Below are 56905 nucleotides of genomic sequence, written 5' to 3' on the forward strand. Positions count from 1 at the left end.
CGTTTTGAACGGAGGAGAATTCAAAGTGCCGGGCGATATTTCCTCGGCGGCGTTTTTTTTGGTGCTCGGCGTTTTGGCAAAGGAAGGAAATCTTCTGATTCAGAACATCGGGCTGAATCCGGCCCGGATCGGAATCTTAAAAGTGCTGGAACTCATGGGAGCGAAGATCGAAATTCTCAACCGAAGAATCGAATGCGGAGAACCCGTCGGCGATCTCAAAACATATCCTTCCGCATTAAAGAAAGTGAATATTCCGGAATCCTTAATTCCTTCGATCATTGACGAAATTCCGATTTTGTCCGTAGCGGGACTCTTTGCCGAAGGCGGATTTGAAATCCGTCACGCGGAGGAATTGCGCGCCAAGGAATCGGACCGGATTCATACGATGGTTTCCAATTTCCGCGCGCTCGGAATCGAAGTGGAGGAATATCCGGACGGTTATGCGTTAGACGGAACCTCTCAAGAATCCGAAATCGTTTGGGCCGAACTTTCCAAAGGAAAAAAGATCTCCATTCTTTCCTATATGGATCATAGGATCGCGATGAGCTTTTTGATCCTCAAAGCCCTTTCCGGTTTCCAACTCGAAATCGACGAAACTTCCTGGATCGAAACTTCTTTTCCTGGATTTGAAACCTTACTTCGAGGATGTCTTTATGAATGAGAATGTGATCGCACTCGACGGTCCGGCGGGTTCGGGGAAAAGCACCGTAGCGAGACAAATCGCCGAAAAGATCGGATTCAATTATTTGGATACGGGAGCGTTCTATCGCGCTGTAACGTTGTTTTTATTTCGACGATTCCAAGCCGCGACTAACGCGGGAGAATTCTCCGAATGGGTGAAAACGGACGAGGCAAAATCCTCGATCGGATCGGCGCATATCCTCTGTGAATTCTCCGCAGGAAACGAAAACAAAATTCTCCTGAACGGAGAAGACGTTTCTCTCGCGATTCGAACCCCCGCAATCACGAAAGAAATCAAACACATCGCGAACCAAAGAATTTACCGCGACTTCGTGAACAAAGAACTTCATTCTCTCGCGAAACGTTACAAATTGATCATGGACGGCCGCGATATCGGAACCGAAGTTTTCCCGGATGCGAAGTTCAAGTTTTACTTAACGGCTTCTTCCAAAGTGCGCGCGGAAAGAAGATATTTACAATTGCAAGAGCAGGGGATCGCCGCAGATCGGGACGAGATCGAAAGAGAAATCATTCTTCGCGACAAATCGGATATGGAAAGGGAAATAGCGCCTCTTTATCAGGCAAACGACGCAATCCTCGTTGACACTGATCTCCTACCAAAAAATAGTGTAATTAGCAAGATCCTTGAGATTCTGGATCGATGATCCCCGAAAATTTCCAGACGGATCCTGAACTACCATTAGCCGAGTAACCTACGCCCCATGACAAACAAGGAAGAGAAGTCCACTTTTGCAGAAGTATTCAAACAGTGGGAACAATCAATACACGAAGAACCGGAACTCCGGAAAGATCAAGTCGTTGAAGGAAAGATCGTATCCGTCGACAACGACTATGTTTATGTGGCAATCGAAGGGCTCAAACAAGAAGGCCGTATCCCAAGAGGAGATTTCGACGAAACTCCGGAACGCGGCAATTATGTCTCCGCAATCGTAAAAAGAAAGGAATCCCAAGATTCCGGATGTATTCTCTCCAAAAAAGAAGCCGACCAAAGAAAAGGTTGGGAAATCGTAAAAGAAGCGTTTAAAAACGGCTACCAAGTTACCGGCCGTCTCGTAAACGAAATCAAGGGCAAAGGTTACATCGTAAACGTAGAAGGAGTGGATCTCTTTTTACCTGCTTCTCAACTCAGCTATAAATTCAAAGAAGGGGAAACCTTCAAAAACAAGGAACTTGAGTTTAAGATCATCGAACTCAACGACCGCACTCGTTCCGGAGTGGTTTCCAGAAAGAAACTTTTGGACGAAGTAAACGAAGAAAAGTGGGACGCTCTTCTTCTCAAAATCAAAGTAGGGGACAAGGTTAAATCCGTAGTCAGCAAAATCGCTTCTTTCGGAGTATTCTGCGAAGTGGACGGAGTTACCGGTCTTCTGCGTCAAAGAGATATTTCCTACAAAAAATACGCTCCATTCAAACAATATTTCCAAATCGGCCAGGAAGTGGAACTTGTCGTTCTCGAACTCGACAAGGAAAACAACAAACTCGCGTTAGGTTTGAAACAACTCTACGAAGATCCTTGGGTTTGGGCGGAACGTTCTTTGGAAAAAGAAATGGTCATCCGCGGAACCGTAACTTCTTTAACGAAGTTCGGCGCGTTCGTCGAATTGAAAGAAGGTCTGGAAGGACTCATTCACACATCCGAACTGGCTTGGGCTAAAAAACCCCCGCAACCGAAAGACATTCTTAAAAAAGGTCAAGAAGTGGAAGCTCTGGTTTTGGACATCGATTTCAAAAACAGAAGACTTTCTCTCGGCTTAAAACAACTTCAACCGAATCCTTGGGATCAGTTAAGCCCTGAAATCCGCAGAGGAAACGTTTTGGAAGGTGTGATTACCGGCATTACAAAATACGGCGCGTTCGTCGAAGTGGAAAACGGAATCGAAGGCCTGATCCACATCAGCGACATCACTTGGGACGAGAAGGCGAGCAATCCTACTTCTCAATTGAAAAAAGGCGACACCGTAAAATACATGATTCTCGACGTGAACTTGGACGCGCAGAGAATTTCCTGCGGTCTCAAGCAGTTGATGGAAAACCCATACGAGATTTTTCGCAACGAACATCCGATCGGAACCATCGTGGAAGGAAAGATCAAGTCCATCAAAGAATTCGGTATCTTTGTGGAAGTGGCTCCCGGAATCGAAGGTCTCGTTCATATCTCGGAAGTTCCGAACGGAAGAGAAACGAACATCGCGGAAGTTTACAAACCCGATGAGATCGTGAAAACCGCAGTCATCAAAGTGGACGTGAAGAATAAGAAAATTTCTCTCTCCATCAAGGACTTTGATAAGGCTCTCGAAAGAGAGGAAATGTCCAAGTATCTCAAGACTTCGGACGCTCCTTCCCGCGAAAGTCTGGGAAGCTTCCTGAACACTTCTCTCAGATAAGAATCCTGGAAAGAAGGACTTGATATGAAACGCTACGAAGTAGGTCAAACGGCCGCGAAAGAAGTTAAGGTGGACCCTTACGCGGATTTTCAAGGCAGTAAGATAGAATTGGCTCTGATCAAATTTTTCAGGGCGATCGCTTCTCGTATCAAGGAAGTTCTGATCGGAGCGGGTGCGATTCTTGTGATCGTTCTCGCGTTCGTGATCTATTTTCAATACCAAGATTCTCAGTTTGAAAAAGGGACGATCGCATTGGAAGCGTTGGAAAAAAAGTTCCGCGCCAATCCTGCGATCGATCTGAAAGAAAAAATACAAGCATACGAAGAAATCTCTTCCCAGTATTCATCCAAAAAACTCGATCTGAGACTGGCAAAAGTCCTTTCCGATCTCTATTCCAGAAACGGAGAATTTCAAAAGGCCGCGGAGAAAATCGAATGGGCCGGTAAGAAAATCGACGAACCGACGGAAGTAAAGGCGTATTACTTTTATCTCGCGGGAAATCTTCGCGAAAGAGAAGGAAACTTCGAATCGGCGGAAACCGATTTTGCGACTGCGGCCAATCTTCTTTCCAATACGAGAGAAGCGAACGGATTCTTAGCTTGGAGTTTATACCAGACCGGAAGACTCAAGGCGAAAAACGGTAAAAAGGCGGAAGCGATCGAATCCTTGAAAAAGGTTCTCGATCAGGACATCAAAACTCCCGCGACCGATTACAATACCGTCAAACAATTCGCGACATTCTTACTCATACAACTCAACCAGAAAGGCTGATGCTTACACTGGCTTTGCCTAAAGGAAGACTCGCCGAAGAGAGCATCGATCTGATGATCTCCAAAGGCTGGCTTTCCGCTAAACCCGATCACCATTCCAAAGAACTCATCTACAACGATCCTATGGGAAGAATCCGGATTCTTCTCGTGCGTTCTCAAGACGTTGCGACTTACGTGGAACAATGCGCCGCAGACGCGGGAATCAGCGGTTGGGACGTCCTCAAAGAAGGAGGATACGACCTCGCTACTCCGCTCGATCTGAAAATCGGAAAGTGCAGACTTTCTCTTGCGGCGCCGGAAGGTTATACGCTGGAAGCGCGTCATCGCAAGATTCGAGTCGCGACGAAATATCCGAATTTAGCCAGAGAATTCTTTTTTCACAAAGGGTTGTCCTGCGAGATTTTCAAACTCTACGGTAGCATCGAATTGGCGCCGCTCGTGGGACTGTCGGATTGTATCGTTGACTTGGTTTCCACCGGAGGAACCCTCAAGGCAAACGGACTGGCGGAGTTGGACATAATCTTAGAATCTTCGGCCAGGCTCGTTTTTAACCGCTCTTCTCTTTATGGAAAAAGAAAGGAAGCCGTTGAATTTATGGACTCTCTTTCCAATTTGTAGAATTCAATGAGAGCCTTCGCAAGTTGAATAAAGTAACAATGGACCGAAGAAGACTAAAACTTAAATGTTCCGACCAAAAGTGGGGTTTGTTAATTGCAAAAAGTGAGATCTTTTGATATAGAAAATCCTCCGAGGTTTTCCCGCCACCTCTCCCCACCACCCAAAATCTGGGTGGGGCGCGAAATTTTACGGTAGATTGTCGTAACTCCGACGGATTGATCTTCAGTTGTAGCCCGGTAAGGATAAGGAATGTTTTACTGAGTTCCAAGACGGCTCCTTTTTGCTCTCAAAAAGACCATCTTCTCCGCATTTCGGCGAAATAATAGTTGAGGATTACCAGCCTCAAAAAAGTATAGTTTAACAACTTCAATTTCCCAAGAGGAAAGCAATGGCAGTTCCCAAAAGACGAAAATCGAAATCAAAAGTAAGGACAAAACGGGCGCATCATGCCATCGGAAAACCAAATTTGGTTCCTTGTCCTAATTGCAATTCTTACAGACTTCCTCATAGAATTTGCCCAACCTGCGGATTCTATAAGACCGGAATCGTTTTAGAGCCGAAAGTTAAGAAGCCTAAAGAAGAAAATTAATTCCTATGATGTGGGTCGCCGTCGATGTAATGAGCGGCGATTACGGGCCGGAAAAGATCATTGAAGGCGCCGTAAATGCCGTTAACCAGGATGGGGCAAATGTCGTCCTGGTCGGCAAAGAAGAAGAAATCGGGGAGATCCTCCTCAAATTCGAATACGACACAAACAAAGTAAGAATCCAGCACGCATCGGAGATCATCGATATGAACGATTCTCCGTCGATCGCAGTGCGAACCCTTCAGGATTCTTCCGTCGTTCAAGCCACACAACTCGTAGCGGATAAAACCTGCGTCGGAATGTTTTCTCCGGGAAACACGGGCGCAACCATGGCCTCGGCTCTTTTGTATTTGGGAAGAATTCCCGGAGTTCTTCGTCCTCCGATCGCCGCTCCGATTCCCCAAGAAAACGGACCTCCTATGCTCCTCGTGGATGCGGGCGCGAACGTGGATTGTAAGCCGGATTATCTGGCGCAGTTCGCCGTTATGGGAGAAATTTATTCAAAGCTAATATTCAATATTTTGAATCCGAAAGTCGGAATTCTTTCCAACGGGGAAGAGGACAAAAAAGGGAACACGGTTTCTTTGAAGGCTTTCGAGATGATCAAAAAACTTCCGATCAACTTTGTCGGAAACGTGGAAGGGCGGGACTTATACGGAAGCGGAAAGGACGTGGACGTTGTAGTATGCGACGGATTTATCGGGAACATCGTTCTAAAAGCCACGGAAGGCCTTTCCAAATCCATCTTCAACGTGTTACGCGAAAGCATCAAACAATCCAGTCTCGCTCAAACGGGCGCTCTTTTACTGAAGCCCACGTTTGCCGCGATCAAAAAACGTCTCGACTACGCGGAATACGGCGGAGCTTTGTTGCTCGGAGTGGACGGAATCTGTTTAATCGGACACGGTTCGTCCAACGCGCTTGCGGTTCAAAGCGCGATCCGAGTCGTGAACGTGTGCGCCGGACATCAGATCAACGATCGAATCGCGGCCGATCTCAAAAAATACAATATCTGATTCGAGTCGAATTATCTTTCTGCGTTCCTCATTATAAAAGGATTCCCTTATCTTCCGAATCAAGAAGATCATAAATATTTCTCTGCGACGTCTTGGACCTTTTGAGATTTCTTGACTCGCTTTTTCGCAACGCACAATTCGTTTCTCAAAGCGACATCCTCCGAAAGCGTACATAACTTGTTTCGTCGTTTGCAGGCTTAAATTGCAAACGAAACGTTCTGCGAGGAACGAGAGTCTTTACAACAGGCCTCGTAAAAGAAGAATTCTTTCCGACTTTTCGGAACCAATCAAAAAAGATTCAAAAAATAATCCGACGGTTGTAGAACTTTCAGAACAAAAGCAGGATGGGCTTCATGTTTGACGTAAAAAAAATGGCCGACTTTGCTCAGGCCGAAATTGAGAAATTTTCCCGCGAACACCAAGGGGAAATCTTTTACGCGTTTGCGATCGACGACGGTCGACTTTGCCTCAACTCGGTAGGTCACTTTGAAAAGGCGCTCCGAGAATTTGCGACACAATCCCCCCGTTACTACGATTCCCCCGAAAAAATAAGAACTTTACGCAACGATCCGAACGGATGGGCGTATCACGGTTTCGCCTGTTTTCGTACACTGAACCGCGGTTTTGAAACTCCGTTCAACGAAGCGCTTTGCAATCAACATGCCGAGCTCGAATCGCAAGATAAGGAGAAAAGTCAATACCGGCTTGCGATGAACGCGGTTCTTGAACTTTTGAAAGAAAGAAACGCTTTCGATTCTCTCCGAACAACCAAGGATTTCAAAATCGAAAAATCCGATTTCGATTCCAAAGCCCCGGCGTACCGCTGAAAACCGAGGGGGCGGATTCATTCGTCCCCTTTTCTAAAACCGCGCTATTTCATTCCGATAATAAAAAGAATATTAAATTATTAAGCGAAGTGGAGAATTCCCGTTCATGACCGAAATCAAAAACAAACTCGACCGAACTCTCCGGATCGACGTAATCTTTGCGGTTCTCTTTTTTCTGGTGAGCTCGAAATTTCATTCTTTTTTAGGAATGCACGAGAACATGGAGGCCGAAGACTTCGTTCGCGTCAAATATGTGATTGCGGTTTTCGCTATCGGGCTTCTTTTTTTTGCTGCAGTCGATATCGCGCTGCTTTTGGAAAAGAAAATCGATCGAAGACTGAGAATCCTCGTATGCCTTCTCGCATTCGTTTGTATTTTCGCCGAACTCGCATATTATTCGAAATCGATCCGATTCTTTTGGGACTTATTCGTGCAAACCTCCGCCGATTTGGAAGCGGGGCAGCCGATGTGGGAAAGTATGAGATCCGAATTCAGACAGATCTTTTCCGTAGTCGCGATCGGTTTTTTCGCTCTGAGAACTTTGATTCGATTGATCTGGAATTTTTTTTGGTCGAAAGCGATCCTTGCTTTGGATTGATTCGAGTCGTAAAGAGATTCGGCATTCTTACGCATAAGAGTATATAATAAAATACTTATGAAGATAAGCTCATTGGGAAGACGTTTCAATCGTCAGGTGCCGCTATGGTCGATTCTTGCGTTTGGAGCGTTTGGTGTTGCATGTACGTATGTGGGTCGATCCGAATCCGTAACCGCATCGAAAACTTTGACTGAAAAACATCGATGTCTTGAGGCGATTCGTTCATTGAAAGATTCCGGTGAAACGTCTGCGAAAGAGAACTCGGATCCAAAACAAGTCGAAATCGAGAAAAAGAAAATCCTGGATTTTATCAAGAAGGAATGGAAAAGAACAGAGGAGGCTCTTCCGGAGAATCAGATTGTTCGGTATGACGTTTCCATCGTTGACGGCTTTTATTGCGCGATCGCGGATAAAAAATTGAAAAAAGACGCTGAAGATTTGTCGCTTCAGTGCGGGATCGAATATGTTTTTAAATCGAACCCTTTTCAATATCTTTCCGTTCAAATTCATGCTCCCCAATGTCCGCCGGAATCCTAGATGTCCATGAGAGCAGTCAAAGCCACCTTTGATGTTGAAAAAAATTTTTAACCGTTATAAGGAAGAATCCGAAGCGTTTATATGCGATGCGTCTGTTAGGAAATCGTTCGTTGAGAATTTTAATGGAAAGAATCGGTTTGCGGCTGGAATTCTCAGCCGATTTTAATCGATCGCAAAAAGAAAATCACCTCAATGCAAAAGAGGGAAAACAAAGAGTTTAGGAATGATTCGATAATCGAGTCGATTCCTCATCCAAAATCCTATGCCGCGCTCATCAAGATCTAGAAAATTGACTTGCTTTTATTATCGTATATTTACGATATACAATATGGCAGTCAATAAGAAGACGGAGTTTTCGGCTGATACGAGATCCTTGGCGGATTTCTCGAAATCCTTTGCGCATCCGGCTCGCCTCGCAATTTTGCAGACGATCGCCGAGCGAAAGGAATGTATTTGCGGAGAAATTGTAGAGGTTTTGCCCTTGGCGCAAGCCACGGTTTCGCAGCACCTTCGGGAATTAAGAGGGATCGGTTTGATCAAGGGTGAAATCGAAGGAAATAAATCCTGCTATTGTATCAATTGGACTCGTTTAGAAGAGTTCGAATCTGATGTTGTTTCCTTTTTCAAAGATTTAAAACGTTATAAAACCTCAATGGGAGAGGATTGTTGCTGATGAATAAACCGAAAATTCTCGTTTTATGTACGGGAAACAGTTGTCGAAGCCAAATCGCCGAGGGTTGGCTCAGGTATTACGCGGGAGACAAGGCCGACATTTACAGCGCTGGAATCGAAACTCACGGAGTCAATCCGCGCGCGATCGCCACGATGAAAGAAGCCGGAATCGACATTTCGAAACACACTTCCAACCATATCGACGAATATCGTAATTTAGATTTTTCTTATATTCTTACCGTGTGCGATCATGCAAAGGAGAATTGTCCTTATTTTCCCTCCAAAGCCGAGCGTTTTCATCATAATTTTCCCGATCCCGCAAAGGCTACCGGTACGGAAACGGAAATCCAGGAGGAGTTTCGAAAAGTCCGGGAAATGATTCGCGAGTATTCGCTGAATTTCCTGCGAGAATTGAATTTGATTTCCCCTTCGGCTAAGGATTGAGGCGAGATGGGTTCTAAATTAAGTTTTGTCGATCGTTATCTTACGTTTTGGATTTTTCTTTCGATGGGTGCGGGCGTTATATTCGGAAAAATATTTCCCTCAGCGGAGTTGGCTTTCAGCCGACTTTCCATCGGGACAACGAATGTTCCTTTGGCGGTTGGTTTGATTTTGATGATGTTTCCTCCCCTTGCAAAAGTTCAATATGAAAAAATGAAGGAAGTTTTTTCCAACGTTAAGGTGCTATCGATCTCCCTTTTTCTGAATTGGATCGTGGGTCCGTTGCTGATGTTTGCACTGGCGAGTATTTTTCTGGCCGATTTTCCCGAATATAGGATCGGTTTGATCTTAATCGGTTTAGCGCGATGTATCGCGATGGTTATCGTTTGGAACGAGTTAGGCGAGGGAAATCGAGATTATGCCGCCGGTTTGGTCGCATTGAATAGTCTTTTTCAAATATTTTTCTACAGCTTTTACGCCTACTTTTTCATTTCGATTTTACCGGCTTATGCGGGTTTGGAAGTTTACGAAATTCATTTGACCATCGGGCAGATTGCGGAAAGCGTTCTGATCTATTTAGGAATTCCTTTTTTTTCCGCGATTCTTGTACGTTTTACGCTACTTCGTTACAAAGGAAAAAAATGGTACGATGAAACGTTTATTCCGTTCGTTTCACCCGTCACTTTGATCTCGTTGTTGTTCACCATTTTCTTTATGTTTAGTCTTAAGGGAAATCTGATTTTCGAAATTCCCGCGGACGTCCTGATCATCGCCGTACCGTTGATATTCTACTTCGTGATTATGTTTATGATCAGTTTCGGGATCGGGAAAATTATGAAAGTGGAATATTCAAAAACGACTTCCATCGCGTTCACTTCGGCGGGAAATAATTTCGAACTCGCGATCGCAGTCGCGATCGGTGTTTTCGGAATCGCAAGCGGCCAAGCGTTTGCGGGAGTCATCGGACCTTTGGTCGAAGTCCCCGCTCTGATTCTCTTGGTTCGAGTCGCATTCTGGTTCCGCAAAAGATGGTTTTCTGCACCCGCGGAGGTTCTGTAATGACAACGATCTCGCAACTATTCAACCGCGAATGCCAATGTGTTACGCTTGAAAAAAAAGTTTTAGAGAAAACGTTTCATTCTAAGATCTTAGAAGCCGAAGGTGCCGAACATTTGGATGTGAGCGCGTTATCTGAAAGATTCTTTTCCCCAAGCGCCTCCTTTTTGGATCCGAACGAATTGAATGCGATTCAGACAACCGTTTCCACGTTTCAGAAAAGTTTAAAAAACGAGATGGTTCGTAAGCGGCTTCTTCGGGATTTCCCAGAGGCGTTAAAGCATCGTTTTTCCGAGGGCGGTGTTTTCCTTAGTTTCGATTTTCATCTTACCGATCAAGGTCCGAAACTGATAGAAATCAACACGAATGCAGGCGGAGCCTTTTTACAAAAGAAGCTCGTGGAAGCGCAACAAGAATGCTGTGTTGAAGTTCGAGACGCTCTTCCCAAAAAAGAGGAACTGGATGCGATCGAATCCGATTTTTTACAAACCTTTCTTCAGGAATGGAAGGACGCTGGAAAACCGGACCGACCCAAATTCATCGCGATCGTGGACGAAACGCCTCAGGAACAATTTCTTTATCCGGAATTTTTACTATTCCGAGAACTCTTTATCAGTCGCGGAATCGATTCCGAAATCGTTTCGCCCGAAGCCTTTCAAACGAACGAAGAAGGTTTTCTTTTCGTAAACGGAAAGAAGGTCGATCTGATCTACAATCGTCTCACCGATTTTTATCTTACCGATCCCGGCAGTAAGGCGATGTGCAGCGCTTGGGAAAAACAAACCGTCGTTGTGACCCCGAACCCTCTCGACTATGAACTCTACGCAAAAAAGACGAACTTGATTCTCTGGAAAAACGATTCCTTCCTGAATGATGCGGGAATCCCGGAAGAGGATCGAAAGATTCTCGATAACACCGTTCCCTTTACGGGATATGCGAAGGACGTGGATCCGGACACTCTCTGGGCAGAAAGAAAGAAATTCTTTTTTAAACCGACATCCGGCTACGGAAGTAAGGCCGTTTATAGAGGAGATAAACTCACCAAAGGAACGTTTCAGGAAATTCTTTCCGGAAATCATCTGATTCAGGAAATCGTCCATCCTTCGGAAAGAATTCTTCTGAATGCGGACGCGCAACGGGTTCCTTATAAAATGGATTTAAGAGCGTACGTATACAAAGAGAGAATTCTTCTTTTGGCCGCCCGATTGTATCAAGGTCAGACGACCAATTTCAGAACTCCGGGGGGAGGTTTTTCTCCCGTTTACGTTTTGGGTAATAAACCGTTGGATTGAAAACGTGGTAGTTCCCACACTTTTAATAAGCGGTAAAACCTTGTAAGCCCGGCGGTTTTATGGACTTTCTAAAATTGGACGTCCGATTTCAAATAACCAGAACGTTCGTTCTGTTTCCTTGCCGTAAAATGCGGAAAACTCCCTTGACCCGCTATTCGAGCGAAATACTTTAGCCGCAGAGAACCTGAATAGGAAAGAATTATGATCGATTTAAAAGGTAAAAATGCCGTAATCACCGGATCCGCAAGAGGGATCGGAAAGTCTACGGCTTTAACTCTCGCAAAAGCGGGAGCGAATATCGTAATCGCGGACCTCAACGAGGAAGCCAGCAAAGCGACTGCGGAAGAAATCGCAAAACAAACAGGCGTGAAAGCCATCGGAATCGGAACAAACGTTGCGGACGCGGACTCCGCGGCAAAAGCGATTCAAGCTTGCGTGGATGAATTCGGAACGGTAGACGTTTTAGTAAACAACGCCGGAATCACCAAAGACACTCTTCTTATGAGAATGAAAAAAGAACAATGGGATGCGGTTATTGCGGTTAACCTTACAGGAACTTACAACTGCACTCAAGCGGCGATTAAGTTTATGATGAAAAACCCGAACGGCGGTTCCATCATCAATCTTTCTTCGATTGCCGGAGTAAACGGAAACATCGGACAAACCAACTATTCCGCTTCCAAAGCGGGTGTGATCGGTTTTACAAAAGCTGTGGCTTTGGAAATGGCTTCTCGTAAAGTGCGTTGCAACGCGATTGCACCGGGTTTTATCGCCACTGAAATGACGGAAGCGATTCCTGAAAAAATCAGAACTGCCATGGTTGCGGCGATCCCGTTGAAAAGAGCAGGACAGCCAGAAGACATCGCGAACACGATCGCATTCTTAGCATCCGATATTTCTTCGTTCATTACCGGTCAGGTAATCGAAGTAAACGGCGGTGGCTTTTTACCGGGCGCTTCCGCATAAGAACTTCCAATTCTCCATGATTCTTTCACTCGTCCAGGAGTGAAAGAATCCCTTTGTCCGCATTTCCATTCATTCGTTCGAAAAAAAATCACAAGTGCCGTCGGTACCTTTCTTTTGTTCTTTTAAAAAGAAATCTTTTCCGGTTTTCGTTTTTCTTTTTAAAATTAGGATTCGAAAGCGGACCGTTACGAAGGTTCTAATGTGACAATCGATTACGAATCTCCAAAATTTCACTTTCATCGGCGAAATACATTTTCATTCGGTCTGAATTGTACGGAGTCCTGAACGAATTTTTTTCGTTCCGCAACGGATCGCTTTCAATCGATAAAAAACCGATTCGAAAAATAAAAACGAATAAACAATTTAAAGGAGTTTTTTTCTGAAAAAAAGTATATTGGCTTGCCAAATATTTTCGGAATTAAATCTATAAAATTCGGTGGATTTTATATCCGCCTGGCTAAATCTAACAAAAAATCATCATACCACCTAAATGTGGTACGGAGGAAACAATGGCAGACTTTGAAAAAGTTAAATCTATCATCGTAGAACAACTTGGAGTGGATGAATCTGAAGTTACACCTGAGGCTCACTTCATAGACGACCTCGGTGCAGATTCTCTGGACACGGTTGAATTAGTAATGGCTCTCGAAGAAGAATTCGGAATCGAAATCTCTGACGAAGACGCTGAGAAAATTCAAACTGTCGGGGACGTAACTAAGTTCATCGACAACCTCAAGTCCTAATCGTTTGAGACTTTCCGGGTTCTTCGCGGAACTCGGAATTCTTTTTTCCTTCCTTTGATCCTTAAGAAAACACAACCTTCTTCCTCTCTCAAAAACCCGGAACGGGTACAAACGCTTCAAAAACTTTCCAAAAAGATCGGAATCAAGTTTTCTAAACTAGAATATTATAATACCGCATTCATTCACAGTTCGTATAAGAACGAAAATCCTGAGATCTTGGAAGACAACGAACGTCTGGAATTCTTAGGCGATTCCGTGTTAGGTCTTGTGGCCGCGCGTTCGTTATTTCAAAAATATCCAAAAGCGAGCGAGGGAGAATTATCCCGCATCAAATCGAGAATCGTGTCGACTCCGATCCTCAATTCCATTTCCGAAAAACTCGACTTAGGCGAATACCTTTTGCTCGGGAAAGGGGAAAAAAATTCGCAAGGCAAAGGCCGTCGTAAACTCTCCGCGAACCTTTTTGAATCACTTGTAGGCGCGATCTATATGGATCTCGGTTTTGAAGCGGCCGAAAAATTCATTCTCAAACATTTAATAGAATTTGCGGAAAATCCCGAAAAAGAGGAATCTGTCAGGGATTACAAAACGCAGCTCCAGGAATATTCCCAAAAACACTTTAAGGTTCTTCCCATCTATCGTCTCAAAGGAGAATCCGGTCCCGATCACTCGAAAGTCTTTCAGGTTTCCGTTCGGATTCGGGATCAATGGGAAGCGAGCGGCACAGGCGTCAGCAAAAAGGCGGCGGAACAAAACGCGGCCAAAGAACTTTACAACAGGATTCAGAGAGGATCGTAGAAAACATTCCTTTCCAAATCAAGATTCCTCGGATCAAAGGACGACAATCTAAGTAGATGGATTTTTTCTTTAAAAAGAAAGGAATGAGAGTCAGAGTCGCCGCTCTGATCGAAAACTCGCAGAACGAAATTCTTCTCATTCAACAAAAGAAAAAGGATTCTTATTATTGGCTTTTGCCGGGCGGGGGAATCGAGTTCGGGGAAAGCGCGGAAGACGCTCTCAAAAGGGAACTGAGAGAAGAACTTTCTCTTGAAATGAAATCGGCGTCTTTTTTACTCTTAAATGAGTCCATAGAACCCGGCGGGAAAAGACATCTCATCCAACTCGTCTTTGCGGTGAGCGTCAAAAAAGAAGTTCCCGAACTCAACTTGAAGGAAAAGGCGATCACGGGTTTCGGTTATTTTTCTCCGGCGGCGGTCCGTGAAATGGATCTTAGACCCGATATCAAATCCTTTCTGCTGGCAGGGGATTTTCAATCGGCGCCGTTTATCAAAAGCACCTGGGTATCAGAAAAAAAATGAGTCTTATCGAAACCGTTACCGTGAACACGGAACACAAATCCGTTCCGGTTCAACTTCACTCCGATCTTTCCGGCTTATCGGAAGAAATTTTAAAACTTCCGGGAGTTACGTCCGTATTCTTGATCACGGAAAGATCGATTCATTCGTTGTATTCCAAATATCTGGAAAAGGAATTTTCCTCTCTCGGAATTCCGGTCAAAGAGATCTACGTCAAAGGCGGAGAAAAATCGAAACATATCAATCGAACCGGAGAAGTATATAATAAACTCATTGAATACGGTGCGGATCGCAAGTCTTTAATCCTCGCCTTCGGAGGCGGGGTAGTCGGCGATTTTGCGGGTTTTATCGCGTCCACGTATTTGAGAGGAATCCGATTCGTTCAGATTCCGACCACACTTCTCGCCTGCGTGGATTCTTCCGTGGGCGGAAAGGTGGCAGTGAACGCCGATCTCGGTAAGAATATGATCGGTTCGTTTTATCAACCCGAGTTCGTGTTCGCTCCTTTGTTCGCTTTGTCCACGTTGCCCGCGCGCGAATGGAGATGCGGCCAGGCGGAGATCATCAAACACGCGCTTCTTTCCGGCGGAGAATACTGGGAAAAGGTAAAAGCGCATTCATTCAAGGATTTGAATGTGGATTCGGAGGTTCTTCCGTATCTGATCGCGGAGTCGGTTCGTTTTAAGGCGAACGTGGTTTCGAGCGACGAAAAGGAAACGGGCTTAAGAAAGATCTTGAATCTCGGACATACGACCGCGCACGCGATCGAGTCGGTAACGAAGTATAAGAAATATTCGCACGGAGAAGCGGTGGGAATCGGCCTTGTAACCGCACTTTTATTAAGCGAATTGAAATCCGGTCTCGATCCGGTTATCACTCAGGAAACGATCGACACGCTGAAGAATTACGAACTTCCGTTTCAGACGAAGCTGAAATCGAAGGAACTCGCGAAACACATGTTACACGATAAGAAGAACGTGGGCGGTTCTATCCGTTTTGTTCTTCTTGAAAAACCCGGTTCTCCGGTGTTCGATATTCCCGTAGAATCCAGGGATATCGTATTAACCATCCGCAAACAAAAAGGTCTCTGATGGGTTTCGAAATCGATTTTCTGAAAAGTATCAATCCGTTTATTCTTCTAAAGTTGAACGAACGGAGCCTTGCGGAAGAATTGATTTTAGTCGTTTATTTCATCATTTTCCTGATTCTTTCCTACAAAGTCATCATAATCGTTCTCGATTTTTTCAAACCTACGATCGACGTCACCTCCCGTTACAACAGAAGAAAAATGGCCCGTATGTCGTTCGTCATTTTGGGTCTTGTAACTCTTTTGCCCGTCGTGTTCTCCGGACTTTCTTATTTGCCCACGGTGATGGGTCTGGCCGGAGCCGGTATCGTCATTTCGTTGAAGGACATCACGTTGAACTTCGTGGGTTGGTTTTTTATCCACGGAAGCAACGGTTTCGAAGTGGGGGATCGTATCGAAATCGAAGGGGTTCGGGGAGACGTCATCAATATCGGGATGAATCGGTTTACGTTGATGGAGATTTCCTCCGATCCGAAGTCGGATCAATCCACGAACCGTCTCGTTCATTTTCCGAACCATTTCGTGATTCTGCGTCAGGTGATCGTCGTAAAGGATAAGATGAACTATGTCTGGGACGAGATGAGAATTAAGATTCCGTACGATTCCGATTTCGAAAAGGCCGAGGAATTGCTGAACGGAATCATCCGCAACAACGCGATCATCGATCAAGGGGAGATCGATTATACTCTTCAAGAGCTTTCCAAAAATTATCTGGTCCGATTGGGTAAAACTTCTCCGATCGTTTATCTTTCTTTGGAAGAAGGGGGAATTCTTTTTTCTCTGCGTTATTTGACCCACGTCCGGGAGCGGCGCGATATGAAGACGAAGATCTCGCATCAGATCCTCAAGGAATTCAAACAGTTTCCTGGAATTCGTATTTTATAAAATTCTAAACTTAGAAAACGTGCGCTGGAGTTATCCGGGGATCGATGACTCCAGGTAGCCGTTTCCCTCAGTGAATCTTATAAATCTGTAAAAAGTCCACACTGCGTACGGTCGCTCCCGGCGCTCCGGAAAGAATCACGATCTTATCTCCCGGAAACAGGAACTCGTCCTCTTTCAGTTTCTGATTCATATACGCGATCATGTCTTCCAATCTGGTAAAGAACGGCATGACGAACGGAATCACTCCCCGATAGAGTTTCATCTTTCGCGCAGTCGTTGCAAACGGAGTAAAGGAATAGATCGGAACTTTCGGACGCATTTCCGACGTGATCAAGGCGGAATAACCGCTTCTCGTAAAGTTCACGATCGCTTTGGCGTGAATTCCATGCGCGATTTCCCGCGCCGCGTTTCCGAGAGCGGTACGTTCCGATTCCAAAAATGTTTTTTTAATATTCCAATGAATCTCGTAGATATGATCGATGGTTTCGGTTTCTTGAATGATCTTGGACATGATCTCCACGGATTCTACGGGGTAATGACCGCTCGCCGATTCCGCGGACAACATCACTGCGTCCGTTCCGTCCATCACGGCGTTGGCTACGTCGCTCGCCTCCGCTCTTGTCGGTCTCGGATTTTCGATCATCGATTCCAACATTTGCGTAGCGGTGATCACCGGTTTGCCCGCTTGGTTGAGTTTGTAGATGAGTTCTTTTTGAAGGATGGGAACTTTTTCGGTTTCGATCTCCACTCCGAGATCTCCTCTCGCGATCATGATTCCGTCCGCGCGTTCGATGATCTCGTCGATGTTTCCGATCGCCTCGGGCCTTTCGATCTTTGCGATCAGTCCCGCGTATGTTCCTTCGAGAAGGGAACGCGCTAACTCCAAGTCGGCTCCTGTTCGTACGAAACTAAGCGCTACGTAGTCTACGCCGAGAGAAAGTGCGAACTTCAAGTCCTCCACGTCCTTTTCGGAAAGGGCGGGTGCGGAGATCGGTGTTCCGGGAAGATTGATTCCTTTGTTGCTCCACAAAATCCCGCCGACGATTACCTTCAAAACGGCGGAATCCGATTTTTTCGACGCGACTTTCAAGACGAGTTTCCCGTCGTCGATGAGAATCTTATCTCCTTCCTTAATGTCGCTTATCAGATTGGGATAAGTGCATCCGATCGTGTGTTCGTCGCCTTGATATTCCGCGTCGGGAACGATCGTAATTTCCTGGTCTTTATGGAGAAGAATGGAATTGAGTTTTAATTTTCCCGTTCGAATCTTCGGACCTTGCAAATCGGCCATAATCCCCAGAGGAAAACCGGAGATTTGCTCGCATTTCCGAAGCGTGTCGTAAACTCTTTTGTGGGATTCGTGCGTGCCGTGTGAAAAATTCATTCGGGCTATATCCATTCCCGATTTGAGAATGGAAAGAACGGTTTCTTCGGAAGAGGAGGCCGGACCGATCGTGCAGACTATTTTGGTTTTTTTCCCGTTCAGGATTTTCATGAACGGCAATTGTAGACAAACGCCTTCCGTTGTTCCAGCGAATATTTCCTCTTTACGAACGGAAACCGGAAAATAGAATGAACCAAAAATAGGCGTCCTCTCCTTGGAGAAGCAGTTAGAACGAATTGGTTTGGTGTATCACCCGGATTATAATATGGATCTGGGTCCTCATGTATTTCCCGCACGGAAATACCAGATGGTTTATAATCTCGTAAAACAAGATCCGAAACTCGCGGAACTTTATATCTATAAACCAGATCCCGCTAAGGATAAGGATCTAGCGTTAGTTCACACCAAAGAATTCTTAAAGGATTTTTTCTCGCTCAAGCTCACCGAAAGAACGCAGAATTCGGAGCTTCCGCTCACCAAACAAATCGTACATAGCTTCGTATTAGCGGTCGGCGGAACGATTCTTGCGACGGATTTGACCGAAAAATACAAATTCGTTTATCATATCGGAGGCGGCTTTCATCATAGTATGCCGGATCGCGCGGAAGGTTTCTGTTACCTGAACGACGCGGCCATCGCGGGGAAGCTGTTTCAGAAACAACATCCGGGTAAAAAAATTCTTTTTATCGATTTGGACCTGCATCAAGGAAACGGAAATTCCGTCGTATTTCAGGAAGACCCGGACGTCTTTACGTTCTCCATGCACCAGGAAAATCTATATCCAAAAAAGGAAAAATCGGGACTCGATATACCGCTCGGAGAAGGAACGGACGATAAAAAATATTTGGAACTTTTGGAGAAGTCTCTGAACGGCATTCGATCCGAGTTCAAACCCGATCTGATTTATTACATCGCGGGCGCCGATCCGTTCGAAGGCGATTCGCTTGGAGATTTGAAACTCACGTTCCAAGGTCTGCGTAAGCGGGACAAAATCGTGCGAGACTTCGCATTGGCATTGGACGCGCGCACAGTGATTCTTCCCGCGGGCGGATACGCGAAGGACTTTCACGATACGGTGACGATTCATTACAACACGATCAAAGTGTTTGCGGCCGAGTGACATGAGTATCTTTTCTGACTCGGATAAGAAAAAAGGAAATCCCGGATTTCTAGAAAGTCAAGAACTCGGGATGATCGACATCTCGAAAGAATTTCATACGTCTCTCGGAATCGAGAACAGTCTCTTCAATCGATTCACAGCGGAAGAAGTCAGGGAGATGCTCGAAAGCGCGGGGATCTTCCGCACTTTACAGGCAAGAGGTTATAACGACTACGAGATATCCTTGGACGGAATCTCCGATATGGACAACCGCATTTATATCAAGGAACCATCCGGCGGGATTCTCGTTCACATGCGTCTAAAATTTTCCGACTTTCAGTTTAAAAAGCTGGATCAATCTTATAAGCTCGTTTATATTGACTGGCTCTTGACCCAGAACCTAAAGATGAAAAACATGAAGGCCAAAAAGAAACTCTATCAGGGACAGGAATATCCGGGTCTTTCTCTGATGAACGAGATCACCGGTTTTATCCGCATTCTCGCCACAAAGATGGGAGCGTACGGCGCCTTTAACATTCCGGAATACTTTCACGACGCGGTATTATTTCATAAATCCTTTCAGTTCGTGGACCCCGAAAAGGAGGGGAGATTCCGTGCGATTCTTCAATCCTTCAGCAGAACGAATCTCCGAGAATTGAGCGATCAGATTCACACGGAAAAAATCTGTGACGCTTCCTCCGGAGAAGTTTATGTTTGGAAATACGGGGAGATGGTCTCCTGCATCAACAGTTATCTCGAATCGGCGCTTTTCGACGAGGAATATTACAGAAAAGTGAATAAGATCGTTTCGGGAACCAAATACATAAGGAAAGTTTAATATGGCGGAGTTTTCCCTAAGACCGGAAATCATCATTCTTGACGACGACAGGGACGTAGGCGAAACCCTCGAACTCATTCTGAGCAAACTCGGATATCAGAGTGTGTTTTTCGATTCCGTCGAACAGGGAAAACAATATTTCGAAAAGGAACGGAACCCCATCGTGTTTCTGGACATTCACATGCCGGGAACGAGCGGTCTTGACATTCTCCCTTACTTCAAAAACCTGGAAGCGAAAACCCAAGTCATTATGATGACCGGAGAACGCGACATCAACAATGTCGTCACTTCTCTTACCCACAAAGCCAGCGACTTTTTGTTGAAACCGTTTTCCATTCAGACGGTCCAAATCGCGATCCAAAGAGCATACGATTATTATACTATTCTAAAGGATAAGGATTTGCGCGACGAGGTGATAATGCGCGATCTTCGCCTTGCGTCGAGAGTTCAGGGAAAGATTTTTTCGATTCCGGACGTAAGCCCGTACAAGGTGGAAGCCGACGTGACTCCGGTTTCCTTTGTCAGCGGCGATTTCAACGTAGTGCTCAAAAAGGAAAAATCGGTTCTATTGCTTCTCGGAGACGTGGAGGATCACGGCGTTACTTCCGGATTGATCGCCCTTTTGATGACCACCTTGGCTCGGGAAGAATTTAAGACTTCGGACAATCCGAGCGAAATTCTAAAACGAATGAACCACGAACTCTGTCTGAATATCGGAACCCATAGTATGACGGCCGCCTGTGTGATGTTGTTTCCGGACGAAAAGAAACTCGTTTATGCGAGAGGAGGACATCCTTTTCCCGTTCACTTCCACAAGGACGGATTTTCTTTTTTAAAGGAAAAGTCGGGACAACTGCTCGGGATCTTGGAGGACGTCGATTTTCCAAGTCACGAAATCGGTTTTACGGAGAAGGACGTGATCTTTCTTTTTTCGGACGGAATCATCAACAACCTCAGTCATCCTCTCATCGAAGAATTGAATCAGATTCATAAGTCCGGGCAGGACCCGTTGAAACGTATGAAGAACGCGCTCGATACGTATGTTCGTTCCGCGATTCCTTCGCGGGAATACAGGGACGACGCTTCCTATATTCTTCTGGAAGTCAGATAAGGAATTTCAGTCCTCGTCTTGAAACCGGAAAAGTTCTTCCGGGATTTCCTTCATGCCGACGGAAGGAAACGTTCCTTTTCGAATATTAAAAAAAACGAATTCAGGAAAACTGAAAAAGAGGGATTGAAATCCTTTTCGAAACCGTTCGCCTTTGTCGAGCGGAGAAGTGAAGATTCCCGCCGCGGTCATTCCCAAACCTGCGAATAGATTCACGGTTCCATAGACCGGACGTACCCAAAATACGTCGTCCGTGAACATCGGAAAAAAATGATCTTCCCGATTCGTTTTGTAGATCGAAGAAGTGAATGTGAAGGATTCACGAATAGAAGTTTTCCAACCCGGATTTTGTCGCCGGAGTTCCTCCAGTTTCTTTCTTCGATAGGAGAGAAGGGTTTCTTCCCCTTCCGTTTTCCAGTGTTCGGAAACGGAATAAGAAGCATGGAACGGAATGAATGCGAAGGAATATCGAAAGTCGATCGGTTTACCGGGAAACTTCGTTTCCTGTTTTTCGAACGAAGTTTGAACGCTTTTTACGATTTCGGTCGTGCAGTTTTCAAAGAGAAGATGAAACGGATAGAGTTTTTTTAATCGGAAGTGATATTCCTTTTCCCGTTCCTTGGCGAGTTTTAGATATCCGGCAAGGATCTCGTCCGAGGGCAAACGCATCGGAATCAAAAACCGTTTTTCCCTTTGCGGAAGAAGTTTTCCCGAAGTCACTCGAACGGGAATTGCGGTTTCGATTCCTTCGCGGAGTTCGTAGGCGCGGTTGGTCGCGTCTTCCCAGATCTGATATTCCTTTTCGGATAACTCGCGTAAGGCGGATATTTTTTTGCGGGCGAGCGAAACGACGGCCCAGGTTTCTTTGGAAAGATGGTCTAAAGCCTCTTTGTCGTTTTCGTCTTCCTGATACACGATGGGGGATTCTTCCGGAAAAGTGGATAAAAACACGGGTCGTCCGGTGCGGACGCTTTCTTCGATCGCGTGCAGCCTGCCCAATACGACGAGGGCGCTGTAGGCCCAGCCGGGATCTTTTTCAGCGAGGATTTGGACGAGGGATTCGGTTTGTTTGATGCGGAATCTTTTCAACAGTTCGGTCTCTTCGGAAGTTAATGATTCCTGCATATTCAAAATTTTGAATTCGGAATCGAGCCCCCATTCTTCCTTTAGGATTTGGCAGAATGCGATTCCTTCGAGTACGTCCCGCAATCGTAAATAAGAACCCGGTTTGAAAAAAGGGAAACCGTCTCGAGTGAGTTTGGACGGCAACGGAGGAAATTCCGGATTCATCAGTTCTCCGTTTTCGGAAAGAACCGCGTCCTTTAGGGTTTGTTCCAGATCCCTCAGATAATTCTCCCCAAGATCGGTTGCAAGGCGCGATTTTAGTTCGTTTGCGAAAGGGGATCGATCGCGGGAATCGAAATACGCCGTTGCACGCAGTCCGATTTTCTTTTCGGGAGAATTCAATTCCTCCAGGAACTTGGTTTCCTTTTTGAGAGTTTCCAGATTTTGAAGATGGCGGAATTGAACGAGATACAAGCGGTTGAGTCCGCTTTCCAGAACGGAAATTTCTTTCCCGGTCAATGCGAGTCTGGTAAGAACGCTCGTTCGGTTGGATACGATGTTATAGCTGAACGCGAAGTCGTCATACGATTCCCTCACCAAGTGAAAGATATCGTCGGGAAAGAACTGATAGTGATATACCTTGTTTCCGATTCGGATTCCGGTATGTCCTCCGCTGGATTGTCCGGTGTTTGCGTCTACGTAGATGAAATCGACGGTGGTCGGTGCGGAAAACAGCCCCGCAGGAAAGAGCAGGGCCGTCGCAAAGAGGAAGCGAAAAAATCTCAGAGCTGATGATATCCTTTGCGGATGGATTCGACGACTTCCGGTTTAGCGCTTCCCATTTCGGAAACGAACTTGGAAAATTTTTCCTCGCTTACTCCGGCTTTTTTGAGTCCGCTTCCGATTCCGAGATACGTTACGCGCAACGCCTTCCAGTTGGTCAGTCCGTTTTGAAGCGCAAGAGTCGAAAGATCGTTTTTGAATTCGATTTCCTGAAATCCGTTTTCTACGTGCATCGCGGTCAGATCGCGCACGTCTTTGAGATACGCTTTTTCTTTTTTCTCATCGTCTCCGGAAGAAGAGGAAAAGATGGAGCTGATCGAACCGGAAATCGATTTTACGGATTTGGAAAGACTTTCCAAAGAATCGGAAGACTTGCTGAGAGAGTTGATTCCGGTCGAGATCGATTCGAAAATAAAACAGTGATTGAGGCCGATGATAAAAAGTCCGGTTGTTAAAGTCATCAGCAGCTTTCGAGTGCGTTTCATCAGATGGATTCTCCGTTGAGTTGTTTTTTCGGAAGGAATTTTACAACTTCCTTCCTTCGAGTCAAACAACTTTTGCGGTTTGTAAAACGACGGAGCCGAACGCGGGAAGTTTTAGTTTGAGAATTCCCGTTCTGGATGAATACTCAAAGTTTTCAGGAACCTTTCCGGTCCAATAATCCGGGAATTGTTTCAACTTCGATACGAACGGAACTTGGATTTCGATCGTAGTTTCTTCCTCGCTCGGATTCCACATTCCTAAAAAGCCTGCCGGATTATAAAGCGCCGGTGGAAACAACCCCGATGCGATTCCAACCGGCAGAGGAGTTTTGGTTCTGCACTTTGCTCCGAGTTCCAGCGTCTTTTTCAACAAGGCCAGTCTTTCGTCTCCGATCAGGGAAAGGTCGTCGCTGACGAGAATCATTCCTCCGCTCACGGCCATCACGCTCGCCATCAATTGGGTCTGTGCAGCGTTCATCTGATTTTTGCTTTCGCGTACGAGCAGACAATCCGGATCGTTGTACCAAAGAGTTCTGTGCATGGAAGAACGGGTGATGTCGTTGATCAAGGCGCGTTCCGTACAAAGCGCGTGTTTGTCTTTTACGAGAATCCGCTTCTTTTCCCTTCCCCAAAACGGAGCGACGTCGCAGCTGATCCGCATCGCGTCGAATAACCCGATCGAAGGATAGATCGGCGCCCCGCATCCCAAAAGAAATACGTCCTTGCCCACGACTTTTCGGATAAAGCGGATCGTGTCCGCATAACGTTTGTGAGGTGAGATTCCGCGGTCGTAGGTCCATCCGGGAAGAAGGGCGGCGTACAGAAAGTCGAGTTTGAGATACGGATATCCGTACTCTTTTACGAGGGTTTTAAAGACATTCTCCAGAAAATCGCGGGAAGTCGGATGCGTGACGTCGATTGCATACGTGTAATCCATTCCCCAGAGAGGATTCCAAAGCGCGGGCACCGGCTTTCCGTCCCGATCCTTGAGAACGGCTTCGGGATATTTTTGATAGAACTCGGATTTTTTCCGGACCAAAAACGGTGCGAGCCAAATTCCGGGCGTGAGTTTTTCTCTTCGGATTTCCTCGGCTAAAAGCCTCATTCCTCCGGGGAATTTATCGTTGGTCGTGAGCCAATCTCCGATCTCGTTCTGATATCCGTCGTCGATCTGAAAAAATTGGATCGGCAACTTCTTCTCTTTGACGAGAGCGAGATTTTTCAGAATGATCTTTTCGGAAATTTTCGTGTAGTAGTGATACCAAGAACACCAGCCGGTGGGAACCGGCGTAGCGGACAATTTTACTTTATGAGCTTTTCCTAATTCACTAAAATACTTTTTTAAGTAAGCTTCGGGTGAAATCGTAAATCGGGAAACTCCGACGGGAGTCAAAAAAAGTTTATTCCCGCGAAAATCTTCGTAACGGTAAAAATCATAGATCAACGAAACTCCGGACTGGGAAATCCAGGTTTTCTTTTTGGAATTTTCCAATTCTTCTTTCCGCTCAGAAGAAAGAACCCGAAACTTGACTCCTTGTTCTCCGGGACCGGTCGCTCCGACAAAGTAATGCGGTTCTTTGGTCGAAGAAATCAGAAGCAGCATACCTTCGCTGTGCCAATCTCCGCTTTCGTTGGAAGGATGTGTGTAGATGTTTTCCTGAGAATACTGAAGAAAATCGAGTTTGGGAGATTCGTCCGGCTCGCTCAGCGAGTGAACCGCCGAAAGACTCCAGGATTGATATCCGTGTTGAAATACCTTCGGCTCCGTCAACGAGTGCGGAGGAAGTTCGATTTCCAAGGTAAGGATTGCCGTTCCGGCCTTGGGTCTTTGATCGCCCACCCATTCGAGAACCGGCTTGAATGTTTCATTCTTTCCCGTTTTTTTATGACCGAGCGAAAGCGAGAAATTTCCGCAATCGCTCTTGGTCTTCGCTTCCTTTCCCGAAATTTCAAACGAGGACGAATAAAAATCCTCATAGACTTTGTAGTTTAAAATGGCTCTCATGTTTCTCTAAGTGTTTTGAGTCGTTTTTCTTTTTTCGATCGGGAACTTTTTAAAATTCCGGCGGCCTTGTTTTGTATTTTTGATTCCCGAAACCGTGCGGTACGGATTATTATGAAATTATGCCTCCAAAACCTTCAACTATAAAACCGGAGCTTTTTCCCGGGGATCTCTCGCAAAAAAGATTTGAAGAATACAAGGCGGACGACCGTCTAGCGGTCGACTGCGAAATGATGGGACTCAATCCCAGAAGAGACAGGCTCTGCGTGGTTCAGATCTGCGATTCTTCCAATAACGTAAGTTTGGTTCAAATTCTTCCCGATCAAAAAGAAGCGCCGCTTCTCAAATCCTTATTCGAAAATCCGGAGATCGTGAAGATCTTTCATTTCGCGAGAATGGATTCTCTTTTTCTTCGTTATCGTTTGGGCATCGCGTTGCAGAACGTTTTCTGCACGAAGATCGCGAGCAAACTGGCTCGTACCTACACGGACAAACACGGTCTCAAAGATTTAATCCGAGAATTTTATGATGAGAATTTGGATAAAAAGAATCAATCCTCGGACTGGGGGAAAAAAATTCTTACCAAAGACCAAGTCGACTACGCGAGCGGAGACGTGAAATATCTGATCTCCCTTGAACAAAAACTCACGGAAATTCTAGTGCGCGAAGGGCGCGATTCTCTTGCGAGAGAAGCCTTTGCCTGTCTTCCCGTTTTCAACCAGATCGATTGGCTTGAGATGCCCGCTCTTTTCGAACATTGAAAAAGAAACTCGTTCGAAATTTTATCTGTCAATCCTGCGGTCAGGATTATTCGCGTTGGGCCGGCAAGTGCGAGTCCTGCGGGAATTGGAACACCATCGTGGAAGAAGTCGGCGGAGAACGTTTCGCTTCTTCCTCGAACGGGAATTCTCAAAAACACAAAACGTATAAGGAGCCGACTCCGTTAGACAAGGTAGGAGAAGAATCTCTTACAAGAATGGGAACGGGTTTGAAAGAACTCGATATCGTTTTGGGAGGAGGATTGGTTCCCGGTTCTTTGACGTTGATCGGCGGCGAGCCGGGAGTCGGTAAGTCGACCTTGGTTCTCGAAGTTTCGCGTTATCTGACACAGGCAAAAAAAAACGTTCTTTATATTTCAGGGGAAGAATCTCCTTCCCAGATTCGGATGCGCGCAGAGCGGATGGGAATCCGTTCCTCCAATCTTTTGCTGACTTCCGAAACGTTTGCGGAAAATATTTCCGCGATGATCGAAGGGGAAAGGCCTTCGGTGGTTTTTGTCGATTCGATCCAAACGATCGCGAGAGAAGCGCTGCCCAATCAAGCGGGAACCGTCACGCAGCTTCGGGAATGTACGCAGGTACTTTTGGAAACCGCAAAGAGAACGGGGATTCCCGTGTTGATGACGGGCCATATCACGAAGGAAGGGGCGATCGCAGGACCTAAGGTTCTGGAACATCTTGTCGATACGGTTTTGTATTTCGAAGGGGATCGGCTCAACTATTACCGATTGCTGCGCGCGGTAAAGAATCGTTTCGGCGCGGTGGGCGATCTTGCGATTTTTGAAATGTTTTCGGGAGGCTTACGGGAAGTAGGCGATCGCAATCGAATCTTCGTAAGCGCGGGCGCGGAAGAAAGAAGCGGTTCCGTCATCAGCGCCGTTCTGGAAGGAAGCCGCGCTCTCACCGTGGAGGTGCAGGCGCTTGTGAGCAAGACAGGCTTTCCCCAAGCAAGAAGAATGGCGGAAGGTCCGGACACACGACGTGTGATTCTGCTCGCGGCCGTGATCGAAAAGTATATCAAAATTAAATTAGGAGAATGTGATATATTCAGCAACCTCGCAGGCGGCTTGAACGCCGACGAACCCGCGTTAGACCTTGCGATTTGCACTTCGATCATTTCGAGTTATTTGGATCAGCCTTTGCCGAAGGGAACCTGTGTTCTCGGCGAGGTCGGACTTTCGGGAGAAGTGCGCAGTATCGGACAGGCAAATCTTCGCGTGAAGGAACTCGCGGGCGTCGGGATGAAGAAGGTGATTTTGCCGGAAGGAAATTTAGGCGAACTGGAAAAGAATTTGGACATTCAGATTCAGGGAATTCGTTCGCTGAACGATCTGCGTTCTTTGTTTCCGGGTGCGAACTGAAATTTCGGAGAAATGTGGGAACTCATACGATCCTATGTTTCAGCAAGGGTGTGGGAACTCTTACGTCTGCGTTCTTCCGTGATGAAAATTTTGTGGGAACTCCTGCGGCCGACTGTCTTCCGAAGAATTTGCGTGGGAACTCCTGCGCTGGGTTGTCTTCCTACAAAGCTTGTGGGAACTCCTGCAAAAAAAACTTTGCATCTAAAATAAATGGATGATCTCCTTCCATTTTCGAAAATCGTTTCGAATCGAGTCTGTAGTTCAAAGTTTGACGGATATGAAGGATGAGTTCGAGAGGGTTTGTGAGTTTAGAAGGCGCTGTTTCTAAGGATTTCCGTTCAATCTTGTGGGAACTCCTCCCTGTAGTTTGTATCGAAAACGATGTTGGAACTGCTACCGTTCCCAAAACCATCTTGAAAATGATCGAACGAGAGTTTTTCTCCAACGGTTTGTCGGACGAATTGAATCAATAAGAATTTTATACTTTACTGATAGAGGTTTTATGAAAAAGGCGATTCCGATTATTTTCCTGCTTTATTTCTATTTAAGTTGCGCCAGCACCGGGTACGACCGCGGTCCTTTGCCTCCCGTGGACCCGAAAGAGATCGTGATTGATTCCGAAGAAATCAAACATTATCTTTCTTTAAAGCCGCAGCTCCGATTTCCCTTTCGCGTGGGCGTTTATATTCTTTATCCGGAAGGATACAATTATCGAATCGATGCGAAGAATAAATCCGCGTTCCTAACGATCGAAGAAACTTTAAAGGCCGATAAAATCGTATCGCAGATGTTTCTTATTTCGGAATCCGTTTACGACATGGATCGACAAACGCACGTTCCGGGTTTCCGGGATCACTATCCTGTCCGGACAAGAACGTTGGACGGAATCAAAAAAATCCGTCTTCTTGCCGCGCGTTACGGGGCCGACGCCGTTCTCGTGATCAAACCCGGCGTCCGTTACAATCAAAAGCCGAATCTTCTTAGTATTCTTTACGCGACCATCGTTGGAATTTGGCTCGTTCCCGGTTCTTCGGGAGAATCCACCTTCACGCTCGAAGCGACTCTTTGGGATGTTCGAAACGAATATTTATATCTGACCACAGAATCCGAAGCTTCTTCTTCCGCGGTTCGACCTTACGGATGGATTGATGAAACTTCGATCGTCGCCGAAAGTAAAGAAAAGGCGATCTCCGAATTTTCTTCGGAAGTGCTGAGACGGTTTAAGAGTATGAAGTAGGATTTCGTAAACCATGATTTAGTTTTTGGAACGTTCAATCTTTATAATTTTGTAATATTCGAATTATTTTTTGTAGATTCGTGGCGTGGTCGTTTGTGCGGTATCTTAGGAGATGCGGGCGATTCTGCTTTTTGGTGGAGATGATTTGTTATTTCAGAATACTTTAAAATCAATGAGATTCCGGATATTTCTGGTGTTTTGCTTTGCCTTTTTTAGCAGCAATTTGTTTTCAGAAGACCTTGCGCTATTGGAGGAGTATAAATTGCTGCATATCGATTTGCTGAATATTAAGACATCCGGATATAGATCGTATTTTAATCTACAATTGAACAGGGCGGAAGCAAAAATTCATAATTTTCAAGGATCTTTCAAGACAACAAAAAACCGTCTTTTTTGCGGTATATCGGGCTTAGGTTTTTTTAAAATTAAGTTGTCAAATGGTTTAATCGGATATACGAGACAATGTGAGCTTAAAGTTAACAAAGAGCATGAGTTAACTAATAAACATTATTCCTTCTTTGATAAGATAACAATGCCTCGGAATTTTGATCCGGGAACATTAAAAATACTTTTAAACGGAAGTATTGCTGTAAGATCTTCTGAGCAAGAGTTGGTTGTGGGACAATTGAAAACGTATAAAATCAGTTCTGAATCGTTGGAATATCTTAAAGAAGGTATTTACGTGGTTAAAGCCAATGTGATTGCTGAAGACGAAGAAGTACGTGACGATAAAATATACGCAGGTCTTATTGAAACGAGCAATTATGATTTATTTCCCGTTCTTTTGAGGATGTATTTTATCCTAATGACGTTAAATGAAAAACAAATTGCTAATGTCGAATTCAAAAGGGATCTGCTAAGAATGCAAATTACAAAGATCGCGACCGAATCTAATTGTCCTGAAAAAGACATTCTTGCCGATACGGATGAACGTTTTATTGACCATTACGAGAATCAAAAATTATTTTTTTTAGAAAGTATTTTGCCATTTTTAAAATACGATTATTGAGATAAAAAACGCCGTTCCGACAGAGAACCCGATTCTTCAGTAAATTAAGATCGCATATGGTCCGGGATTTCCCGGACCGGCGCCGACGATATTGGGAATATTCGGCGATACGCTTCCGTTGATCGTATCCACGGTATACAGATTGACGACGTTTCCCGTCGACTCGGTGGAAAAAGCGTATTTACCGGAAGAATCCAAAATCACGTTCTGTGTTCCCATGCTCGAAGTGATCGCCGATCCCCATACGTTTAAAACTCCCGAAGAGTTGCGCGTGGGAATGACGATGTTGGTAGTCGCGGACGCATAGTTGGAGATAAACGCGAATTTCCCGGCGGGATCGAAATCGATGCTTGTGGGTTGCGTGAGCATCGTGTTGTAAGCGCCTCCCGCGAGCAAAAGTCCGTTCGTATAATCGATCGTAAAGAGATCCACGTTGTTTGTGGTATTGTTAACCGAATACAAATGTTCTCCGGTAGGATCGGTCTTGAGGAATACGGAACCCGCCGCATAAGGGGTGTTCGATCTGGCGCTCGGGATTCCGGTCGAGTCCAAACCGAAAAACAAAATACCTCCTCCTCCGTTCATGGACACAAAAAGACTATTACCCGCGGGATTCAAACAAATCGCTTGCGGTGAAGTGGAGGCTCCCAATCCGGGAACGATGTTCGGAGAAAGCGCGCCCGTTACAGGATCGATTTTGAAATAGTAGATCGTATCCGCCGCCGCCCCGGTGGCAAACGCGAATTTTCCCGCGGGCTCGACTACGATTTTGGAAGGAGAAGGCACGGGATAAGTCGAGGCGAACGTGATATCTCCCGAAGAAGTATCGATCCTGTAGGTTGTGATCTCCGAAGCCATCGTGGCAAAAAGGAATTTTCCGGAAGGATGAATCGCCATCGAGGAAACTCCCGATGTTGTATTCACGAAAACCGTCGTTCGAGTCTGCAAAAGTCCGGTATTCGGATCCATCGTAAACAGCCAAATCTGAGAATTCTGATAATTGGAAACGAAGGCCCAAGCGCCGCTCGTGCCGAAACCGCCAGAGCTCGTGTAATTCGACGCCATACGTTCGCCTTGTTCGTTCAAAGCGTCCGTTGTTACCCTGAGTTTGTATTGGGTTCCCGATCGAAGAATTTTAGAAGGATTGAATGTGATTTTCGGATTTTGAGCGAGATCCAGATTCCCTTCGATACAGGATGCGAAGTCGTCGAAGCTGACTTGGACCGAACCCGAACAGGTTCCCGCGGTTGATTGAGAAGTCAGCGTTTCCGGACTCATCTTTTCGCTAAATGTCAGCTCGATGCCCGTTCCTCTTGAAACGGAGGTCAATCCGCTTGCGGGATTTTGTTGAAATACCTTTAGATTGGGATTGATCTTTCTTCCGTAACGATAACCGCAGACTTCTCCGCTCGGGTCGTTGAAGGCGAGTTTTAACGCGAGACTTTGTCTGAAAACTTCGCTGGCCGGATCGCAGGCGCTCGGATCGAACGTTGGTCTGCAATTGTAAAGGAATATGCAAAAACCATAAAGTATGAATAGGACGCGGAGCGTATTTCCATTTTTGAATGTCCGTTTAATAATTTTAAGTTTATTATTTATTTCCATTTTGGTCGCCTTGGGGTAAATAGCATCGGGCGAATCCGTAAGTCAAGGCGATCGATCGTTTTCGAAAGGTTTGAAAAATCGTAGGTTATAAAACGATTCCCGAATCTAAATTAGGAAATTCTAAAACATAGTTTGGAGCAAGCCCGGCGTCTTGCCGCCGGGAGCCTTATCGTAGGATCGGTTCGGGGAAAGAATTGAGCTTGCGTCTGTTCTTATTTCTAAATATCCTTTGTAAGCGGCACCCATGTTCAAAATCATCCATCGCAGTTTCGGTTTTCAAAAAAGAAGCGTTTTTATTCCCTGTATTGCTGCGATTCTTTCTTTCGTTTTCCTTCCGTTATCCGGACAAGGGACTCCACCGCAGACAAATCCGCAAACTTCCGTTGATCCTCTTCTTCGCGGTTCTTGGTTCGCGGATCAGGAACAAAAGGAAGCCATTCTCTACAACCGAGTCATGAAACTCTTTCGACCCGACCCGCACTTTGTCTGGAAGACCGATTCCCGCGGTAGAAATTATCGATTCTACAAAGACGGAAGAGTGGAGTTTTTGATCGATCGGGAATATCGCGAAGTTTTTCCGGATGTGTCCGAACTCGACGTGCATACAAGCGAAGCGAAGGCGTTAGCGGATCACGGAGAACCGTATTCGGCGATCCGGCTTCTCAAAGGAATCGGACTTTGTTATCGATTCCAATTCGGCAAACTCGCGCCGGAAGAATCGCGTAAAGCGGGCGAAGATCTGAGCCGTTTGCTGAAACATATGGCGCACAAGCGCCTCGAAACGGACGATCTGACCGATCCATACGGTTGCATAAAAAAGAATATTCTAAAACTGGAAAGTGAACCGTTTCGATTCTCCCTCGAAACGACGGACGAGTGGAAACATTATTTTCCCGAACTCGAATCGCCGGAAAGCGGAACCGAAGGGGATCATCTTTGGAAGGTGCGTCGGTTTTATATCGACGTTCCCGCCGATTTCGGAGCGGACGAATGGGAAAAAAGTTATCGCTCCCAAGCCGAAAAATTTCTCTATTACAGACCTGATCGAATCTCGCTCACGATCGGTTTGACTTATCATCCGGTCGCGTCGATTTATACTTCCAAAAATTACTTTCAACTTTGGGATCTCAAACGGGGAATCAATCCTCGAACCATCCGTGAGATGAACTTCCGCAGAAAAAAAGAGGACGATTCGTACGCGAGCCGATTCGACTTTTTTCACAAAGACGGACGAAAAGTTCCGATCGTGATCTTGGAAAAATATTATTTACGGGAAAATCGCGGGCTTTTGTTTTCCGTCGCGGGTCCGGAAAAACAGATTGATCGCATCCGACAAATCTGGTCACAATTGAATCAGAAATTGGTCGTCGAGTGAACTATGATCATCGCGCTCGTAAAAACCGGAGATCGTCCTTATCCGCCCGGACCTCCTTCTCGAAATTCTCCCTGGCAGCTTCTGCTCATAGGGTTTTGTCTCGTGGACGGAATGGCTCTTCTTTTTATACCGCTCGGAATCTACGGTTCGGTTTTGGTTACGGCCGCCTTGCTTTTGTTTCTATTTCTCCCCTTGCTTTTTTTGGTCATCCGACTCAGCACGAAATTCGGGAATCTGCTCTACGTCGCGCTTTTCCTGAGCCTTTTGTCCGCGGGAGTTTCCGCGCTTTATATCAGTCACAGCATCGGATTCTTTCTCGGAATTCCGGTGGGGAAGAACGTCGATTTAGCGCAAAGCGGAGAATTCGGAAACGATCGAATTCTTGTGTTTCGAGGAGTGAAAATTCTTACCGACTATGTCTCTTCCCGATCGGCGATCAGCCGAGCGAAGTCGGAACCCAAACGAGCCAAAACGATTTACTTTCACGTCGCGCCGTTGGTCGCAGCAAGTTGGAAAGAAGGAGATCCGATTCAGGTTTGGGTCGCTTGCGAACGGATGGAACTTCCGAACTGTTCTTGGGGTAGTTCCGTCTTTTTTTGGGGGGAGAATCTCAAGAATCATTCCCTCTATCCCTATTATAAACTTTCCGTTCAAGACGCCGGTAAGATTTATAAATTCCCGATTTCAGAGCATCCTATCATTTTCCGCCCGATCGCCGACCCGGAAAAAAAACTGGTTCGAGCCGGGATGTACGGACTTTCTGGTTTGTTCTTCCTGAACTACTCCTGGTTCGTTTGTATCTTTTTGGGGAAATTCTTTGGGAAAGGGAAGGAAGAGTGAGCTGGTTGTTTTTAATACGGATGGGCGATTTGCGTAGCCTGGAATCGACGGAGCAAGCGGCTTTCTTCGATCCATAACCTCTTGCTCAGAAAGCTGAATCTAATTTACAGATAATCCGTCGGAACTACGACGATTTTTCCGTGAAACGGCGGCCCGCCCGCGTTTCGGGTGGTGGGGTGTGGTGGCGGGAAAACTCCGGAGGTTTTCCTCTATCAGAAAATCTCAGTTTGCACAAGTAAAAAGGCCGCGCTTTTGTCGGAACACTTGAATTTCCCCTCGGTCCGCTCGGTAGAAAAAAATCTTCATTTTCCTAAAAAACTTTTTCGTTTGCTAATTTTGATCCTTTCTCTTCCGATATTTATACAGAGACGGGTAGTAGAATCAGATTTTTTCTCCATCCGTAAATTCTATGATAGAATTACGAGACCCGTCTCTAAAACGATTTTTTATTTTTGTATTTTGTAACCAGGAGAAATTCTCATGAGGAAGAAGATCATCTTACTTGCCGGACTGCTCTGCATTCTTGCTGTACCAGGTGTCTATAGCCAGCAGACCGGAAACAATCAGGCTGGTGGAAATCAGCAAACAGGAGCTACCCCGGATCCTCTTGAGAAACTGATTCTCGAGAATTTCGAAGAGGCCGAAGACTGGAGAGCTAAATCCACGACCCCCCTCGGAGAAACCAAGGTTCTCAAAATGGTTCAAAGAGGTCTGATGAGAGACGTGTTCGACGAAAACACCGTTCCGGATAACGGAGGAGATCAGATCGAAAAGAACCACATCCTCGGTGTAAAAACCAACTACACGAACAGGGGATTCGATCGAGTGGAAGTGTTTCCTCCCCACGAGTATGTCGTAAAAGGAAAAGCGCGTCAGTTGTCCATCTGGGCGCTTGGAAGAAAATTCCGTCACACTCTGTTCGCTAAATTAAGGGATTACAGAGGCAACACTCATAATATCCGCTTGGGAAGATTGGATTATTTCGGTTGGAGAAAACTGACCGCGACGATTCCGGGTTACGTTCCTCAAAGTACGAGATTCGCTCTTTTGGATAAGAATCTTCACTTCGTTTCCCTCTTCGTAACCAGCGACGTTCACGAAGTCGGCGGACAATTCTACTTTTATGTGGACGATTTGGAAGTTCGTGCCGATAAATCGGATGCGAAGTATCCTGGATCGGAAATTAAAGATAACTGGTAATCTTCTAAAGAAAGGAAAGCAAACATGAGAAGGTTCATGAACTCGTTCAAAATTACAGCGGCTCTGACAACAATTCTCGGAGGAGCGATTCTCCTGGGAATGGTTAACGGACAAAACATCATCAAAGGAAAACGCGGAATCGACACCGCAACCGGTATCGACGTAAGCGGATTGGAACTCAGATCCATCACGGTTGAATCTTGGGACAATCCCGCGGGTTCCGCTCCTTACGGTTGGGAGGTTTTCACCGATAAGGACACGCAACAAGCGCAAGGCGGAAACGCACAACCGCAAGCTTATCAAGCGACCGCGCAAAACGCGCAAGCTCTGAGAGAAGTGAAATTGATTTCCGGAAAACCGGGAGACATCAAGAACGTGGATGCGGGAACTGCGAAAGTTCTCGGGGTAAAATTCCAATTCACGTATCCGGGAGACAACTCGGTAACGATTCGTCCTCCTCGAGTTCCGGAATACGAAGTTCTTCGCACCAAAGCGTATTTGGATTCCAACAACCAAAGAAAGGTTTCGAAAATTTACGGAGTGGAATTTCCGGGTGTGAGCAAGGCGATCTCGGTTTGGGTTTGCGGAAGAGGAAACGAATACAACCTCGAAGGTTGGATCGAAGACTGGAAAGGCGACACGCATATCCTTCAGTTCGGATCGATCGACTTTATCGGATGGAGACCTCTCACCGTTCATATTCCTCAGGGAGTTCCTCAGGACGTGAATTCATATCCGCAAGTAAAGACCATCGTCTTCAAACAGTTTAAAATTCGTTCCCGCCCCGATACGAGCGGTGAAACGGTTTACGTTTTCTTCGACGAACTTAGAGTTCTTTCGGACGTGTTCGAAGTTCACTTCGACGGAGCTTCCATCGATTTCGACGACGACGATTGCAAGACGAAGCACAAATTGGATAAGATGCTCAAGACCAAAGTCGAAAAAGAATGCGGCGGCGGAGCAGGAGCGAACAAGTAAAATCTTTGATCAACGGGATGTTCTAAATCCCGTTTCTTCCGCGCTCGGTAAGGCCGAAACGACGGCTTTGCCGGGAAATCCCCCTCTCTCTAAATTCTGGTTTACGGATAAGCCAACTTGGCTATAATTGATAAATACAGGGCTGTCAGAGAGGAATTTAACCCCAAACGTCCCAATTTTCTATCAAGCCGAGACTCAATCGGTGGAGTATCCTATGTCTAACGAAATATCAGCAACTACGGAATCCAGACCGGCCAGCGATCTGGATAAGCTGACATCTCTTTTCAACGAAGAAATCTATGTTCGCACCGATGCGAACTCCATTCCTGCATCCAAATTTAAAATTTTTGACGATCTCATCGAATTTTACAAATCAGCCGGAAAAATAGACGAAGCGAAACAAAAAATAGAAGAGTATCTTGGGGAACACGAAGACAGCATCTCTGCTCGTTATCTACTCGGAATTCTTTCCCTCGAAAGAGGAGAGATCAGCGACTCCGGTTTATTAAAAAACCTATTAGAATCTTTTAAAGTAGCGGGGAAGTGGGCGATCATCGAACACATTACCGATCAGATCCTGAAATACGGGGATCAAAGACTCGCGCTTAAATACAAGGCCGAGGCTCTTGAAAAATTAAAGAAGAACAAAGAACTCAAAGTCGTGCTGGAAAAACTCGCTAAGCACGACCGTAAAAATCCCGAGATCCTCAAAAAATACGCGCTTTCCATATTAGAAGAAAATAAAGAAAGAGCGATCACCTATCTCAAACAAGCGATCGAGACGTTTGCAAAAACGAAAGACTATGTTCAGCTTGAGGAAATCTGGCCGATCATCGTCACCAACAACCACGAGGATCTTCAGTTTTTTGAAAGAATCGAAAGAATCATGTTGGGTCACAGAGAAAGAACCAGACTTGTCGGTTATCTCTATCCGATCGTAGAACCTTACAAACAACTCGAAGATTGGGAGAAGGTCATCTACTTGTTAAAGAAGATTCTCGAACACGAGGCTTCTTCCAACAAAGCAAGAAACGAACTCATCCGTGCGTATAAAGCGAAGTATGCGAATCATTCCCTTTTGGAAGACTTTCTCAAGATGTCCGAGATCGGAAACAACAGAAAGCCGATCAAGGTTTGTATCGCGAACTTCGAAAGAAACATCGTGTTCGACACGAACAACTACGTTCTTCACAGAAACTGGGGAGTGGGAAAGATCACTTCGATTTCGCCTAACGGAGATTCCATTTTTGTGGACTTCAAGGACAAAAAGGATCATAAACTTTCGATCCAGATGGCGATCACCAGCTTAAAACCTCTGAAAAAAGATCATATCTGGGTGAAGTTCTACGAAAACAAAGAAGAGATCGTGGATCTTTTCAAGAACAACATCCCGGACTTCTTCAAGGAACTTCTTACCTCCTTCGACAACAGAATGTTGACCGCCGATATCAAGTCCGAAGTTTCCGGAAAATTTCTTCCTTTGGCCGAGTGGTCCAAGTGGTGGAACAAAGCCAAGAACGTAATCAAAAAAGAACCGAACATCGGTTTCGATCCGAAGAAAAAGGACGAACTCGTATATCGCGAAAAAGCGATTTCTTTGTCGGAAGAGTTATCCGAAAAATTCACGCACCAGACGGATTCGAACAAAAAACTCGATATCGCGATGGAAGCGTTGGACAACCGAGAGGATGCGGAGGGTGCGATCGAAGCCTTCAACCATTTCTATTACGAAGAGGAAGAAGCGGCGGATCCGGTCCGCAAGATCGTTGCGTTCTTGTATTTGCAAGCAGCGTCGGAAGAACTCGGAGACGAGGAAATTCCGAGACATCTTACCGAGCAAAAAATCGCGGAACTCATCAAATCTCTTCCCGTATCGACGTTGACCGAAATTTCCACAAAGATCGGAAACGTGGAAATCAAAAAAGGATACGTGAACTTGTTGCGCAAGCACGCACCGAACGCGGAAGAAGTGTTGACCGGAATCCTTTTCGAGGTTCCGATCAAAGTGAACAAATACGTATTCTCCATTTTGGAAGAAGAAGGAAAATTCGATCTTCTCAATGCGTTTATCAAATCGGCGGGTATGAGAGCGAAAGAGGCCCCCGAAGTATTCATCTGGGTCGCGAAATCCATTCTCACCAAGACTTGGGAAGGGGAATGGCTCGTATCTTCCAAACCGGAAGAACGTCTCGAACTCATTCTGAAAGTGTTCCGTTTATTCAAACCTCTCGCTAAGATCGAGGACAAAGGAACCAAACTCAAAAACGCATGTAAGGAAATTCTTCACGGAAACGACGACGAAGTTCTTCGCGAAGCGATCAACGCGGGAGATTCGGAATACATCCGCAAACTCTACGCGCTTTACAAAGAAGTTCCTTATTTTACGGATTTGGAAAAAGAACGTCTATATTCTTTGATCGTCGAGTTGAAGCCCGATATCGCTTGGGACGAAGACGAAGACGATGAAGAAGAGGACGACGATATTCTCAACCGCATTCCGGAAGGAGCGATTCTCGTTACGAGAAAGGCGCTCAACCGCAAAAAGGAAGAATTCGAACATCTTCTCAACGTCGAAATGCCGGAGAACTCCAAGGATATCGGAGAGGCTCAGGAAAGAGGGGACTTGCGGGAAAACGCGGAATACAAAGCCGCTATGGAAAAACAAGTTCAGCTGCAAGCGGCGATCAAACGTCTGGAAGCGGAAATCAAAAGCGCGATCATTCTGGATCTTACCAACGTCAAAACGGACAAGATCAATATCGGAGTTACCGCGAAACTCAAGAACGAGTCGACGGGAGAGTCGGTCGCCTATTCCATCTTAGGCGCTTGGGATGCGGATACGGAAAAACATATCATCAGTTACCAATCTCCGCTTGCTAAGTCGCTTCTTGGAAAGAAGGTCGGAGATTCGGCCGTGTTGAACCTGACCGGGGCCGAAACGCGTTACACGGTTCTTCAAATCGGAAGATTCTCGCTTCAAAACCAAGAAGACTAAAAAACATTCAAAAATTTGAATGTTTAAAATCCCGGGTCGGTTTCCGATTCGGGATTTTTTTTGTCCGAATAATCGCAGCGATTTAAAGTCCCGCGATTTAGAATCGAACGATCCGGCTTCGATTTAAACGTTACGCCGTTTTGCTTTTATACTGTTCCTCGTTTTTTGTCGCCAATAATAATGCGACTTCGGTCGGAAGCAGATGTCTTTGCATGTAAACGAGCAATTCTTCCGCGTTGAGTTTTTGAATCATAGTGTTCGGAATCTTATCCCAACACTGATCGAAAACCGTTCGGACGTTCAAACCTTTTGATTTCAATTCTCCAACTTGATCGCAGAGAAAACGGATTCGTACGCGATCTCTTTTTATGATGTTTGCCATTGTATTTCTCCTTTGTTCCGGACGTTCCGTCTGTCCGCTTTTCTCTCGATCGCATTTCGCTTTTCGAGACGGTTCGAATCGACAACTCCTATCTTAGTCCGATTCTCATTTTTTGAAAAGAATCGAACTGCCCTTGTTCATCGTATTTCCGTGTTATTATCTTAACGTCACCCTCGGACAAAAAAATCCTTTCGGAAGAATTTTTAGACGCTTCAAGATCGGAAAATGTTTCGGACCGCCCGAAATGCTTCCGTTCACGGCGCAAAGGAATGCAAACTTTTGAATATGCCCTCGGGCTTGACAAAAACGAATGTGCTTTGTCGTTAGGCTCATGATTCAAAAAAGAAAAAACTCGAGCCGGGGAGTGTATCGCGGAAACGAAACGCAGGCGGTTGTTGGATTTGCACAGGAAGGTTCTCTTTTCCGCAATGCGGGCAAAAACGAATTCAAATCGGGTTCGACGTCGAAGGAATTTCGGGCGGATCCCGCGGTTCCGAAAGATCCGAACGATACGATGACTCCGAAAGAAGTTGCCGCGTTGTTGAAACGTACGATTCGAAGAGTAGGGGATTACAGAAGAGAAGGTTTGCTCGGTAAATTCTGGAGATTGACGGACGGTAGCATTTTGTATTCCAGAACCGGAGTGGAGGAATTCTTTCGGAGCCATTTCGTAGAAACCGAAGAGTTGGATTGATTGCAATGTTGTTTGTTCGAAAGACGTTTTGATAAATTGTAAGCTGCTGCCTAACCGCGAAATGCGATAGAACTAAGATTTCTGCGAGAATGGATTCGATTCAGCAAGAACTTGTCCCAAAATCAAAAACTGTGGGAACTCCTGCTTTTTTCAATCCCTTCCTTGAAAATCCAAATAGATTGAAACATACGGTTTTGTAGGAGCTACAACGTATTTCCCCGTTTCGGGAAATGTTTTAAATGTACCCAAAGAATCCGCCTTCAAAAGAAGAAAGAACGTTCTTATTCCTCTTTCGATTTTAAAAATAATCATCTGAAAAGAACGCATTTTGTCGAAGTCCTCTATTTCGAAAATCGCAGACTTGAAGTCATCATTTGTTCCGACAAATCGATTCTTTTAAGAAACCGCTTGATTTTACTTTTGAGATGGGCCGCCGCGACTGATTTTTTCGATAGGCGCGGTTGCGCCGGATTGAAATCCGTTGTCCTAACCTGTTCTTGCTTTCCATTCTTTTCTTTCATTGATCTCTTTCGTCTTTTAAAAGCTTACGCTCCGGAATCGTTTCTTAACCGAATCGGCTTCTTGAAGTGCGCCCTTTATTTTTCCATTTCGGGTGGAAATCCCGTCCTATGACGTGCAATCGCGACGTAGATTTGTCGGAACTCTTGTCGTAAACTCACCGCATCATGAATTTTGAATCCATTCAATCGGCGATGGACAAGATGATCGAGGAGATCAAAAAACCCGATCCACCGATCCCTATGATTCTCGCCGATCAAACTTCTCTTCCTTCTTCTTATCCGTACGGAGTTTATAAAATTTTAGAATTGAATCAGGATTCTTTCGGCAGCGCGTCGAGACGGATCGAATCGGTCGATTCTGCGCATTATAAGGAAACTTCGCGGATTACTCAATCAATTTCGCTTAACGTTAAATTTCTGCACGATTCTTCGATCACGAGTTGTTGGGAGCTTTCGGAAAAGGCGATGAGTTGGTTCGATTCGAAAGAAGGAATGATCGAATGCGAATCGTTTTCGATCATTCCGGTTTTGATCTCTCCGAAGATTCAGGATCAAACCGTTTTAACCGCGAGCTTGACGTACGAGTATAGAACGAGCTTCGACATCATTTTTAAATTAAGAAAGTACAGCGAAAAGCAAGGCGAATCGACCGCAAGCGCACCAACGGTTGAATATCAGGAGGAAGCATGAGCGCACAAACAGTCTCTAAAATAGAGCCGATCAGTATCAATCTATTTCTTAGAAATACTCCGGTTTCTCAAATGGGATTTGGGTTACCCTTGATTCTAGGAATCAAGGCTCCAACCTATTTCTTACAAGTTTCAAGTAATTCCAGCGGTCTCATTTGGAAATCCGCAACTCCGGGAGTTGTTTTTATCCAAGTGAAATACGTAGTCGCCGGAAACAACACGGCACTAAGCGTCGTTCGCGCCGGAACCGGAACCGTCAACGATCCGTATGTTGTTACGGTTAACGTTGCAACGGATGCGGGCGGCGTCGCGACTTCGACCGCGCATCAGATCAAACTCGCAGCGGAAGCGGTTTCCAATATTGCAGGAGCGACAAAGATCGTGGATGTGATCGAAACGGCGGATGCAGGCAGCGGAGTCGTTTCAGCCTTCGCGCAAGCTCCGCTCGCTTACGAACGATACATGGAAATCACGAGCGCGGACGATCTTTTGGAATTGGGTTTTACCTCTTCCGATAAGGAATACGTTCACGCTACAAAGGTTTTCAGACAAACTCCGAGACCGAAAACCGTTGCGGTGTTCCTTCTTACGTCTTGGGCGAATGCCGCTACGGAGATCGCGGCATTGCGCGACAGCGGAAAGGACGCTTGGTTCAAAACCACGGCGACCACTCACGATAAGGGCGAAATACACGCGTTAGGCGACTATCTCGCATCCATCGAAAAGATGTTCTTTGCCTGCACGAGCGATCTTACCGCGCTTACGGGAAGAAATTCCATCTGGGAATATCTGACTCTTCATAAGAATCCGGATTCTTTCCCGGAAGCTGCTTGGGTCGGCAACTCCGCTCCTCGCAGAGTCGGCTCGTATAACTACGCTTATCTGCCGCTCGACGGCGTCGAGAACTCGGGTTACACGAATTCTCAGATGAACTCCGTATTTGCGGACAACGGCAATTTGATCGTTGATTTCGGCGGAAAGCAGGTTCCTTATCCGGGAATTTCCACGGCAAAAGTTTACGCCGATGTCGTGGAGAATCGTTCCTGGCTGAAGGCGCGTTTGAAAGAAAACATCACGGCTCTCTTTCTCAATTCGGACGTCGTTCCTTATACGATGCAGGGGATTCAGATGATTGAATCGAAAATGCGCGAAGTATTCGTCCAGGCGGGCGTTCAGGGAATCATCGCTTCCGTCGAAACCGAAGCGGATAAAACCCGTTCCGATCTCGGAGACTATCAATACAAGATCAATCTTCCCGCATCGATCGACGAGATTCCGACGAACGACAGAAACAATCGGATTCTTCCGAACATCACATTCTCTTGTCGCTTGAGAGGAGCGATCAACGAAGTCGATATCGACGGGGAATTAACCTAAGGAGCATTGGAAATGAGCGGTATTTGGGATCCAAAAAAATTAAACGTTAGCTGCAACGGCAGAGACGTAAGCGGCTTAAGTCAAGCGGACGGGTTCTTTAAAATCGAACCCGTTACAAAGGAATACATCCTTTCACAAGTCGGCATCAAAGGAGATTGGAACATCTCCGAAGTATATGACGGAAGAGTAAAGTTGACTCTGACCCTTATGGGCGATTCTCCCGAGAACGAATACTTCTATACTCTTGGTGAAGGTCGGCTTCCGTGTGTGTTCACGATCAAGGATAAAAGCGACGGAGGGATGCTCGGCTTTTCCGCACAAGGAAGAGTTTGGGAAAGACCCAACATCGAAAAGGGAAAAGAATACAAGGATCGCGCTTGGGTCTTTCTTCTTCCCGATTATAAAGGAGTGTTGACCGCATGATGACGGATAACGCGAACCAGGAACTGACGAAAACGGAGAAGAAGTTTGCAAAACATTCTTCCCAAGACGCGGAGAATTCCGTTCCGTCCGAGCCGATTTTAGAGACGATCGACGACGACGCAAAGGTCGCGCAGATTCATTTCGTGGATGGAAGAAGATACAAACTTCAGCATCCGGGAAATCGAAAAGCTCTGCGTTGGAGACAGGAATCGATCTCTCTGACCGAAGGACTCAATCAGGATAAACTGATGGACAAGTTCTTTAAGTTTTGCGTAAAGCCTGTCGACCACGGCTTCGAACCTACGTTAGACGTAATCGAACCGAATCATGTGGAGGTATGGCTGCACGTAGCGAATCGATTTCTTAAGTGGGAGTTGGAATAACCGATTCCCGAATTTAGGGGAAGCGCCTTCCGTCGAAGAATGGATGAAGTGGATCGACGAAGAAGTGGATCGAGAACTCTTCTTCTGGCAACCCTTCATCCTCGGTGCGGCGCATTTTACGAGTAAGGAACTCGAGAATGCGTCCACCGTTCTTTACATGAAGATGATGGAAGTGGTGGATCGACGGAAAAGAAGAGAAGCGGAAGAAAAGGCGGAAGAACTGAAATTTTTAGCCAAGCTGATTCAAGGCTCCGGTCATTGAATCGAACGGATTTTGAAGATAACATAGATAAGAGAAGGAAGTATGGCGGCTCGAGAGATAAATATTACGATTAAAATAGACGCGGACGATTCTATGTCGGAAATCCAAAAGGAACTCGACGATTTGCGCGGACGTCTTCTGGATTTTTCGGATTCATTCCAATTGTTTTCAAAAGCGGGAGCTACGGCAATGCGGGAATTCGGCGGATCGATCGCCGATTCGATCGGAAAGTTCTCCACACCTTTATCGCAGCTTGCGGACCGTCTGAAAACGAGTGAATCCAGTTTGACGAGTTTGTATTCGAAGGCGAAGGGAAACGCCGCTTTGGAAAAACAATTCTTCGACGTGGCAAAGGCTGCGGGATTTACACAAAGAGACATCGCTAAGCTGGACTTTCAATTGAATGCAGCGGCCAGAACTTCCGCACTTCTTTCCGGCGCCTTAAAAAATCTCGCTCAAATCGGAATGACCGCTTTTAAAAGCGTGATCGCTCCGGCTTGGGAAGCGGGAATCGCATTGGAAAAGCAGAGAGAGGTTTTGAAAAGTCTCTCGGGCGGAGAAGGATTCGGAAAACTGCAGGCTTCGATCGACAAGACCATTCAAACCTCGAAAGGACTTGCAACACAACAGCAACTGAACTTGGCCGCAAATGAAGCGATCAAAGCGGGCGCTTCCGTGGATTTTATCACTCGCAATCTTTCCGGATTACAAAAAGCGTCCAGACTCAGCGGAAGCGAATTGTCTTCGTCCATGCAACAAGCATACGAGGCGATCGAAGAAGGAAGCGACGAGTTTCTGCGGAATAACGGCGATTTATTTTCAAGTTATTCGGAAGAATTTAAACGAATCAACGAATCGGGGATGTCCGCGATCGACAAACGTCTCGCGAGGGAGAAGTTGATCACCGGCGCGCTCAATGAAAATAGTAAATTACAAGATGCTTATGGAGCGCACGTAAAAACCACTTCGGCGGTGGTAGACCGATTCAGCAATCGAATCGAAGATTTAAAAAGCAAATTCGGAACTCTAATGTTGGATGCCCTCAATCCTGCAATGAACTACTTTTCGGATTTATACGATTATTATACGGAAAACGCGGAAGGAATCGAAGAACTAAAGGAAAAAGTGATCGTTTTCGGAAGTATTCTTGCCGGGGTATTAGGAGCCATTGCCGTTAAGATGATCGTCACTTCGGGAATTACGTTGAGCGGGATGGTACCCGCATTGTTCGCAATGGCTTCGGCGGGATGGATTGCAATCGCACCTTGGATTCCTTATATCGCGATCGGAGCCGCTGTCGGAATCGTCGTCGCCGGTTTGATTCTTGTAATCCGCGATCTTTTCAAATGGATGAACGGAGGCAAGTCGGTAATCGGCGGGTTTCTTGGCCCTTTTAACAATATTAAGAAAATGTTTAACGATTTGGCGCTTTGGTTTCAAGGATTGCCGGATACGATCGTGAAGTTTTTCAAAAACCTCGGTCCCAAGATCAAAGAGGCTTTAAAGGGAATGATTCCCGGCGACCTCTTGAAAATCTTCGGAGTCGCTTCGGTAAAAACCGATAAGGTGGAAACCGTCGAGGACGCGATTATCACCAAACAGGGAAAGGTCGTAAAGTTTCATCCGGACGACAACCTGGTAGCCGTAAAGGACTTGGGTATTTTGGGAGGTTCTAAGCCGAACAAAGGCGGAGGTATTTCGGTAAATATCGCCAATGTAGTGTTAGGTTCCGCAACCAGAAAAGAAGACGCGGCCGTGTTCGCATCGTATTTGGAAAAGGAATTGGATAAGATCGCGTTGAAGATCGGTCTCGCATCGGGACTTTCTCCGGAGGTAGGATAATGGGAATCGTAACGGGAAGAGACACCATTGCGTTCACGGACGGCGACACAGAGGTGGAAATGAATGTGTCGATGGATATTCAATATACGTATCCTGCGGAAATCACGGGGCATCCGGTCGAAAGGGAAAAAGGAAAAGCTTCCATAACGGATCATGTGATCCCGGGAAAAAGAGGGATTTCATTGCGCGCAATATTATCCTCTTCCGTAAACGCATTCACTTTATCGAATATAACCGTCGATCGAAAATTGGAAACTCTGATCCGTTGGCAGACGGAAGGAACGTTTCTTACGATGCTCGGATACGAAACGGGAGGAATCATAAATCGAATTCTTTCCATGCTGCCTGCTTCCTTCCGTTTCGTAGAACCGGACGATCCGGATCGACGTTATTTGGGAAGATCGATCGATGAAATCCCGAATCTTCTTTTAGGAGACGTGTCTTTTTCAGAAGTTAAGGAAACGGGAAAGGACGTTACGGTTTCTCTTTCGATCGTTCCCATTCTGGTCGCGGAAGCGAAAACAAGGGAAATCAAAAAGGTTCCTTCGGGCGGCAGAAAGAATCCGACGAAGGTGGAAAAAAAGGGAGCTCCCAAAAAGTAAGGTAGTTTAGTATATGACAATATTCAAATATTTACCGATTGAAAGCGAAACCTTTCCGATCTCCAATACGTACGAGATCGGATCGAAAGAATACGATTTCGAATTCGCATATAACGAGAACGGAGACTTTTTTACCGTTCTTGTGCGGAATCAGGACGGCAAAGAATTATTTTCCTCGAGACTCGTTTACGGCGTTCCGTTGAATCACGTCGTGGTCGACGACTTTCCGCTTTCGATTCTTTTGAAACCTTTGGATCTGGACGATTTGTATCGGGACGAGTATACGGATATCCCTGTGAATGCGAAAACGTTCGGCGGCAGAGTGCAAATTTATCTGGAGGGCGAAGTATGATCGGAAATCCGAAATTGTTCGGCCGGGTTGTTTCCCTGGAAATTCTTCCGCGAAACGGAGTAGGGAAGGAATTCACGTATCCGCCTTTTGACATCGAGTTCGAAACGGAGATCGGTCCTATGAATTTAACGACGGTAAAGATCTATAATGTGAACGAAGATACGATGAATCTGGTTGGAGCGAAATCGAAGGGAAGCGGTTTTCAATATCCCGGCGCGTCCTTAAGCGCGGGATATAAGGACGAATATGGAGTCGTCGCAAACGGAGAAGTGATTCGTCCGCAATTCAAACAAGAAGAAACGAACAAAATTTTGGAGTTCAAAATCAGCGCGAACGCCGCCTCTTGGGTGAGTTCGTATATTATGAAAACCTACAGTAATCTTCCGGCGATGACCGTGATCCTTGATATAGTAAAGCAAGGGAATCTTAAGCCGGGGAGAATCACTTTAGGGGAAAACAAGATCGTGAACTTCAGCGCCAATGTTTCGTTAGGCGATTGCATTCAGAAATTTTGTAAACTGACAAAGTCTCAATATTGGTTTCAGGACGGTTTTTTATACATCGATTCTTTGAGTCCGGATAAGAAGCCGAGCCGGATCTTTTTGGACGAATCTTCCGGCTTGATCGGTGTTCCGGAAAAGGGTCAAAAGACCTGGAAGATCAAAAGTCTGTTTCGGCATCAGTTCAAGAAGAACGTAATCGTCTCGGTGAAAGGAGGCGGGTTGAACGGCGACTGCAGAATCGAAAAAGGAAAACACGTTTTTTCCACGTTTCAGACGGAGAATTATTCCGAACTGGAGGTGATGCCGTTATGAATTTGGACGAAGTTATTCTCGCGGCGATGCAGAAATCGCTTTCGCGGGCTCAAGTCGGATTGCCTGGAATCATAGATTCGTTTAATGCGAGTCAAATGACGGCTAACGTAAAACTTCCTTTTAAACAAAAGGACGGAAGCGGAGAAGAAAAGGCGTTTCCGATTCTTTCCAATGTCCGCGTTGGAACATTGTGGGCCGGGGATTTTTTCATCAAACCCGATTACAAACGGGGAGATAAAGTTTGGGTTTCCTTTTCTACGCACGATATCGGCGACGCTGTTCGAGGAGTGAGTTCCGTGGTTTCGGATTCCTTATTCGATCTGCAAAGCGCGTGCGTCGTCTCAGGATACAAAGGAGAAGCCGAGAGTCCTGCGACAACTGCAGGCGAATCCGGTTTGCTCATCGGAAATAAACAAGGAAACTCTCTCATTCAACTCGACGAGGATCGGATTAAGATCAGAGGCGGCTCCGTCGATCTTTCCGAATCGGCGGTTTTAGGGGAAACGTTAGCCGATCTGATGCGTACGATCCTGGACGTTTTTATCAACAATGCGTCTTCGTTTACCGCAAATACCGTTCCGGGTTCTCCTGCCGCTTTGTCCCCTTCGGTTGTATCGTCGTTAAACGCGCGTAAGGCGGAGGTTGATCAAATTCTTTCTCAAAAGGTGAAGATAGGATGAAAGGTTTAAAGATAGAGAACGGGGACGTTGTTCGAGAACAAGGACGTCCGATCGTTTTGGACGGATTGGAGTATTATTCACAAAGGATCAAACACGCGATTCTTCTGTCTTTGGGAGAATCCGCGTATGATACATTGAGCGGAATCGATTGGTTTACTATCTTTTCGGCGAAGGTTTCGAAGGACCGAGTTCTGTTTGAAATCAGAAGAATCATTCTTAAAGATGCGGAAACCGTATCTTTGGAAAACATCGAGGTCGTCGAAACCGAAGGAAAAAGCAGGGGAATCTATATTCGATTTTCTGCAAATACCATTTATGGGAACGTAACGGAGGAGATATAATGGCCGGAGTAACGGAACAAGGTTTTATTCGAAAGTCAAAGGACGAAATTCTTTCGGATTTGGAAGAAAAATACAGAACCGCGTTGGGGCAGGACATCGATCTTTCGATTCTGAGCGAAGACGGAATTCGAATGAGAATTCTCGCGGACGAACTCGACGCGATTCATCAACTTGCGGAATCCGTCTTTTATTCGAATTTCGCCCATACAGCGACCGGCGTCTCTTTGGATCGAGTGTTGAATCCTTTGGGAGGAGAAAGACAACCGGCAAAACGTTCCATTGTCGCATTAAATTTTTCCGGGGTGAACGGATCCTTTGTGGACATCGGAACGATCTGCCAAACGGGAAACGGATTGCAATTCATTACGATTCAATCCGGAACGATCGCCGGAGGTTTTGTAACGCTCAACGCGCAGGCTTTGAATTTGGAATACGGAATCACCGCGAATGTTCCGCCTAACACGATCAATACGATTTCAACGGCGATTGCGGGAGTCGATTCTGTTACGAATCCGGAACCGGCAACCGGAGGAAGATCGATCGAGACGGATATCGAATATCTGAATCGTTTTATGAACGACGGAGTCAACGGCGGTTCTTCTGCCGCAAACGTACAAAGCGTTTTGAACCAAATCGATTCGGTTTTAGCCGCTGTCGTCTACGAGAACAACACCGATTTCGTGGACGTAGACGGAAGACCTCCTCATTCTATGGAAGCCGTGATCGAAGGAGGCACTCCGCAGGAGATCGCGGAGACTTGTTTGCGAAATTGGCCGGGCGGTATCGAATCCTACGGATCGCAAAACGGAACTGTGATCGATAGCAAGGGAGTTCCGAGAACGTACTATTTCAATCGTCCCGCAGATGTTACTCTTTTTGTTAAGATCGATATAGCACGAGACTTAGCGCAATGGGTATCCGGTTCTGAAACCATCGTAAAAACGAATTGTATCAAAGTGATCGGAGGCGTGGATACGATCGGTTCCGTTTCCACATCCTATAAAGGGGACGGTACGGGTGCGGATGTGTTCGCATGGAAGTTGATCGCGGCTCAAAGCGGACTTAGCGAATACGAGTCCGTTAAAGTTTTAGGAATTAAGGCGATGACTGTAAAGGTGGGTTCTTCTTCGCCTGCAAACTTGGACGAATTATCAATCAACAGTCGCCAAAGAGCCAAACTGATTACCGCAAACATTCAGGTGAACTTCGTATGAATTCCACCGATTTGGATTCCGTATTACAAAAATATCCGCTTTCGCTTTTTACGAGGACACCCGATTCGCAGATCGGAAAAAAATGGGAAGTCGATCTTGAATTGTTAAACGAAGTACGCTCCGTTTTGGACTCGATTCAAAGTGTTGCGGATTTTCGAACACAGAGCGGAGCCGTCTTGGATTTGATAGGGAAGAATCTGAAACAACCGAGAGACGGGATGGATGATTTTAAATATAAGATTTTTCTTTCCATCGCAAGACAGAAACGGAAATCGAAAGGCGACATTCATTCGATGAACGAAATCGGATCTCAGATTCTCGCCGGTATGGGAACGTTATATGAAATAAAGGAACTCTGTTACGGAGGGGAGCCCATGCTTTTGGATGCGTTGCTCACCTTGAACGGAGAATATCCTCTTTCCGGAAGTACGAAACGTCCCGCAACGATCGAAGTGGTTTTTTCCGGTTTGGTGGATTCGGTCGTGGTGGCGCCCGAGTTTAATAAGGCGATGGCTCAGATTCGCGCAGGCGGGGTTAAGGCGATCATTCGATATCGATTCGAAATGTCCACGTTGGCCGGAAGGCTTTATGGAGTTTCACTCCGAACTCCGCTCTTGGATGGGAGTTGGTCGATGAACGGTTTTACCCTTTTGTCAGGAGAAAAAGTTCGAATTCGTCCTTATGAAATCGCATTCGGAACCGGAGGACTAACGAACGGAGTTCCGAGAGCTCCGCAGATCGGTGACCTTGGATTGCAAAATGAAGCGTATCGAAAGCTGATCGATATCCGTTACGATAGCGAGGGAAACCGTTTCTTCCAATCGACATTAAAACAAGGAGAAGCGATCGGGTGTAATATCAACGAAATCGGTCTTTTTGACGAGGATGGGAATCTTCTCTATCTGAAAACCTTCCCTTCCAAGGAAAAAGATCATCTGATAGTTTATGATTTTATAATAAAGGAGGAATTTCAGTGATTCAAATACTCGCGAGAGAAACGAACGTAGAGTTTGCGGGAACCGGAAAATTCAGAATTGAATTGCTTCCGATCGCTTTATTCAAAACGCACCAGAGCCTTTTGGAATACTGCGATCGAAAAGGCTATAAAAAAAGCGGGTCAGGATTGGATTCGGAATTTACTCGAGACGAGGATTTAAAACCGGTCCGGGACAGGCTAAAAAAATTTGTAGATCAGCCGTTTAAAGTATATGAGAAGTTTATCATATTGGAACAGGAAGTGAGGAGCGAAGATGGCAGTGTTTAATCCTGTAAAAACAAGAACCTGGAGTAAAAATACTCCCGCCGACGGAGATCTGATTGACGACGAGTTTGATCGTCAATACGAGAATTTCCAGTATTTAAAAGATCGAATCGATACAACCGACTCGAATTTAATGAATTTTCTGATCCCGATCGGAAGCATCATTGAAGATAGCTTAAATCTTGCGCCCGCTTCGAACTTTAAGGACGCGAACGCTCAGGCAATTTTAAGAACTTCCTTTGTGACGTTGTGGGATTCCGTTCATCGCGTAATCACCGGAATCGTTCCTGCCACAGATCGGATCAATTCGACAAATCATGGATGTATCGAAGGTCAACTTGTGAAGTTTTCCTTTACGGGAGGTGGAGTTACTGCGCTTACGAAATATTATGTTCGTAACCCTACCGCGAATGACTTTCAGATTTCTGCAACTCCTACGAGTTCGATCATCGATTTGACTTCTTCTCAAACCGGAGATATGATCACGAATGTTGAATATGGCTTCGGAGACGGTTCGACAACATACAATCTTCCGGATCGAAGAGGGATTTTTGCTCGAGGCGCCGGCGTGCATGGAAGCCGAGCAAAGGCGGTTGGTGGAAATTACGATGCGGGTATTGTCGGGACAGAAGGACAGGATCAGATGCAGGGCCATAGGCATTCGGTAAGCGGCGTTTCTGCAGATCTTATACATCCGGATGCTTGGGGTGGTCCCGGTACGTCTCAGGTTGGTAGCGGCTCGGTTGCTATTGGTAATCCTACATCCGATGGGTCTAATGGAACGCCGCGAGCCGGAAACGAAACAACTCCTGCCTACGTTGCAGTAAGATATAAAGTGAGGGTGGTCTGATGTTCGTTTTATTACATAAGGCTGAGTTAATTTTTATCAAATCTCTTAAGAGAACGGGTTCCTTTTTAAGAGAAAAAAATAGAGAACGATTCAGATTGTATTATTTGTTTCAACGCTTTATCACTAAAGACTCATTCAAAAAGGTTGTGGGAGGAGTTCATGGCCGTATTTAATCCGACAAAAACTAGGACGTGGAACAAAAGCACTCCGGCCGACGGGGATCTCATCGACGAAGAAGTGGATCGTCAATATGAGAATGATCAGTATTTGAAGGATCGCATTGACCAGTTAGAAGCAAGCTTTGCCGCAATGCAAGTTCCGTTAGGTGGAATCATTGAGGACAGTTTAAATATAGCCGCCATTTCTAACTTTAAAGAGGCAAATGCTCAAGCGATTTCCAGAACGGCGTTTTCGGCGCTTTGGGATTTAGTTCGAAAAAATGTGACAGGAATTGTTCCGGCCACTGACCGAATCAATTCGACCAATCATGGGTGCGTCGAAGGAGAACTTATAAAGTTTTCATTTACGGGAGGCGGAGTTACGGCACTTACGAAGTATTATGTTCGTAATCCTACCGCGAATGACTTTCAGATTTCTGCAACTTCTACCGGTTCAATCATCGATCTTACTTCTTCGCAAACGGGAGAAATGATCACGAATGTTGAATATGGTTTTGGAGACGGATCAACAACATACAATCTTCCGGATCGGAGAGGTATTTTTGCGAGAGGCGCCGGCGTGCATGGAAGCAGAGCGAAGGCGGTAAACGGTAATTATAACGGTGGCGTGCTTGGTTTCGAGGGGCAGGACCAATTTCAAGGGCACCGACATTCGCCGCCATCCGCACAAGGAATCGTCGGCGGTAGTACATATCCAGCAGGAGGGACCTCGTTCGCCGCCGCTGCGATCGTTATCGGCGATCCAGCCAACGATGGGACGAACGGTTCTCCGCGAACCGGGAACGAAACAACACCCGCGTATGTTGCGGTAAAATACAAAGTGAGGGTAATATGAATTATATCATCGATCAACAAACGAAAAAAGTAATGTGGATCAACTCCGATCCGAACCGACTTGCAGGAGAGGACGCATGGTCGAATTTCGATGCAAGTCAGCATCAAATCGCATATGCTCTTCATTACAACCCGCAAGTGGGCGAACTGTTTAAAGCAACATTGGAGAACGGAATCGCGAAAGAGTTCGTATCGAAAAAAGTATATAACAAAAATACGATGATGGAAAGGGTTCTTTTGAATTGGGATGAAGAACTCGATCCGGCAACGGAAACGGAAGACGAACCTCTTCGGGATGAAAGCGGAATCAATTTACCCTATCAAAAATATTCTGAAGTGGGCTGGAGCATTGACCTTCCGCTCTGGAAAGAGGATTTGTTGCGTTCCGTGGATCGAATGTGCGAAATGAAAATTACTTCCGGATTTGTGTCGTCTGCATTGGGAGAAAGTCACCGATATGGATCCGATCGCGACGATCAACTAAACTTAATCGGTTCCGTTTCAATTGGCGATTCCGTCCTCTATAAATGTGAGGATATGAACGGCGTGAAGGAATACAAAATGCATTCCAGTGCTCAAATCAAGCAAGTGCTGGATGACGGCGCAGCACGCAAAATCCAATTGTTACAGACAGCGAACGAACTGAAGTCGTTGCTAAGAGTTGCGAATACATATGATGAGATCAATGCTGTCGATATAAGTTCCGGTTGGGATTGATTTCGGTTTTGCCCTTTCAGTCGTATTTCCGTTTTTCGGGTATACGATTGAAAGGGCTCCTTTCATTTTTTTACAGCTCGTAGTAAAACTTTTTCTACCAGATTTTTTTGAGTCCAAGGTATAAAATGGTCTTCTTCAGCTAAGGCGATCGTTGTCAGTTGCGATTCCAAAAAATGTGTCTGGAAGTATTCTAGATTTTTAAATGGAACTAACGAATCTTTTCTTCCATGAATCAAAATGATTTTACAGTAGATCTTTGTCCAAAAAACTTCTAATGAACGTAGCTGGTCTCTAAGTGGTAACATTTCGTTATTGCTGTTTCGAATTTCGCGCGGGAGAAAAAACTTAACCCAACTCCAGTCAGCAATCTGATTGTACCATTGAATTTCCTCGTGTTCGGCGCTTAAGGGAGCTGCAAGTAAAACCAGAAGATCGATACGATTCTTCGGATCGGAAGCGATTTTTGCAGCGATCGGTCCCCCATAAGAATGGCCGACGATTACTATATTCTTTATTTCTAATATGGAATTCGATTTTAAAAATTCATGAATTGCGTTTCCGATCAAAGTCGCCTGTTCTTCCACATCTGCTACGACCATACCTGGGTTCGATTTGCCGAAGCCTGGCCTATCCAAGGATAGAATGCAGTAGTGTTCCAAAAGACTTTTGTTTTCCAAATACCAAGCATAGTTTTGCCATCCCCCCGGCGAACCATGTATGAATATGAGAATATTCTGTTTTTCTGTTTTGCATCCGCTTGCTACCCCATACAACTTACGATTTCCGGACTCGAGATACATCTCTGAAGGATCCGCGCCGGATTCTTTGAGTTGAAGGAGGCTTTCATCCGATTTTTTCTGGAGATCTTCCGGAATTTTGCACGAAACGCCGGAAACAACGAATAAGCTGATTGCGCAAAAGAAAACAAGGAGACTGCAAGTCATCGAAAGTATTCGCGTATTTCTCAAGCCGAGAACTCTCCTCGGTGAACTTGCTCGTAAAATCGAAGAAACGTCTGATTCGGCTTCAATTCGTCTTGAGGATCACGCAGCTCCTCTCGGATATTTTTTACGAGATACATATCGATCTCTCCCTTATTCTTCGCTTTAATTTTTCCCCTGTATTCGCAATGAAAAAAGTCCTTTATCAGTTCATAGGTCTGACTGGAAATATTCACTTCACCCGGAATTCCCGAGCTCTCCATCCGGCTCGCAGTGTTTACAGTATCTCCCCATATATCGTAAGCGAATTTTTCCGTACCTACGACTCCCGCTACGACCGAGCCGGTATGAATTCCTAATCGAAGTTCCCAGTAGGGTAAGCCCTTTGATTCTCGTTCGATCTTTTTAGAAATCATAAATCTTTGAAATTCGAGGCCGCATAACACTGCGTCTATGCAGTGGGTCTTGTTAGGAACCGGTAAACCTCCCGCGGCCATATACGCGTCTCCGATCGTCTTTATTTTTTCCATTCGGTGATTTTTTGTAATGGAATCGAATTTACGGAAGAATAAGTCCAATTCGCTTAACAATTCTTCGGGAGTCATCGTTTCCGCGATTTGGGTGAACCCAGCCATATCGGTAAAAAGAACGGTTACGCTTTCGTAACGCACGGGCGCCACCGAGTCGTTTCTTTTTAATTCTTCCGCTACCGTATCGGGGAGAACGTTTAGCAGTAAGGCATCGGATTTTTTCCTTTCGATATTTAAGTTTCTCGTTAGAATGAATATTAACAAACCAGTAAGTATTTGGACGAAAAGAAAATTCCCGCCCGCGTCCAGGTAGCGTTCCGTTTCGTTCGGATACATTTTGATGAATTCACGGTTGAAATATTCCATACCGTATAAAAACGCCGTCGCTGCGGCATAAACCAGATAAACGATCCATACATTATGGTTTCTTAATAGGATCGTAGCGATTACGAGAGCCGGTATGAAATAATAGTGATTCCCGCCGATCGATCCACCGTTGAAAAACCACATCGACGAAAGATAAATCAGAATGGTAAGATTGAACGGCCAAAAGAGGGAATAATATATGTTCTTAAGTCTGGATAGAAGATACATCCCTGTAAGCAGGCTTCCGGAAACGAAATTCAATAGAAAAATCGTCATAAAGTTTTCGAGATAAAAGGAGGAAAACGCGCCGAAGATATTCAATATCCCGTTTACGAACGCGACCGTATTGAAAAGCCTATGTTCCAGTGAGTTCTTTTTGGGGTCACCGAACATAAAATATACGACTTTTAGAATTCTTTCGATCATAATCCGTTATCCTTTTTTCCTGCGTATTCTGAAATCATTCGTTTAAACCTTTTTATTTTCGGGTCAACAATGATTCTTAAGTCGAAGTCAATCCTTTTTCTCTTTCCTAAATTGTTCCGACAAACGGTTTCATTTAAGGCTTATTCCGAAAATTAAAATTGTAGGAACTCCTGCACTTTTCAATTTCTTCGAAAATCAAAAGAGATCGAAATTTAGGACCATTGTAGGAGCTACCGCACCTTTTTTTTCATTCTTAAATTTGCTCCGACAAACAATTCGAATTTTTTCTTCTTGAATCTTAATTCTCCGTTTTTTAGTCAGAACGTTTGTTGACCTTGCGTTTTCCGAAATAAAAACGGAATACTTCTTTCGCGATACTCAATAAGCTTGCTTTTTGAATTCCTCGTTTTCGATTTGCCGCGCCGATTTCAAAGAGAAGTTTCCATTGATGAAACAAGATCGTATACATTTGAAGGAGAGAAAACTTAGGGTCGTAGAGGTTTGTGGATTCGGATGTGACTCCATTCAATTCTACGATTCCGAATTCTTTGCCCGCTCTTAATTCCGAATCGGATCGATAGCGAACGTCGTATCTTCCAAAGTAAAAACCGGAAAACGTTTGCGAAATTCGATCGATTTTTTCGGTAAGTTCTTCCGTGATGAGCGAGGTCCCATCCGTAAAAAGCGTTCCTTGACAATGGTTTCCCGCTTCGGCCAATCGCTTTCTTTTGCCTTGAGGAAGGACTTGATTCCATTCCTGATGATGTCTTTCGAAAAAGACCTTCCATTGATATCGGAATCGTGGATGTTTGAGGATCAATTCTGCCATCGTCTCAATTCCGTTTCCTTCTAAGATAGGAAAGGTCTTTTTCGTAATCGATAGAATTCTTCCTTTGGCTTCGTTCGGAAAGCGGTAATAAAAGATCCCCGCTTCCTCCGGACCTGGATGATATTCTTGCGCGATTAGATCCACGTCCGTAGTTTTCAAATAACTTAATACTTCCTCTTTATTGCGCGCCAATTTCAGGCCGGCGCCTCTTTGACCAGCGTCCGGTTTGAGTATATAAGGAAATTTGAATCCTTTTTTCGAAACTGCGGTTTTCACGAGTTCGTAAGTTTTGTCATGACCGATTTCCGGGCGAGGTAGTTTTACGAATTTAAGAACATGGGAAGTATTCAAGTTCTTTAATATTTCCTCCTTGGACTCTCCCACCAAACCTCCGAACGGGATTCCGGGATTAGCCGCACATATCGTTCCGAATCCCTTATGACGGATTGTAAGATATACGATGTAAGGAATCAAAGGGATGTAAAAAAGCCAAGCCGGCCAGAACTCAGGTCGCATTAATTTTTGCAGTAGAATTGTCCCTTCCGAAATCCGAATCTTTCGAACCGAGGATTTAGGCTTGTTTGAGATCGACTTTTTTCTGGAATTGAAGAGTCGATAGGGCGACTCCGAAATCTTCCGGTAAAGATACATTCTTTAAAAAACACTCCGCGTAAAGCTTGATGATTGCCATGTGATGGATCGTATGATCCTGAACGTATAAAAATTCCCGTTTGAGATTGGATAAGGTTTTTCCTTCTA

General features: G+C 45.5%; 59 protein-coding genes and 1 pseudogene (2 of these 60 cut by a window edge). 50 read left to right on the forward strand and 10 right to left on the reverse strand.

Translation table 11 applies throughout. The annotated features are described in order from the left end of the window. From aroA to LFX17_RS05525, 20 genes are all read left to right on the forward strand, one after another. Window positions 1-661, forward strand: the end of a protein-coding gene (gene aroA / locus LFX17_RS05430) for a 3-phosphoshikimate 1-carboxyvinyltransferase (RefSeq protein WP_238745511.1). It extends 662 nt beyond the left edge of the window; only the last 661 of its 1323 coding nucleotides appear in the window; the start codon falls outside the window, past its left edge; its stop codon occupies window positions 659-661. After that, window positions 654-1346, forward strand: a complete 693-nt coding sequence (gene cmk / locus LFX17_RS05435; protein WP_238745513.1) for a (d)CMP kinase — start codon at window positions 654-656, stop codon at window positions 1344-1346. Before aroA ends, cmk begins: the two co-directional genes overlap by 8 nt. Before the next feature lie 57 nt (window positions 1347-1403). Beyond that, entirely contained in the window at window positions 1404-3086 is a 1683-nt protein-coding gene (locus LFX17_RS05440) for a 30S ribosomal protein S1 (RefSeq protein WP_238729351.1), read from the forward strand. Window positions 3087-3110: 24 nt separating this feature from the next. Next, window positions 3111-3857, forward strand: coding sequence for a YfgM family protein (locus tag LFX17_RS05445; RefSeq protein ID WP_238729352.1), 747 nt, complete (start codon window positions 3111-3113; stop codon window positions 3855-3857). Continuing rightward, the gene (gene hisG, locus LFX17_RS05450) at window positions 3857-4474 is read left to right on the forward strand and encodes an ATP phosphoribosyltransferase (RefSeq protein ID WP_238745525.1); all 618 of its coding nucleotides are present in this window, start codon (window positions 3857-3859) and stop codon (window positions 4472-4474) included. Before LFX17_RS05445 ends, hisG begins: the two co-directional genes overlap by 1 nt. Before the next feature lie 388 nt (window positions 4475-4862). Continuing rightward, complete coding sequence (gene rpmF / locus LFX17_RS05455; RefSeq protein WP_000290471.1) at window positions 4863-5063, forward strand: 50S ribosomal protein L32; 201 nt, start codon at window positions 4863-4865, stop codon at window positions 5061-5063. A gap of 5 nt (window positions 5064-5068) precedes the next feature. Beyond that, window positions 5069-6076: a phosphate acyltransferase PlsX gene (plsX, locus tag LFX17_RS05460; protein WP_238729354.1), complete on the forward strand. Its 1008-nt coding sequence runs from the start codon at window positions 5069-5071 to the stop codon at window positions 6074-6076. A gap of 353 nt (window positions 6077-6429) precedes the next feature. Then, window positions 6430-6903 carry a DUF4303 domain-containing protein gene (locus LFX17_RS05465; RefSeq protein WP_238729355.1) on the forward strand — a complete coding sequence of 158 codons (474 nt, stop codon included), beginning with the start codon at window positions 6430-6432 and terminating at the stop codon, window positions 6901-6903. Between the two features lie 106 nt (window positions 6904-7009). Next, window positions 7010-7501, forward strand: coding sequence for a hypothetical protein (locus LFX17_RS05470; RefSeq protein WP_238729356.1), 492 nt, complete (start codon window positions 7010-7012; stop codon window positions 7499-7501). 57 nt (window positions 7502-7558) lie between these two features. Continuing rightward, window positions 7559-8038 (forward strand): hypothetical protein, encoded by a 480-nt coding sequence (locus LFX17_RS05475; protein ID WP_238745528.1) that lies wholly within the window; start codon window positions 7559-7561, stop codon window positions 8036-8038. Between the two features lie 328 nt (window positions 8039-8366). After that, window positions 8367-8711, forward strand: a complete 345-nt coding sequence (locus LFX17_RS05480) for an ArsR/SmtB family transcription factor (protein WP_238729357.1) — start codon at window positions 8367-8369, stop codon at window positions 8709-8711. After that, a complete protein-coding gene (locus LFX17_RS05485; RefSeq protein WP_238729358.1) occupies window positions 8711-9154 on the forward strand; it encodes an arsenate reductase ArsC in 444 nt (147 codons plus the stop codon). Before LFX17_RS05480 ends, LFX17_RS05485 begins: the two co-directional genes overlap by 1 nt. A gap of 6 nt (window positions 9155-9160) precedes the next feature. After that, on the forward strand, window positions 9161-10210 hold the full coding sequence (arsB, locus tag LFX17_RS05490; protein ID WP_238745531.1) for an ACR3 family arsenite efflux transporter: 1050 nt from the start codon (window positions 9161-9163) through the stop codon (window positions 10208-10210). Next, window positions 10210-11499, forward strand: a complete 1290-nt coding sequence (locus LFX17_RS05495) for an ATP-grasp domain-containing protein (protein ID WP_238745534.1) — start codon at window positions 10210-10212, stop codon at window positions 11497-11499. Before arsB ends, LFX17_RS05495 begins: the two co-directional genes overlap by 1 nt. A gap of 201 nt (window positions 11500-11700) precedes the next feature. After that, on the forward strand, window positions 11701-12465 hold the full coding sequence (gene fabG, locus LFX17_RS05500) for a 3-oxoacyl-[acyl-carrier-protein] reductase (protein WP_118955413.1): 765 nt from the start codon (window positions 11701-11703) through the stop codon (window positions 12463-12465). Window positions 12466-12974: 509 nt separating this feature from the next. Continuing rightward, window positions 12975-13208, forward strand: a complete 234-nt coding sequence (gene acpP / locus LFX17_RS05505) for an acyl carrier protein (RefSeq protein WP_000753030.1) — start codon at window positions 12975-12977, stop codon at window positions 13206-13208. Between the two features lie 54 nt (window positions 13209-13262). Continuing rightward, window positions 13263-14006, forward strand: coding sequence for a ribonuclease III (rnc, locus tag LFX17_RS05510; RefSeq protein WP_238745536.1), 744 nt, complete (start codon window positions 13263-13265; stop codon window positions 14004-14006). A gap of 56 nt (window positions 14007-14062) precedes the next feature. Further along, complete coding sequence (locus tag LFX17_RS05515) at window positions 14063-14527, forward strand: NUDIX domain-containing protein (RefSeq protein ID WP_238729362.1); 465 nt, start codon at window positions 14063-14065, stop codon at window positions 14525-14527. After that, window positions 14524-15615: a 3-dehydroquinate synthase gene (aroB, locus tag LFX17_RS05520; protein WP_238729363.1), complete on the forward strand. Its 1092-nt coding sequence runs from the start codon at window positions 14524-14526 to the stop codon at window positions 15613-15615. Before LFX17_RS05515 ends, aroB begins: the two co-directional genes overlap by 4 nt. After that, complete coding sequence (locus tag LFX17_RS05525; RefSeq protein ID WP_118955409.1) at window positions 15615-16496, forward strand: mechanosensitive ion channel family protein; 882 nt, start codon at window positions 15615-15617, stop codon at window positions 16494-16496. The genes aroB and LFX17_RS05525 overlap by 1 nt, the downstream gene beginning before the upstream one ends. 67 nt (window positions 16497-16563) lie before the next feature. Here LFX17_RS05525 and pyk read toward each other — a convergent pair whose 3' ends face one another. Beyond that, window positions 16564-17991 (reverse strand): pyruvate kinase, encoded by a 1428-nt coding sequence (pyk, locus tag LFX17_RS05530; RefSeq protein WP_238729364.1) that lies wholly within the window; start codon window positions 17989-17991, stop codon window positions 16564-16566. Between the two features lie 103 nt (window positions 17992-18094). Here pyk and LFX17_RS05535 point away from each other — a divergent pair, with 103 nt between their 5' ends. The 3 genes from LFX17_RS05535 to LFX17_RS05545 are packed head-to-tail and all read left to right on the forward strand — an operon-like array spanning window position 18095 to window position 20928. Continuing rightward, entirely contained in the window at window positions 18095-19000 is a 906-nt protein-coding gene (locus LFX17_RS05535; RefSeq protein WP_238745538.1) for a histone deacetylase family protein, read from the forward strand. 1 nt (window position 19001) lies between these two features. Next, window positions 19002-19817, forward strand: coding sequence for a hypothetical protein (locus tag LFX17_RS05540; protein WP_238729366.1), 816 nt, complete (start codon window positions 19002-19004; stop codon window positions 19815-19817). A 1-nt stretch (window position 19818) separates the two neighbouring features. Then, on the forward strand, window positions 19819-20928 hold the full coding sequence (locus LFX17_RS05545) for a SpoIIE family protein phosphatase (protein WP_238745540.1): 1110 nt from the start codon (window positions 19819-19821) through the stop codon (window positions 20926-20928). 6 nt (window positions 20929-20934) lie between these two features. Here LFX17_RS05545 and LFX17_RS05550 read toward each other — a convergent pair whose 3' ends face one another. The 3 genes from LFX17_RS05550 to LFX17_RS05560 form a co-directional block, all read right to left on the reverse strand. Beyond that, window positions 20935-22743 (reverse strand): hypothetical protein, encoded by a 1809-nt coding sequence (locus tag LFX17_RS05550; RefSeq protein ID WP_238747684.1) that lies wholly within the window; start codon window positions 22741-22743, stop codon window positions 20935-20937. A 29-nt stretch (window positions 22744-22772) separates the two neighbouring features. Next, a complete protein-coding gene (locus LFX17_RS05555; RefSeq protein WP_238745543.1) occupies window positions 22773-23258 on the reverse strand; it encodes a putative lipoprotein in 486 nt (161 codons plus the stop codon). Window positions 23259-23319: 61 nt separating this feature from the next. Further along, a complete protein-coding gene (locus LFX17_RS05560) occupies window positions 23320-25260 on the reverse strand; it encodes a glycoside hydrolase family 36 protein (RefSeq protein ID WP_238745545.1) in 1941 nt (646 codons plus the stop codon). Window positions 25261-25379: 119 nt separating this feature from the next. Between LFX17_RS05560 and LFX17_RS05565 the strand changes: the two genes are divergently transcribed. The 4 genes from LFX17_RS05565 to LFX17_RS05580 all read left to right on the forward strand — a co-directional run bounded on the left by LFX17_RS05565 (window position 25380) and on the right by LFX17_RS05580 (window position 29643). Further along, window positions 25380-26018 carry a ribonuclease D gene (locus LFX17_RS05565; protein ID WP_118955398.1) on the forward strand — a complete coding sequence of 213 codons (639 nt, stop codon included), beginning with the start codon at window positions 25380-25382 and terminating at the stop codon, window positions 26016-26018. Next, window positions 26015-27397, forward strand: a complete 1383-nt coding sequence (radA, locus tag LFX17_RS05570) for a DNA repair protein RadA (RefSeq protein WP_238745548.1) — start codon at window positions 26015-26017, stop codon at window positions 27395-27397. The genes LFX17_RS05565 and radA overlap by 4 nt, the downstream gene beginning before the upstream one ends. Window positions 27398-27899: 502 nt before the next feature. After that, window positions 27900-28634 carry a hypothetical protein gene (locus LFX17_RS05575; protein WP_238745551.1) on the forward strand — a complete coding sequence of 245 codons (735 nt, stop codon included), beginning with the start codon at window positions 27900-27902 and terminating at the stop codon, window positions 28632-28634. Between the two features lie 172 nt (window positions 28635-28806). Further along, window positions 28807-29643, forward strand: coding sequence for a hypothetical protein (locus LFX17_RS05580; protein WP_319941263.1), 837 nt, complete (start codon window positions 28807-28809; stop codon window positions 29641-29643). A gap of 36 nt (window positions 29644-29679) precedes the next feature. Here LFX17_RS05580 and LFX17_RS05585 read toward each other — a convergent pair whose 3' ends face one another. Further along, window positions 29680-31248 carry a beta-propeller fold lactonase family protein gene (locus tag LFX17_RS05585; protein ID WP_238745555.1) on the reverse strand — a complete coding sequence of 523 codons (1569 nt, stop codon included), beginning with the start codon at window positions 31246-31248 and terminating at the stop codon, window positions 29680-29682. Window positions 31249-31630: 382 nt separating this feature from the next. Between LFX17_RS05585 and LFX17_RS05590 the strand changes: the two are divergent. The 5 genes and pseudogenes from LFX17_RS05590 to greA all read left to right on the forward strand — a co-directional run. Then, window positions 31631-32623 (forward strand): annotated as a pseudogene (locus tag LFX17_RS05590) (LIC10775 family protein); the annotation flags it as partial. A gap of 3 nt (window positions 32624-32626) precedes the next feature. Beyond that, complete coding sequence (locus LFX17_RS05595) at window positions 32627-33463, forward strand: hypothetical protein (protein ID WP_238729377.1); 837 nt, start codon at window positions 32627-32629, stop codon at window positions 33461-33463. Between the two features lie 480 nt (window positions 33464-33943). Beyond that, window positions 33944-34663, forward strand: coding sequence for a flagellar filament outer layer protein FlaA2 (flaA2, locus tag LFX17_RS05600; protein ID WP_010575492.1), 720 nt, complete (start codon window positions 33944-33946; stop codon window positions 34661-34663). A gap of 24 nt (window positions 34664-34687) precedes the next feature. Then, a complete protein-coding gene (gene flaA1 / locus LFX17_RS05605; protein WP_238745559.1) occupies window positions 34688-35641 on the forward strand; it encodes a flagellar filament outer layer protein FlaA1 in 954 nt (317 codons plus the stop codon). A 214-nt stretch (window positions 35642-35855) separates the two neighbouring features. Continuing rightward, complete coding sequence (gene greA, locus LFX17_RS05610; protein WP_238729379.1) at window positions 35856-38636, forward strand: transcription elongation factor GreA; 2781 nt, start codon at window positions 35856-35858, stop codon at window positions 38634-38636. A 130-nt stretch (window positions 38637-38766) separates the two neighbouring features. On the opposite strand, the gene LFX17_RS05615 is transcribed toward greA, so the two are convergent. Then, window positions 38767-39018 (reverse strand): hypothetical protein, encoded by a 252-nt coding sequence (locus tag LFX17_RS05615; RefSeq protein ID WP_238729380.1) that lies wholly within the window; start codon window positions 39016-39018, stop codon window positions 38767-38769. A 331-nt stretch (window positions 39019-39349) separates the two neighbouring features. Here LFX17_RS05615 and LFX17_RS05620 point away from each other — a divergent pair, with 331 nt between their 5' ends. The 18 genes from LFX17_RS05620 (at window position 39350) to LFX17_RS05705 (ending at window position 53054) form a co-directional block, all read left to right on the forward strand. Continuing rightward, complete coding sequence (locus tag LFX17_RS05620; RefSeq protein WP_238745561.1) at window positions 39350-39712, forward strand: helix-turn-helix domain-containing protein; 363 nt, start codon at window positions 39350-39352, stop codon at window positions 39710-39712. Window positions 39713-40398: 686 nt separating this feature from the next. Continuing rightward, window positions 40399-40923 carry a phage neck terminator protein gene (locus LFX17_RS05625; protein WP_238729382.1) on the forward strand — a complete coding sequence of 175 codons (525 nt, stop codon included), beginning with the start codon at window positions 40399-40401 and terminating at the stop codon, window positions 40921-40923. Next, window positions 40920-42299 (forward strand): DUF3383 family protein, encoded by a 1380-nt coding sequence (locus LFX17_RS05630; protein WP_238745563.1) that lies wholly within the window; start codon window positions 40920-40922, stop codon window positions 42297-42299. Before LFX17_RS05625 ends, LFX17_RS05630 begins: the two co-directional genes overlap by 4 nt. A 12-nt stretch (window positions 42300-42311) precedes the next feature. After that, entirely contained in the window at window positions 42312-42722 is a 411-nt protein-coding gene (locus LFX17_RS05635; RefSeq protein ID WP_135573756.1) for a phage structural protein, read from the forward strand. Next, window positions 42722-43105 carry an LIC_12613 family protein gene (locus LFX17_RS05640; RefSeq protein WP_319941264.1) on the forward strand — a complete coding sequence of 128 codons (384 nt, stop codon included), beginning with the start codon at window positions 42722-42724 and terminating at the stop codon, window positions 43103-43105. Before LFX17_RS05635 ends, LFX17_RS05640 begins: the two co-directional genes overlap by 1 nt. Window positions 43106-43148: 43 nt before the next feature. Further along, the gene (locus LFX17_RS05645; RefSeq protein ID WP_238729384.1) at window positions 43149-43367 is read left to right on the forward strand and encodes a hypothetical protein; all 219 of its coding nucleotides are present in this window, start codon (window positions 43149-43151) and stop codon (window positions 43365-43367) included. Between the two features lie 42 nt (window positions 43368-43409). After that, window positions 43410-45209 (forward strand): LIC12611 family phage tail protein, encoded by a 1800-nt coding sequence (locus tag LFX17_RS05650; RefSeq protein WP_238745565.1) that lies wholly within the window; start codon window positions 43410-43412, stop codon window positions 45207-45209. Then, window positions 45209-45811: a phage baseplate protein gene (locus LFX17_RS05655; protein WP_238729386.1), complete on the forward strand. Its 603-nt coding sequence runs from the start codon at window positions 45209-45211 to the stop codon at window positions 45809-45811. Before LFX17_RS05650 ends, LFX17_RS05655 begins: the two co-directional genes overlap by 1 nt. A 13-nt stretch (window positions 45812-45824) precedes the next feature. After that, window positions 45825-46163 carry a phage baseplate plug family protein gene (locus LFX17_RS05660; RefSeq protein ID WP_238745567.1) on the forward strand — a complete coding sequence of 113 codons (339 nt, stop codon included), beginning with the start codon at window positions 45825-45827 and terminating at the stop codon, window positions 46161-46163. Beyond that, window positions 46160-46978, forward strand: a complete 819-nt coding sequence (locus tag LFX17_RS05665) for a phage protein (RefSeq protein WP_238745569.1) — start codon at window positions 46160-46162, stop codon at window positions 46976-46978. Before LFX17_RS05660 ends, LFX17_RS05665 begins: the two co-directional genes overlap by 4 nt. Beyond that, window positions 46975-47658, forward strand: a complete 684-nt coding sequence (locus LFX17_RS05670; protein WP_238729389.1) for a Gp138 family membrane-puncturing spike protein — start codon at window positions 46975-46977, stop codon at window positions 47656-47658. The genes LFX17_RS05665 and LFX17_RS05670 overlap by 4 nt, the downstream gene beginning before the upstream one ends. Further along, entirely contained in the window at window positions 47655-47999 is a 345-nt protein-coding gene (locus LFX17_RS05675; RefSeq protein ID WP_238745571.1) for a DUF2634 domain-containing protein, read from the forward strand. Before LFX17_RS05670 ends, LFX17_RS05675 begins: the two co-directional genes overlap by 4 nt. After that, on the forward strand, window positions 47999-49213 hold the full coding sequence (locus LFX17_RS05680) for a baseplate J/gp47 family protein (protein ID WP_238729391.1): 1215 nt from the start codon (window positions 47999-48001) through the stop codon (window positions 49211-49213). Before LFX17_RS05675 ends, LFX17_RS05680 begins: the two co-directional genes overlap by 1 nt. After that, window positions 49210-50190, forward strand: a complete 981-nt coding sequence (locus LFX17_RS05685) for a phage tail protein (protein ID WP_238729392.1) — start codon at window positions 49210-49212, stop codon at window positions 50188-50190. Before LFX17_RS05680 ends, LFX17_RS05685 begins: the two co-directional genes overlap by 4 nt. After that, the gene (locus tag LFX17_RS05690) at window positions 50187-50477 is read left to right on the forward strand and encodes an LA_1064 family peroxide-responsive upregulated protein (RefSeq protein ID WP_238729393.1); all 291 of its coding nucleotides are present in this window, start codon (window positions 50187-50189) and stop codon (window positions 50475-50477) included. Before LFX17_RS05685 ends, LFX17_RS05690 begins: the two co-directional genes overlap by 4 nt. Beyond that, the gene (locus tag LFX17_RS05695; protein ID WP_238729394.1) at window positions 50464-51324 is read left to right on the forward strand and encodes a hypothetical protein; all 861 of its coding nucleotides are present in this window, start codon (window positions 50464-50466) and stop codon (window positions 51322-51324) included. The genes LFX17_RS05690 and LFX17_RS05695 overlap by 14 nt, the downstream gene beginning before the upstream one ends. Before the next feature lie 159 nt (window positions 51325-51483). Beyond that, a complete protein-coding gene (locus tag LFX17_RS05700) occupies window positions 51484-52338 on the forward strand; it encodes a hypothetical protein (protein ID WP_238729395.1) in 855 nt (284 codons plus the stop codon). Then, entirely contained in the window at window positions 52335-53054 is a 720-nt protein-coding gene (locus LFX17_RS05705; protein WP_238745573.1) for a DUF4376 domain-containing protein, read from the forward strand. Before LFX17_RS05700 ends, LFX17_RS05705 begins: the two co-directional genes overlap by 4 nt. A 62-nt stretch (window positions 53055-53116) precedes the next feature. Here the strand turns inward: LFX17_RS05705 and LFX17_RS05710 are convergent, their stop codons facing one another. The 4 genes from LFX17_RS05710 to LFX17_RS05725 form a co-directional block, all read right to left on the reverse strand. Beyond that, window positions 53117-53998, reverse strand: coding sequence for an alpha/beta fold hydrolase (locus tag LFX17_RS05710; protein WP_238745575.1), 882 nt, complete (start codon window positions 53996-53998; stop codon window positions 53117-53119). Window positions 53999-54018: 20 nt separating this feature from the next. Continuing rightward, the gene (locus LFX17_RS05715; protein WP_238729398.1) at window positions 54019-55317 is read right to left on the reverse strand and encodes an adenylate/guanylate cyclase domain-containing protein; all 1299 of its coding nucleotides are present in this window, start codon (window positions 55315-55317) and stop codon (window positions 54019-54021) included. Between the two features lie 313 nt (window positions 55318-55630). Beyond that, the gene (locus LFX17_RS05720) at window positions 55631-56662 is read right to left on the reverse strand and encodes an ATP-grasp domain-containing protein (RefSeq protein ID WP_238745577.1); all 1032 of its coding nucleotides are present in this window, start codon (window positions 56660-56662) and stop codon (window positions 55631-55633) included. A 55-nt stretch (window positions 56663-56717) separates the two neighbouring features. After that, window positions 56718-56905, reverse strand: partial view of a DinB family protein gene (locus LFX17_RS05725; protein ID WP_238729400.1) — the 3' portion only. Its footprint extends 337 nt past the window's final position; 188 of the gene's 525 nt are visible here — the last part of the coding sequence; the start codon falls outside the window, past its right edge; the stop codon is at window positions 56718-56720.

It is taken from the genome of Leptospira sanjuanensis, assembly GCF_022267375.1.
Lineage (GTDB): Bacteria > Spirochaetota > Leptospiria > Leptospirales > Leptospiraceae > Leptospira > Leptospira sanjuanensis.

Excerpts from the sequence above, each read along its gene's own strand:
- aroB (WP_238729363.1), top strand. The coding sequence starts at position 14,524 with ATGAGTCTTATCGAAACCGTTACCGTGAACACGGAACACAAATCCGTT.
- LFX17_RS05675 (WP_238745571.1), top strand. The coding sequence starts at position 47,655 with ATGAAAGGTTTAAAGATAGAGAACGGGGACGTTGTTCGAGAACAAGGA.
- arsB (WP_238745531.1), top strand. The coding sequence starts at position 9,161 with ATGGGTTCTAAATTAAGTTTTGTCGATCGTTATCTTACGTTTTGGATT.
- LFX17_RS05665 (WP_238745569.1), top strand. The coding sequence starts at position 46,160 with ATGATCGGAAATCCGAAATTGTTCGGCCGGGTTGTTTCCCTGGAAATT.
- flaA1 (WP_238745559.1), top strand. The coding sequence starts at position 34,688 with ATGAGAAGGTTCATGAACTCGTTCAAAATTACAGCGGCTCTGACAACA.
- pyk (WP_238729364.1), bottom strand. The coding sequence starts at position 17,991 with ATGAAAATCCTGAACGGGAAAAAAACCAAAATAGTCTGCACGATCGGT.
- LFX17_RS05465 (WP_238729355.1), top strand. The coding sequence starts at position 6,430 with ATGTTTGACGTAAAAAAAATGGCCGACTTTGCTCAGGCCGAAATTGAG.
- LFX17_RS05545 (WP_238745540.1), top strand. The coding sequence starts at position 19,819 with ATGGCGGAGTTTTCCCTAAGACCGGAAATCATCATTCTTGACGACGAC.
- LFX17_RS05640 (WP_319941264.1), top strand. The coding sequence starts at position 42,722 with ATGACGGATAACGCGAACCAGGAACTGACGAAAACGGAGAAGAAGTTT.
- LFX17_RS05595 (WP_238729377.1), top strand. The coding sequence starts at position 32,627 with ATGATCATCGCGCTCGTAAAAACCGGAGATCGTCCTTATCCGCCCGGA.
- fabG (WP_118955413.1), top strand. The coding sequence starts at position 11,701 with ATGATCGATTTAAAAGGTAAAAATGCCGTAATCACCGGATCCGCAAGA.
- LFX17_RS05620 (WP_238745561.1), top strand. The coding sequence starts at position 39,350 with ATGATTCAAAAAAGAAAAAACTCGAGCCGGGGAGTGTATCGCGGAAAC.
- LFX17_RS05475 (WP_238745528.1), top strand. The coding sequence starts at position 7,559 with ATGAAGATAAGCTCATTGGGAAGACGTTTCAATCGTCAGGTGCCGCTA.
- LFX17_RS05470 (WP_238729356.1), top strand. The coding sequence starts at position 7,010 with ATGACCGAAATCAAAAACAAACTCGACCGAACTCTCCGGATCGACGTA.
- rpmF (WP_000290471.1), top strand. The coding sequence starts at position 4,863 with ATGGCAGTTCCCAAAAGACGAAAATCGAAATCAAAAGTAAGGACAAAA.
- LFX17_RS05560 (WP_238745545.1), bottom strand. The coding sequence starts at position 25,260 with ATGAGAGCCATTTTAAACTACAAAGTCTATGAGGATTTTTATTCGTCC.
- LFX17_RS05495 (WP_238745534.1), top strand. The coding sequence starts at position 10,210 with ATGACAACGATCTCGCAACTATTCAACCGCGAATGCCAATGTGTTACG.
- LFX17_RS05650 (WP_238745565.1), top strand. The coding sequence starts at position 43,410 with ATGGCGGCTCGAGAGATAAATATTACGATTAAAATAGACGCGGACGAT.
- LFX17_RS05635 (WP_135573756.1), top strand. The coding sequence starts at position 42,312 with ATGAGCGGTATTTGGGATCCAAAAAAATTAAACGTTAGCTGCAACGGC.
- LFX17_RS05700 (WP_238729395.1), top strand. The coding sequence starts at position 51,484 with ATGGCCGTATTTAATCCGACAAAAACTAGGACGTGGAACAAAAGCACT.
- LFX17_RS05580 (WP_319941263.1), top strand. The coding sequence starts at position 28,807 with ATGAGATTCCGGATATTTCTGGTGTTTTGCTTTGCCTTTTTTAGCAGC.
- hisG (WP_238745525.1), top strand. The coding sequence starts at position 3,857 with ATGCTTACACTGGCTTTGCCTAAAGGAAGACTCGCCGAAGAGAGCATC.
- flaA2 (WP_010575492.1), top strand. The coding sequence starts at position 33,944 with ATGAGGAAGAAGATCATCTTACTTGCCGGACTGCTCTGCATTCTTGCT.
- LFX17_RS05685 (WP_238729392.1), top strand. The coding sequence starts at position 49,210 with ATGAATTCCACCGATTTGGATTCCGTATTACAAAAATATCCGCTTTCG.
- cmk (WP_238745513.1), top strand. The coding sequence starts at position 654 with ATGAATGAGAATGTGATCGCACTCGACGGTCCGGCGGGTTCGGGGAAA.
- greA (WP_238729379.1), top strand. The coding sequence starts at position 35,856 with ATGTCTAACGAAATATCAGCAACTACGGAATCCAGACCGGCCAGCGAT.
- LFX17_RS05670 (WP_238729389.1), top strand. The coding sequence starts at position 46,975 with ATGAATTTGGACGAAGTTATTCTCGCGGCGATGCAGAAATCGCTTTCG.
- LFX17_RS05715 (WP_238729398.1), bottom strand. The coding sequence starts at position 55,317 with ATGATCGAAAGAATTCTAAAAGTCGTATATTTTATGTTCGGTGACCCC.
- LFX17_RS05445 (WP_238729352.1), top strand. The coding sequence starts at position 3,111 with ATGAAACGCTACGAAGTAGGTCAAACGGCCGCGAAAGAAGTTAAGGTG.
- LFX17_RS05515 (WP_238729362.1), top strand. The coding sequence starts at position 14,063 with ATGGATTTTTTCTTTAAAAAGAAAGGAATGAGAGTCAGAGTCGCCGCT.
- LFX17_RS05440 (WP_238729351.1), top strand. The coding sequence starts at position 1,404 with ATGACAAACAAGGAAGAGAAGTCCACTTTTGCAGAAGTATTCAAACAG.
- LFX17_RS05525 (WP_118955409.1), top strand. The coding sequence starts at position 15,615 with ATGGGTTTCGAAATCGATTTTCTGAAAAGTATCAATCCGTTTATTCTT.
- LFX17_RS05660 (WP_238745567.1), top strand. The coding sequence starts at position 45,825 with ATGACAATATTCAAATATTTACCGATTGAAAGCGAAACCTTTCCGATC.
- plsX (WP_238729354.1), top strand. The coding sequence starts at position 5,069 with ATGATGTGGGTCGCCGTCGATGTAATGAGCGGCGATTACGGGCCGGAA.
- LFX17_RS05720 (WP_238745577.1), bottom strand. The coding sequence starts at position 56,662 with ATGCGACCTGAGTTCTGGCCGGCTTGGCTTTTTTACATCCCTTTGATT.
- LFX17_RS05705 (WP_238745573.1), top strand. The coding sequence starts at position 52,335 with ATGAATTATATCATCGATCAACAAACGAAAAAAGTAATGTGGATCAAC.
- LFX17_RS05695 (WP_238729394.1), top strand. The coding sequence starts at position 50,464 with ATGGCAGTGTTTAATCCTGTAAAAACAAGAACCTGGAGTAAAAATACT.
- LFX17_RS05630 (WP_238745563.1), top strand. The coding sequence starts at position 40,920 with ATGAGCGCACAAACAGTCTCTAAAATAGAGCCGATCAGTATCAATCTA.
- LFX17_RS05710 (WP_238745575.1), bottom strand. The coding sequence starts at position 53,998 with ATGACTTGCAGTCTCCTTGTTTTCTTTTGCGCAATCAGCTTATTCGTT.
- LFX17_RS05655 (WP_238729386.1), top strand. The coding sequence starts at position 45,209 with ATGGGAATCGTAACGGGAAGAGACACCATTGCGTTCACGGACGGCGAC.
- LFX17_RS05680 (WP_238729391.1), top strand. The coding sequence starts at position 47,999 with ATGGCCGGAGTAACGGAACAAGGTTTTATTCGAAAGTCAAAGGACGAA.
- LFX17_RS05625 (WP_238729382.1), top strand. The coding sequence starts at position 40,399 with ATGAATTTTGAATCCATTCAATCGGCGATGGACAAGATGATCGAGGAG.
- LFX17_RS05615 (WP_238729380.1), bottom strand. The coding sequence starts at position 39,018 with ATGGCAAACATCATAAAAAGAGATCGCGTACGAATCCGTTTTCTCTGC.
- LFX17_RS05540 (WP_238729366.1), top strand. The coding sequence starts at position 19,002 with ATGAGTATCTTTTCTGACTCGGATAAGAAAAAAGGAAATCCCGGATTT.
- LFX17_RS05575 (WP_238745551.1), top strand. The coding sequence starts at position 27,900 with ATGAAAAAGGCGATTCCGATTATTTTCCTGCTTTATTTCTATTTAAGT.
- LFX17_RS05565 (WP_118955398.1), top strand. The coding sequence starts at position 25,380 with ATGCCTCCAAAACCTTCAACTATAAAACCGGAGCTTTTTCCCGGGGAT.
- LFX17_RS05585 (WP_238745555.1), bottom strand. The coding sequence starts at position 31,248 with ATGGAAATAAATAATAAACTTAAAATTATTAAACGGACATTCAAAAAT.
- LFX17_RS05485 (WP_238729358.1), top strand. The coding sequence starts at position 8,711 with ATGAATAAACCGAAAATTCTCGTTTTATGTACGGGAAACAGTTGTCGA.
- LFX17_RS05480 (WP_238729357.1), top strand. The coding sequence starts at position 8,367 with ATGGCAGTCAATAAGAAGACGGAGTTTTCGGCTGATACGAGATCCTTG.
- acpP (WP_000753030.1), top strand. The coding sequence starts at position 12,975 with ATGGCAGACTTTGAAAAAGTTAAATCTATCATCGTAGAACAACTTGGA.
- LFX17_RS05555 (WP_238745543.1), bottom strand. The coding sequence starts at position 23,258 with ATGAAACGCACTCGAAAGCTGCTGATGACTTTAACAACCGGACTTTTT.
- LFX17_RS05645 (WP_238729384.1), top strand. The coding sequence starts at position 43,149 with ATGAAGTGGATCGACGAAGAAGTGGATCGAGAACTCTTCTTCTGGCAA.